Source organism: Deinococcus phoenicis (assembly GCF_000599865.1).
GTDB classification, from domain to species: Bacteria; Deinococcota; Deinococci; order Deinococcales; family Deinococcaceae; genus Deinococcus; species Deinococcus phoenicis.
The window spans coordinates 54,480-109,629 of record NZ_JHAC01000032.1 but is presented as its reverse complement, the minus strand read 5'-3'; the positions used below and the strand labels follow the sequence as shown (position 1 = coordinate 109,629).

Below are 55,150 nucleotides of genomic sequence, written 5' to 3'. Positions count from 1 at the left end.
CTGGAGTTCCCTGGACCGGGGCTACAAGCCTAAAGCCAGGCGCGGCCTGAATACAAAATCTTGACCCCTGACGCTCCCCCGGTTCTGGCCGGGGGCTTGTTTTTCACCCCTCTCGCGGCATTGCCGCCCCTCTAAGAGAAACCATGCTTCAGTTGGCCCCTTCCCTGCAGCCCTTCTTTCTGCCATCAGTCTTCCAGATCCCGTCCGAACCGCATACGCCGCGCCCCAACATCACGCCCCCGGCGTACAGGGACGCCCTCACAGCCAAGAGTCTCAACACATTGCCCACCCCGCGCCCGGCGCTCTATCCAAACCGGGAGCTCCGCTGCCGACACCGCAAGTTCTTCACCACACGCTGGGAGGATTTGCCCGTACCGGAGGTTCCCCGGTACCTGGTAGAGGGCCTTCTCCCAGCGGGGGCGCTTGTTGTGCTGTATGGCGAGTCCGGCCTGGGCAAGTCCACGGAGGCGCTCCGTTTAGCTAATGCGGTCGCCAACGGGGAATCCCTCCATGAGCGACCAACCCGGCAGGCGGACGTGCTGTACTTGGACTACGAGATGGGAGAGAGCCAGCTCCGCATGTTCGGCACTCGCCTTGGGCTGCGGGGATACATCCGGGCCATGCACGACATTCCCCTGAGCGACCTCAAGGCGATCATCCTGCAGGCAGTGGCTGACGAGTGCGGCCTCGTGATTATCGATTCCTACGCCTCGCTGGCCAATCAGACCGGCTCTGAAAATGCAGTGAACAGCAACGGGGTGGCCGAAGCGGTTCTCAAGCCCCTGGCAGACCTCGCGCACCAGACCGGTGTTACCATTGTCGTCCTGCACCACACCAACAAGACCAACATGCAGTATGACGGCAGCCAGCGCATCAAGGGGCTGTCCGACTTTATGCTGCGCCTGCACCTCGACCGGCGGCATGAGCAGCTCCGGCTTACGGCGGACAAGACTCGCTTCGACTTCGAGCCTCTCGCCTGGGATGCCGCCGGACACCCGAACCTCAAGGGCCGGACGGAGGCCAGTGAGGATGGGGAAGAGCCAGGGGACAAACAGCTCGACTGGTTGCTGGAACGCCTTTCTGCAGGTCCGCTCTTCTCGGAAGACTTCAGGGCGGACTTCACGGCGGAATTCGGCGTCCACGAGAAGACGCTGGAGCGCACCTTAAGCCGGGGCATAGACGCCGCGCTGATTCACAAGGAGAAGCAGGGGCGGAAGAGTCGGTTCAGTCTGGCGGCGGATCCTCAACCTCCTGCCGTTGAATGACGACAGACACTCCCCCCTTAACAACCCCCGTGTCTGTCGCGGTGGCGGAGCGACAAGACACCGAGCAGCCGGAAGGCTGTCGGTGCTCTTGTGCTCCACCCCCGGCCTGGCGTCTGAGTCGGCTTGGAGAGAGCCCAGGTGCTGTCCGTCTGGCTTGCCGGGATCCACCAGTCCTCCCGTGCCGCCCACGTCTACCTTCCCCCTGAGCCTGTGGTGCAAAGCTGCAGGCCGTTCCATTTCTGGAGAATTCTATGCTGACCACCCTGAACTTCAGCACCGTTGTCCGTCGCGCCCTGATTCCCGCTGTGCAAACGCTCCTGGCTCCCCTGCGCCGCCCGGCGGCCCCACCCCCACAGGTCTCCGAGTCCCCAGAGCAGCAGGTCCTGCAGTGGCGCCGGCGTTTGCTAAAAGCGCTGGTCACCAAGCTCCGCCTTCCCGACCAGGACTGCCAACTGCCGGAAGCCCTGAACCAGCCTGCTTACCTCACGCTCTTTGGCCGGGAGCTACGTATTGTTGCCCGGACGCCGCATGCGCGGGAAGATAACTTCAAGTTCTCGTTAGGGCACCATCCCCGGGTGGGGAATCCTGCTTACCTTCTGCTGTGTGTGGATGAAGGCGCGGACGCCGTCCATGTGCTGCTGCTGACGGACGAGAAGAGCATGAGTTACGTCCGGTTTACCCGCGCAGAGGCACGGCACCAGGCACTCGTGTCCTTTCCCCTGAGCGCATGATCACTGTCCAGTGCAGGAAGGCGCGCGCCCCACCAGGGGTTCCTGGGAAGTTTGGCCGCACGATGCGCAAGTGAGGCAGTCCGCACACGGGCGGCCCCTTACCCTGGGGGCATGCGCCATCTCGTCCCACTGGCCGCCGCCCTGACCAGCTCAGCGCTGGCGGCCCCCCTGATCGGCAGTTCCGCCTCCTTCGCCGCGTCCGGCTTCTGCAAGACCTATGCCTGCAAGCTCAGCATCAAGGATCCGCTGGGAGCAGACGTCAGCGAGTACCGGTACATCGTCAAGGGGGAGTTCCCCTTCGATCCAGCAGTTCCCATGGAGCCTACAGTCCTCTCCGTCGTCCGGCAGGGGGAGCGCGTGGTCTCCCTGGGCTACACCACGGGCGTGCAGGACACTCTTTTTGGTCCGGGCGAAACTTACACCGGCCTCATGATCAGCCGCCTGGTTGAGCTGGGGACTGGGAAGCGGCCCACACCAACCGTCCTGTTCCAGCTCAACACCAAGTGTGAGGAGGGGCGCGGGAAGGAAGTCTTCATCCCCTGGTCCTCGGGCGGCAAGACGTACAGGCTGTCCTGCACGCTTTCGCATGAGTACGTGAACGCCTGGCGCCTGAACTTCCGGGTGTACTAAGTGCTGCGCCCGCTTCCCCTGGTGATGGCCCTGGTGCTGGGGGTGAGCAGCAGTGCCGGTGCCCCTGCTCTCCTGCCGGTACAGCTTCAACTTTTCCCCCATGCGCCTATCGCGGCGAGCAAACCCAACGAGAAGTGTGACACGCCGATGTGCCTCTCGCTGCTCCAGGCGCTTGACGGTGCCCGCAGTCAGATCGACTTCGCCATCTACGGTCTGCGGGGGCAGGACGAGGTGCTCACCGCCCTCGTGCGCGCCCAGAAGCGCGGAGTCCGGGTTAGAGGTGTCGTGGATGCGGACGTGGACGGGAAGAACTATTACGCCGATACGCCCAAACTGCTCCAAGCCTTGCCCGGCGTGCGAACTGACCAGGCGGCTGATCGGCGCACCCTGGCCAGGCAGCAGGAGCAGGACGGTGGTAAGGCTAAGGCGAAGTGCGTGCGGCCTGAAGGGCACGAAGGCCCGCTCTCCTGTTACCGCGCCACTGTGGGCGGGGTGCGCTATGAACTCGGCCAGGCCAGCGAGGAGCCTATCGACTTTGAGGGCGACATCATGCACCACAAGTTCTTTGTCGTGGACCGCCAGATCGTGTGGACAGGCTCCGCAAACATCAGCGACAGCGACGTGGGCGGGTACAACGCGAACGTCGCGGCTCTCCTGCGGGGTTCGGCCCTGGCCCAGGCCTATATGCAAGAGTTCGAACAGATGTACGCGGGCCGCTTCCACCGCGAGAAAAAATCTCAGGTTCGGCCAGCTATACCCCTGGTACAGGGCGGCACGGCCACGGTGCTCTTCTCGCCACAGGACGGGGCGATGAAGGCCGTCGTGCAAACCCTGAATGGAGCCCGCCAGAACATCAACATCTCGGTTTTCTACCTCACCAACAAGCAGATCGCTACAGCGCTGCTGGAGGCCCGCCGCCGCAAGGTTCAGGTGCGGCTGATCCTCGACGCCACTGCTGCCCGCAACGAGTACACCAAGCACGAGCTGCTGCGGTCGGCAGGGGTGCAGGTCAAGGTCGAGAACTGGGGCGGGAAGATGCACGCCAAGGCGGCCAGCGTGGACGGCCGCCACCTGATCTTCGGCTCGATGAACTGGACCTCGGCCGGGGATCTACGCAACGACGAGAACACCCTGATCCTGCGGGACGTCCCCCAGCATGTCCGCACCTATGACGCCGCCTTCGAGGCGATGTGGCGAAGCATCTCCGATGAATGGCCCAAGGCCAACCCGCGCCCGGAAGGTACCGAGTCCGGTTACGCCTGCCGGGACGGCATCGACAACGACTATGACGGCCAGGTGGACGGCAAGGATGCCGATTGCCGCATGCCCCCTGCCCCCTCGGGACGCGCCGCGCCGCAGGGAATGAACTGCCCGCCGGGCTTCCCCATCAAGGGCAACGCGGGCAGCATGATCTATCACCTTCCTGGGGGCAACTTCTACGCGAAGACCCGCCCAGAGGACTGCTTCCGCACCATGCAGGAGGCCCGGCAGGCCGGATACCGGGGGAGCGCCCGATGAGTGCCACAAATACGGTCATGGCGGCCTGCTCCAGCCTCTACAGTGGAAACCATGAGGCCCTTGCTGGCAACCCTCCTTCTCACGCTCACAGCGTTTCCGACCCTGGCAGCCCGTGATGATGTCCAGGTCCCAGGAACGAAGACCTGGTACTGGTTTCACCGGGACGTGATGACCGACAACAACCTGAGCGAGATTTTTCTCGACGAGCAGTATACCCAGGGGACCTACCTCACCATGAAGTGCTGGGGTCCCAGAGGTTTCGATTTCTCCCTGACCACCAAGCACCAACTGCTCCCGGAGCAGGGCACGGAGGAGCTGGACCCGGACGATCTCTATCTCGTCAACTACCGCGTGGGCACGGGGCAGCAGGCGACCATTTACAGCCTCACCAGGGTGGGCGTTGAGAATCGGCTGAGGCGTGACTCCTTCAGCTTTGCGGACAGTGCCGCCAACGAGGCCATCGCGGTGGGCCTGGGGACGGGGCAAAAGGTGTTCATTCGCGTGCAGGCCAAGAGTCCCCAAGCTCCGGTGAAACAGACGCTGACCTTCACCTTCCTGCCCGCGGGTTTTGTCCAGGCGTTCAAGGCCATCGACTTCTGTGACCTGCGTTGACCATCTGGGGCTGTGCAGCCCCTGAGGAGAGCCATGATCCATACCCCTGTGAAACTGGCCCTGGCTGTGGCCGCGGCCCTGACCCTGACCACGGCCCGCGCGATTGACCGCGTGCCGGGAACCCAGACGTACTATTCTTTTAGCAAAGATCCCATCACGGACGTCAACACCAGCTTCGTCGCCCTCTATGAAGTCAACGACAGCACCGGCGAGACTTTTTTCGCCGTACGGTGCGCCAGCTTCGATCAGGCCGAACTCTGGGCTGGCTTGAATACCAAGAACACGTTGCTGAGTGAGCGGGACGCGGACCTGGGTGTGCGACCCGCCGTGACAGTGCGGCTGGGTAACGATCCCCCCATCGTGCTTCCGGACAGCGAGTTGACGACCGTGGTCAACTCCAGGGGCGACGTGAATCTGAAGGCTGTCGCTATCCACAGCGCGGCTGTCCGCCGGATCGTGAGTGGTCTGAACGCGGGCAAGCGCTTGGTGGTCCGCATCAACCGCCCGTCGGGTGGGCAGGCCCTGACCTACACCTTCTCGGCCAATGGGTTCCCGGCCGCCTGGGGCCAGGTGCGGGCCTGTGGAGGAGGTCCAGCCGCCACCAGCCGCCCGCCCTCCCCGCTCGCCATCACCCCCGCCGCTGGGGACGCGGCTCCCAGGTTCACCCGGTGGTATTTCACGACCTGCCGTGACGCCTCGAGCGGCACCGTGCGAACGGGCCTCCTGGCGGGCCGCGCCCACCTGTGCGACCTGGTGATCGAGACCCTACCGGACGGGGCACGTCCGGTCAGTGCCGAGTTCCGGTACGAGCTGGAGTACCGGGAGGGTGGCCGGACAGGAAAGCTCGCGCTCGACAGCGTGGATGCCTGGCCGCCCGCCGGGGGACCCGTCACGAAGTTTCGGCAGAGCGGCAACAGCCTGATCTTCACGCTGCCCCTGAACGTGCGCGCCCGGGCCGACCGGATATACACCAGCATCAACGTGATCGCCACCGTGAACTTCGACAACGGGAGCAGCAAGCGGATCTACGAACCGTTGCCGGTCAAGCCCGCGTACTGACCCTGTTTGACACCGTTGTTCCAGCAGAGCCTGGGCACTGGGCCTGCTGGGTGTTGCGCCTGACCGCAGATGCGGCTCCGGGCCTGGCTCCGGACTCTATGCTGGAACACACGATGTCCGCGAATACCTCTGAAGTCGAGCGCCGCCTCTGGGCTGCCGCCGATAACCTGCGCGCCAACTCCAAGCTCCGCAGCCACGAGTACAGCACGCCCGTTCTGGGCCTGATCTTCCTGGCCTACGCCGACCACCGCTTCCAGCAGGCGCAGGAGGAACTGGGGCCAGACGCCGACCCCATCGACTTCCAGGCCGAGGGCGTGATGTACCTGCCGGAGCAGGCCCGTTACCGCCGCCTGCTGGCCCTGCCTGACGGGGCGAACCTGGGACAGGCCATCAACGAGGCCATGAACGCCATCGAGGCCGAGAACGAGGATCTGAAGGGCGTCCTGCCCAAGATTTACAACCGCCTGGACAACAGCGTCCTCACGCCCCTCCTGAAGGCGTTCAACTTCGAGGAGATCGCCGCCGGGCTTCAGGGGGACGCCTTTGGCAAGGTGTACGAGTATTTCCTGGGCGAGTTTGCCAAGCGCGAGGGCCAACTGGGCGGCGAGTTCTACACCCCGACCAGCCTCGTCAAGCTGATGGTCGAGATCATGGAGCCGTTCCACGGGCGCATCTACGACCCGGCCTGCGGCTCGGGCGGCATGTTCGTCCAGTCGGCACGCTTTGTCACCGAGCACCAGAAGAATCCCACCGACGAGCTGAGCGTCTTCGGGCAGGAGAAGACCGCCGAGACTGTGCGACTGGCCCGCATGAACCTCGCCGTGCATGGCCTAAGCGGTGACATCAAACAGGGCAACACCTTCTACGAGGACATTCACGGCAGCCGGGGCAAGTTCGACTTCGCTCTCGCCAACCCGCCCTTCAACGTCAAGGGCGTCAAGAAGGACGACATCGCGGCCGACCCGCGCCTCCCCCACGGCATCCCCAGCACCGACAACGGCAACTACCTGTGGCTCCAGTACATCTCCAGCAGCCTGAACGCCAGGGGCCGCGCCGGGGTGGTCATGGCGAACAGCGCCAGCGACGCGCGCGGCAGCGAACAGCTCATCCGGCAGCGCATGATCCAGAGCGGCAACGTGGACATCATGCTCGCCACCAGCTCCAACCTCTTCTACACCGTCACCCTGCCCGCCACGCTCTGGTTCCTCGACAACGGCAAGCGCGGCACCGCACGCGAGGACAAGGTGCTGTTCATTGACGCCCGTAACACCTACCGCCAAGTGACCAAGGCTGTTCGCGAGCTGACCGACGAGCAGGTGGAGTTCCTGGCGAACATCGCCAACCTGTACCGGGGCGAGAAGCCGGAGTTCAGGCACGGCAGCCAGGAGAAGATCGAGGAACTGTTCCCCGGTGGCGTGTACCGCGACGTGCCGGGGCTGTGCAAGGTCGCCACGCGCGCCGAGATAGAGGCGCAGGGCTGGAGCCTGAACCCTGGCCGCTACGTGGGGGTGCAGGCCCGCGCCGCCGACGACTTCGACTTCAGCGTGCGCCTGAGCGAACTGAACGAGGAGCTGGAAACCCTGAACGCCGAAGCGCACGAGCTGGAGGAGAGGATTGGGGCGAACGTGCAGGCATTGCTGGAAGTTGGGGTTTCGGCGTGAACGTCTGGCCTGAAGTTGTACTGCGTGACCTCTGCTGGAAAGTGCAATATGGGTACACAGCGAGCGCGAGCAAGGCCGAGGTGGGCCCCAAGTTCCTCCGAATTACGGACATTGTGCCTGACCTCATTGATTGGGAGTCTGTGCCGTACTGCGAAGTGACGGAGAAAGAGCGGCAGAAATACCTCTTACAAGAGGGGGATATTGTCGTCGCCCGCACGGGCGCAACTACGGGCTGGGCGAAGCGTATAAAGAATGCTCCAGAGGCCGTTTTTGCATCCTACCTTGTGCGCCTACAACTGAGAAAAGACGTTGACGCTGGCTTTGTCGGTGCCGTGGTGGAGTCGGCCATGTACAAGGAGTTCATCCAGAAGCACATGGGCGGCGCGGCGCAGCCAAACGCCAATGCCCAAGTTCTGACCTCCTTTCCTCTGAGGCTCCCCCCCCTCCCCACCCAGCGGAAAATCGCCGCCATCCTCTCCGCCTACGATGACCTCATCGAGAACAACACGCGGCGCGTGCGGGTGCTGGAGGAGATGGCCCGCGCCCTGTACCGCGAGTGGTTCGTGGAGTTCCGCTTCCCCGGCTACGAGGGTGCCGAGTTCGTGGAAGACGAGCAGGGGCGGAGGCCGAAGGGGTGGGAGTGGGGGACATTCAGGGATGCAGCCGTCGTGTTCAGCACCTCGCTCAACCCTGGGAACTTCCCAGAAGAGGAGTTCGAGCATTTCAGCCTTCCCGCTTTTGATGCCGGGCAGCTTCCAGCCTTGGAGAACGGCTCTGAAATCAAGAGCAACAAGAACCGCATCCCCAAAGACTGCGTGCTTTTACCGAAGCTGAATCCCAAGATTCCCCGTGTTTGGCTGCCTCCCGCCTCAAAGGGGGGCCGCCAGATTGCCTCAACTGAGTTTTTACCCCTCCTTCCCAGCGAGGCTATTCCAAGCACTGGCTCTACAGTCTGTGTTCGGCTCCGGAATTTCTGGAGCGTCTGGCTTTGATGGCCTCCGGCACCTCAACGAGCCATCAGCGGGTTTCTCCAAAGGGGTTGGCAATTCTTCCATTGCTCCTTCCTCCGGCGTCGCTCGTTGAACGCTTTACAGACTTGGCTGCACCACTCATTGATTTAACCGTTGCCCTTCGCCAGCGCAACGCCAACCTTCGCCGCACCCGTGACCTGCTCCTGCCCCGGCTGGTGTCGGGCGAGCTGGACGTATCGGGGCTGGCGGTGCGGGGGCCGGGGCTGGAGGCCGAAGTTGCAGAGCGGCGAGAGGAGGCGGTGGCGTGAAGGCTGAAGCAGTGTCGCTCTTCCGTGTGTTGCAGGGGAGCAGCGGGCGGCAGTACGAGGTGCCGATCTACCAGCGGACGTATAGCTGGCAGCGCGAGCAGGTCGAGCGCCTGTGGGACGACGTGCTGGAGGCGGGAGCGCAGGGTCGGCCGCACTTCACCGGGTCGGTGGTGTACGTCACGACTTCGGACGACGACATGGCGGACGTGACCCAGGCCCTCCTGATTGACGGCCAGCAGCGGCTCACGACGACCACCCTGTTCCTGATCGCCCTGGTTCGCCGCCTCAAGGTGACGGGCGGCTTTAAGGTCGAGAAGGACGGCTCGACTGTCAACGTGTCTGCCGAGAGCATCCGCAAGAACCTGCTGGTGAACCCGGACGTGAGCGGGCGGCTCCATCACAAACTGGTTCTGACCAAGAGTGACCGTGAAACGCTGGCCCGCCTGCTCGACAGCCTGGAGGACGAGCACACGCCGCTCCCGCCCAAGCCCTCACCTCGCCTGTTGGACACCCTCGCCTTCTTCGAGGCGCAACTGGGCAAGCCAGGGGTGGACCTCGCGCAGGTCTACGCGGGGCTGCAACGGCTCCAGGTGGTCCGTATCGCCCTCAAGGACGGCGAGGATGACCCGCAGCTCATCTTCGACAGCATGAACAGCACGGGCCTGGACCTCTCGGAGGCAGACCGCATCCGGAACTACGTGCTGATGCGGATGGGTGGTAAGAAGCAGGAGAAGCAGCAAGAGAAGCTGTACCACGAGCACTGGTTCCAGATGGAGCGCCTGTTCGACGGCACCGAGCCGGGCGCCTTCGACCGCTTCATCCGCGACTTCCTGAGCCTGCGCAGCAAGACGCCCATTCCGGCCCGCCTGGGCGACGTGTACGTGGCGTTCAAGCGGTACGTGGAAAGGGACCTGGAGAAGGACCAGCAGGACATCCCCTTCCTGGTGCGCGAACTCCACCGCGCGGCGGGGTACTACGCGGCGCTGCTCGACCCCCAGAAGCACGAGGCGGATGCCGAGGTTCGCCGGGCGCTGCTGAGCCTGCGGGGGCTGGAGCTGGACGTGTGGTATCCGCTGGTGCTGGACGCCTACTCGGCGTGGAAGGCAGGCGACCTATACCGGGAGGAGTTCGTGGAGCTGCTGGGTACCCTGGAATCCTACCTTTACCGCCGCTGGGTGTGCGGGGTCGGTACGCAGGGCCTCAACAAGTTCTTCCCGGCACTGCCGGGGCAGCTGCGGGGGCAGCCGTACCTCCAGGCCTTCAAGGATCAGCTCTATGGGCAGCGGTCCTACCTGCGCTTCCCGTCCGATGAGGACTTCCGCCAGCAGATCATGATCCGGCCCATGTACACCCCGCGTCACCTGAGCCGCTACACACTGGGGCACCTGGAGAACCACGAGGACAAGGAGCCCATCAACCCCGGCGACTACACCATCGAACACGTCATGCCGCAGAACAAGGCGCTGGCGACCGAGTGGCGGGAGATGTTGGGCGAGCACTGGGCCGAGGTACAGGAGAGGTACTTGCACACCCTGGGCAACCTGACGCTGACGGGGTACAACCCCGAATACAGCGACCGCCCCTTCCTCGAAAAGCGGGACCTGCTCAAGGGCAAGGGGAAGGGCTTCAAGTCGAGCCACCTGCTCCTGAACCAGGAACTCGCCGAGTTGGACGAATGGAACGAGGGGCGCATCCGTGAGCGGGCCGAGCGCCTGGCCGACCGCGCCCTCAAGGTCTGGCCGATGGTGCAACCCAGCGAGGAGCTGCGCGAGCAGTTGAGCCAGCGTGTGGCTCCGGGTGTTCACGCCCTCGAAGATCATCTCCTGGGCCTGCCGCCTGCCCTGCGGGTTCTCGTGGACGACCTGCGCACGGAGCTGCTGGACTTGCACCCCAAGGTGCAGGAAGTGCCCACGAAGAAGTACATCGCCTTCAAGGTGGGCACGAACTTCTGCGACCTTGTCCCGCAGCCTGAACTGGGCTCGGTGAAGTGCTGGCTGAACATCCCCTTCGCCGACCTTGACGATCCCCACGGGCTTGCCCGCGATGTGACCGAGGTGGGGCATCACGGGAACGGTGATGCGGAAGTGGTCGTGCGTCCTGAAACTCCTTTGGATGCCTTCTTGGAGCTGGCCCAGCAAGCCCTGAATTACCAGCTCAACCGCTCGGTTTCTGGCAGCTCCTCGCCCTCCAGCCTGTCCAGCCTGGCCGCCTCGCTGGAACAACTCGCCTGGGTGGCTCGGGAGGCCCTGGAGACGTTTGAAAGCAGGCTCGTGGAGATCGATCCGTCACTCACCCGCACAGTGACGCAGAGTTACATGGGCTATGGGCGTCCAGTTGAGCTGGTCGTGCTGCTCCGCAGCGGCGCGGCTTTGGTTGAGGTGCAGCCCCGCGACCCGGACATCCTGCTCCCGGCTCTCTTCGAGGGCTGGGAGCCTCGGAGCAAGGATCGCTGGGCCTTCCCCCTGCGGACGGCGGAGGATGCCGAGCGCGCCCTTCCGCTCGTTCGGGCCGTGCATGAGCAGTTCCAGCAGGGCATCGCTTACCGCGAGCCACAGGTGCGCCAACTGGTCCAGGCCCTTCGCGCGGCGTTCACGGCTCAGGGGGTAGGTGTCAAGAGCTCCAAGGCGGCGGACTACTTCATGCTGGACGAGCGCGACTTGGCGAGGCTGTGGATCAACCGGGAGGGCGTGTATCTGGCTCTCCGGCACCCCTACGGGGAGTTGGAGAACCCACAGGGGCTGGGAGAGGCTCAGGTGGGCCAGCCGCTCTCGGGCTGGGAACCGGGCTACTTCAACGGCCGCTTCAGCCACCCGGATGAAGTCTCAGCCCTAGATCCCCTCCTTCGTCAGGCTGTGGAGGCGCACCGTGCATCTGTTCTCTGAAGACACCCTGGTTGAACAGACCGCGGTGGCGCTGCTGGGCCTCCTGGGCTGGCGCACTGTCAATGCGATGGAGGAGGACTACGGCCCGGCGAGCCTGCTGGGCCGGGACAGCCGCCGGGAGGTGATCCTGGAGCGTGAGCTGATGAACGCGCTGCGGAGCCTGAACCCCGACCTGCCCGAGGTGGCCCTGAGACAGGCCTTGGAGGCTGTGACGCTCGACCGCTCCGCAATGACGGTCGTGCGGGCCAACCGCGAGCTGTACGAGCTGCTCAAGTCCGGTGTGGCCGTGACGTTTGAGGGCGAGGATGGCGAACAGGTCATCGTGCGTGTGCGGGTGGTCGACTGGGACACGCCGGGAAATAACCGCTTCCTGGCCGTGCAGCAGCTCTGGGTGACCAGTCCGAACGGGCTGTACCTGCGCCGCCCGGACGTGGTGGGCTTCGTGAACGGCCTGCCGTGGGTGCTGATCGAGCTGAAGGCGGCCCACAAGAACCTAGTGGACGGCTTCAACGACAACCTGCGCGACTACCGCGGCACCATCCCGCAACTGTTCGTCCCGAACGCCTTCATCATCGTGTCCAACGGGCTGGAGGCCCGGGTAGGCAGCCTCACGGCGGGCTGGGAGCATTTCGTAGAGTGGAAGAAGGTCGAGCGCGAGGACGAACCCAAGCGCCCCGGTCTGGAGACGATGCTCCGGGGCATGGCCGTGCCGGGGCGACTGCTTGATCTCGTGGAGAACTTCATTCTCTACAACGAGGGAGACGGGCAGATCCTCAAGCTCCTCGCCAAGAACCACCAGTATCTCGGGGTGAACAGCGCCCTGCAGGCCCTGGAGCAGGCCAAGGCCAATGGGGGAAAGCTGGGCGTGTTCTGGCACACCCAGGGTTCCGGGAAGAGCTTCAGCATGGTGTTCTTCGCCCAGAAGGTGCTGCGCAAGGTGCCGGGCAACTGGAGCTTCGTGATCGTCACCGACCGGGAGGAACTCGACGGGCAAATCTACAAGACGTTCGCCCGCACGGGAGCTGTCACCGAGCCCGAAGCGCAGGTGCGGGCCGAGAGCGGCGCGGGGCTGCGGCAGCTCCTGCAGGCGGATCACCGTTACCTGTTCACCCTGATCCAGAAGTTCCGGACTGAGAAGGGCGAGGTGTACCCCACCCTCACTCTGCGAGATGACGTGATCGTCATGACGGACGAGGCGCACCGCAGCCAGTACGACGTCTTCGCGGGGAACATGCGGCAGGCGCTGCCCAATGCCGCGTTCATCGGCTTCACTGGCACCCCGCTCATGGTGAGGAGAAGACCCGGGAGGTTTTCGGGGACTACGTGTCCGTGTACAACTTCCGGGACGCCGTTGAGGACCGGGCCACTGTCCCCCTGTACTACGAGAACCGCACGCCGGAACTGGAACTCGCCAACGAGGACTTTCAGGGCGACATGGAATGCCTGCTTGATGAAGCCTCGGTGGACGAGGCGACCGAGAAGAGCCTGGAACGCTCCTTCGGGCGGCAGTACCAACTGATTACCCGGGACAGCCGCCTGGAGGAGATTGCCCGCGACATCGTGTCGCACTTCATGGGCCGCCTGCAGTTCGGCAAGGCGATGGTCGTCAGCGTGGACAAGTTGACTGCCGTACGGATGTACGACAAGGTGCAGCGCCACTGGCAGGACGAGATCGCCCGGCTGGAGGCCGAGCTGGCCCGCACCTCCGGCGACGCCCGCGACGCCCTCCTGGTCCGGTTGAAGTTCATGCGGGAGACCGACATGGCCGTGGTCGTATCGCAGGCCCAGAACGAGATTGCCGACTTCGCCGCGAAGGGCGTGGACATCCTGCCCCACCGCAAACGCGTGGTGGAAGAAGACCTGGAGACGAAGTTCAAGGATCCTCAGGACCGGCTGCGGATTGTTTTCGTCTGTGCCATGTGGATGACCGGCTTCGACGCACCCAGCGTGAGCACCATCTACCTCGACAAGCCCATGCGCAACCACACCCTGATGCAGACCATCGCGCGGGCCAACCGAGTGTGGGAGCAGAAGGTCAGCGGCCTGATCGTGGATTACATAGGCGTCTTTCGGGATCTGCAACGCGCCCTCGCCGTCTATGGGGCAGGGTCAGGGAGTGGCGTGGAGCTAGGCGAATCCCCGGTGCAGCCCAAGGAGGAACTGTTGGCTCATCTGCAGGCTCAGGCCGACAGCCTGCGCACCTTTTTACAGGCCCGAGGTATTGAACCCGGTGCGCTACTGTCTACCAGCGGCTTTGATCAGATGCAGTTGCTGGCGGACGCGCGGGATGCGCTGCTGGAATCCCAGGATGTCCAGAAGCACTTCCTGGATGGGGCGGCCGTGATTAACCGGTTGTACAAGGCCGTGCTGCCTGACCGGGCCGCCCAGGCTTTTACTCAGGAGCGTGCCCTGTACGTGGTGCTGGCTGAGATGCTGAGGGCCGTGACTGGAGGGGAGAATCCCCAGGACGCCGGGGTGATGGCAAGGGTCGAGGAACTCCTGGACGAGTCCGTGGTCGCCCAGCGGTACCGGGTACGGGAAGGCGGGCCGAAACTTGACCTCAGCCGCATCGACTTTGACCAACTGGCCCAGGCATTCCGGCAGAGCACCCACAAACGCACCGAAGCGGAGAAACTCAGGGCTCTGCTGACCGGGCGGGTGAACCAGCTCACCCGGCTGAACAAGACGCGGGTGAACTTCGCCGAGAAGCTCCAGGCCATGATCGAGGAATATAACCTTGGCTCGGCCAACATCGAGGGCTTCTTTCAGGAGCTGCTGCAATTCGGGCGTGACTTGGACGCCGAGGGGCAGCGGGCCGCCCGTGAGGGTCTGACGGAAGAGGAGCTGGCCATCTTCGACCTGGTCGTGCAGAGGGCACCCGAACTGAGCCGCCGGGATGAGAAGGCCGTCAAGGCGTTGGCCCGACAGCTCGTTGGAAAGCTCAAGACCAGCGCCCTGGTCCTGGACTGGCGAAAGAAACAGCAGACCCGCGCCCGCGTCCGGAAAGCGATTCGGGACGAGTTGCGGGCGTTGGGGGCGCAGGAAGGAGAACTGGGAGCGCTGCTGGGCAAGCTCTATGCCCACGTGTATGAAGCGTACAGCGATGCTGATACCTCGATCTACGCCTGACGCTTCTTCCTGGACTCCTGCCGGACGACATTCTGGTGAACACCACCCAGGACGACGCCTACGTGCTGGGCGTGCTGAGCCGCCGCATTCATGTGACGTGGGCACTGGCGCAGGGGAGCACGCTCGAAGACCGCCCGGTCTACGTCAAGACCCGCTGCTTCGGGACCTTCCCCTTCCCGGCGGCCACGTCCGAACAGCAGGCTGCCATCCGCGAGAAGGCCGAGGCACTGGATGCCCACCGCAAGACACGGCTGGTGCAGCACCCGGCGCTGACCATGACCACCATGTACAACGTGCTGGAGAAGCTGCGGGCGGCCACACCCCTCGACCCCAAGGAGCAGGTCATCCACGACCAGGGCCTGGTCACGACGCTGCGGGTGCTGCACGGCGAGCTGGACGCCCTAGTGCAGGCCGCCTACGGCTGGCCTCACCGACCAGGACGTGCTGCTGCGCCTGACGGAGCTGAATGCCCTGCGTGAGCAGGAAGAACGCCAGGGCCTGATCCGCTACCTGCGGCCTGAGTACCAGGACCCCAAGGGCACGGCCATGCGTGACCTGGGCCTGGACATGGCCACCGTGGCTGCGCAGGAGGCCGAGCGCCCCACCTACCCCCAGACGTCAGGCCCTTCAGTCGGCCCCTGCACCCCTCACGGCTCAGCAGGTCGCCCGCCTGTTCAAGGGTGCGCGCATGGCGTCAGTGGACGAGGTGCTGGAAACACTGGTGGCACTGGGTCAGGCCCGGCAGGTGGGCGACGCCAGTGTGGCCTACGCCGCGTAGCGGCCCCCGGGCGCAGCCCGCAAGGTCTACCAGCCGACGCTGCCAGGTGATAGGTCGGTGCGAGCTGTCGCTCGCGGGTCGCTTCGCTTCAGCAGCCAGGGTGAAGTCGGTTTCACCTTTTTGGCAATTTCCGGCCTAAACTGGCAGCATGATGGCTCACCTGGAACTGGACCGCTTCGGGCGCGTCCTGCTGCCCAAGAAGCTGCGCGACGCCCTGGGCCTGCAACCGGGCGAGCAGCTGGAAGTCGAGGTAGAAGCTGGCGTGCTGCACCTGCGTCCCCTGACCCGGCCCGTTCAGACCATCGAGCATCATGGCCGCCTGGTGCTGGACGGCCCCGGACTGATCAGCGGCGACCCCGTCGAGGACATGCGCGAGCAGCGCCTGGATGACCTGCTGGGGCGCTGGTAAGCGGGTGCTGACGGTCTTCGACACCAGCGCCATCGTGGCCGCCCTGACCCGCAACCACCCCCGCTTCCTCTGGGCCGACGAGCAGGTGACGGCTGCCGACCAGCCTGCCCTGTGTGCCCACAGCCTCGCGGAGAGCTACGCCGTGATGACCGGCCACCCCCAGCTCCGGTATCCCCCGGCGCAGGTGCGCGAAGTGCTGGAACGGCTAAGCCAGACCTGGACCGTGCTGCCGCTGACCCCTGCCGACTACCTGGACGCCGCGACGCGCTGCCGTGACCTGGGCCTTCAGGGCGGAGCCATCTACGACACCCTCATCGCGCAGGCAGCCCTGCGGGCCAGTGCGCAGGGGCTGGTCACCCTCAACGCGAAGCACTTCCGCCGCCTCGGGCCGGATGTCGAGGTCCTGGTCCGGTCGCCGGAAGTTTGACCTTCAGCCTTTGGACAGCCTTTCCAGCAACGCCGCGTAGTGCTGCTGGGCGAACGCGAGCGCCTGATCGTTGCTCATCCTCGGCTCCGGACGTACAACCTTGTCGGACTTCTTCGTCTGGGGCTTCGTCGGCTTGCTCATGGTCAAACTGTACGGCGTTCGCATGTAGGCAACTGCGATTCATGCCCGTGATGCCCCTGCCGGAATTCTGGACGTAGCCCCGCAACAGCGCCCGACAAGGTTGTCAGGACTCCCCCCCACTCCCCGGGGGGTGATGGCGAAGCGCCCTGGCGTGCCCTTTGTGCCGCCTCCTGCGGGTCAAAAAGGACAGCAGTGAGGGCCACCGACAGGCCCTAAGGAGGAAACACCATGACAACAACCAAGACCGACGTTTTCTACACCCTGCGGACCCTCAACGTCCGCCAGCGCCACATCATCCCTGGCGCACTCGTCTGCCTGCAGGTCGACGACGCCTTCAGCCCGATGCTGCGCTCCGAGGTCATCTGGGTGCGGGTGCAGGACTGCACGGACAGCGGGGTTTACCGGGGTCGCGTGATCACGGACGTGGAGCAGTTCGACGAGCTGGAGCGCGGCGATGACCTGTACTTCAGGCTGGAGCACGTGCTGTTCGTGCAGGGTGAAGGCGTCTCGGCGTGAGGGGGGAGCCGTGCTGCGGGCAGTTAAGACTCTCGAACGGACCGACGCCACCCTTAACATGCGCCCATGCCCAACCCTGCCGTTGCTTATTACCGGGTCAGCACCCAGAAGCAGGGCCAGAGCGGCCTCGGTCTGGAAGCCCAACAGGCTGCCGTGCTGGCCTACGCCCGCAGCAAGGACCTGACGGTGGCAGCCAACTTCACCGAGACAACCGTGCAGCATGATGATGCCCGGCAGCCCAGGCTACCCGTTTCGCCCAGGAGGACTGATGAATCCCACAGAGCAGCAGGAACTCAAAGACATCGAGAGCCGGTACACCAAGCACATGGCGTCCCATGCGGCCGCCCTGAAGACCATCATCGGCGAGATGACGGCACTTCGTACCCGCGTGCAGACGCGACTGAATGAGGTACCCGAAGAACCGGAGTTCGTTGACGACCCCGACGAGTTCGCTGAGGAGCGCATCAACCTCGAGGCGGTGATCGATGACCTCAGCAATGTTATTGACGAGCTCGGGGAGCAGCGTGAGGCTGACAGGGTGGACTTCAGCGTTCTGTATTGACGGTGCTCACTGTTGCTCCACCCTCCGTCACTGCTGGAACCAGCCTAGCCTGGAGCAGGTGGTACGCCCGTTCCAGCACGTGGCGGCGTTTGAGGGTGAGCTGCTTGCCTCCATGGGCCACCAGGACCCGGCGCAGCAGTGGCTCCGGGTTGCCATCCATGTCCAGCATCGGCTCAAGGCGCAGCATGTCATGCATCAGTGCGGCCAGTTCCAGGGGTGGGACGTCGGTCAGGTCCCGTGGCCCGCGCTCCCGCAGGCGGACTGCGGGTGTGCCAGCGAGGCGGACCACCTTCTCCACCTGGCCCGGCGTGCCCCACTCGTCGGTCTGCTCGAAGATTCCAGCACGCAGGCCCTTGGTCACGGCCTTGTTCAACTGGCTCTGCACCGCCTTGCCGTAATTCACACCGGCCGCCCGCGTGTAGGTCTGGTATGCCTGACGGCACAGCATCGGTCCCTCGGCGGCGATGATTTCCCTCAGTCCCTCAACCAGGGGGTCAAGGCTGTCCACGTCGCGGGGGTCCGGCAGGGTATGCGCGGACCAGTGGGTGTAGGCGGCGAGAGCAGGGCGGTGTGGCGCGTCCCCGAACAGTGCATCCACACTGTCCACCTCCTCCGTCATGCCAGAGGTGAGCGCGTCCGTGTGACTGGCCTCTTCCGTCAGGCTGCTCGCTTCCTCGGAGACCTGCAACTCTTCACCCGAGGGAACCAGGCCCGTGTCGTCGGGCAACGCTTCGTAGTTGCGGGGGTCGCCCTCCGGGAACACGCCGCGGGCGTCCAGCGTTCGCCAGAGGTCTTCCAGGGCCACCTCCGGGTCGCGGGCGTAGGTGCTGCCCCGAACACGCCAGAACTGCATCCCGGCACGCTCCAGAGTCTGCTGCCGGTGCAGGTCCTGGAGGTACCGCTCCGGTCCGTGCCAGTGGTCCCCGTCGCATTCCACTGCGAGGCGGCCACGCAGGCCCTCCACGACCAGGTCGACGCGGTAGCCGTTCATCTCGTACTGCGGAACCACGCAGTAGCCGCGCTCCACCAAGCTCAGGTACACGTCCACCTCGAACCAACTGTCAAAGGGGGCGGGCGCAGGATTCCTGCCCCGGCCGGGACGGGCCGCCTGCTCGCGCAGCTCCAGCACCCGCTGCCGGGCCAGGGGCTGGAACTGCTCCAGCTCCGGGGCGCGGACATGCCGGATCAGGGAAGCACGCAGGTCGTCCGGGTGCAGGTGTGGCAGGTCCACGCTGTGGAAGAGCCAGAGCTGGTCACGGGCACGGCTGACGGCCACGTTGTACCGCGGCTGGAACGTGCCGTCGTCGCGCGAGCGCAGGGTGGAACGCCGCCCCTCCGCCGGACTGTCCACCATGCTCAGGAAGATCACGTCCCGCTCGTCCCCCTGAAAGCTGTAGGCGTTGCCGCATACCAGGCGCCGCCGTTCCAGCTCGGCCTCGGGCACCTCTGCCCGCAGGAGCGCGGCAATCTCTTCGGCCTGCGAGTCACCCAGCAGGCTGATCACCCCGAAGGTCTTTCCGGCATAGCGGGGGGAGTTCAGGCAGGCCTTGATCTGATCCACGATGGCCCGCACCTCGGGCGGATTGACCTTGTCGCCCCGCTTGCTGAGGGTGTACCCGTTCTCGACGTGCCGGGCCACCAGGGGTTGCAGGCGGTCCGCCCCGAACTGCCGCAGCGCCATGAGAGGGTGGTTCTCGTAGCTCAGATCACTGGAGAACTTGATGATCTCGGGCATGCAGCGGAAGTGTTCGCGCAGGCTGATCATCGGTGGGTAGGTGTAGGCGCCGAAACTGAACAAACTGGCTTTGGGAGAGGAGATAATCCAACCCGCTGGAAAGTCGAAGAGGAAGCGGTGAGCTAGCGCACTGACCTGTGCGAGCTGGAGACCAACGCCTTCCGGCTCGATCTGCTTGTCGTCCCCGACGATGATGATCTTCTTGGCGATAAAGGCCAGGAACAGAGCTTCCGGTCCAGCCTGGCTGGCCTCGTCCACGATCACCACATCGAACATGCTAGGCTCCATAGGAAAGCTTTCCGCCACGAGGTGCAGGGGCATGATCCAGGCAGGGATAGCGGTACGAGCCTGCTCCAGCGCCTGACGGGCAAGGCGCCGATACAGATCGGCATTCTTGCCAGTTCCTTTGCCCAGTTTCTTCATGGCCTGTCGCCAGGCTTCCAAGCCTTGGAGTTCCTTGTTCTGAAGTCGATCTAACGTGTTCTTCCATGCATGGGTCGCGGCGAGGTCGCGCAGCGTGTCGCGGATGCGCTGGCGAGTGTGGACCAATTGCTCGCGGACGTCCACCTCGGTATCCGGGTTTGCAAGGTACGCGAGGCGGGCCTCTGCCTGCTGCCAGCGCCACGCGGCTTCTAGGTTCCCCAGGCGTTCGTCCCACGCGGTCTCACGGGCGCTGGCCGTCAGCTCGTCGGCGAAGGCAGGCGCGGCAGAACGCAGCTTCCCCAGCAAGTCTTCACGCCCGGCCAGCCGTTCGCGCCGGGCTGTCAGGTGCAGTAGGCGGGCGTGCGCCTGACCGTACGCGGCACTGTCGCGGGCCTGGGTGGCCTGGCGAAGTTCCTCTACGACGGGGTGGGCCTCCAGTGAGGTGAGCAGCACGTCCAGCCTGGGGAGCAGGTCCTCCAGCATCTTGCGGCGTGCCTGCGCGTCAAGCTCGGTGTCCGCTGCCTGCGCTGCCCGCACGAGTGCCCGCAGCTCGCCCGGCTCCCACCACTGGGGCTGGGGAAGGCCAGGGAGAGCCGCCACGGCCTGCCGGGCCTGATCCAACTGCTGCTTCAGGTTGCTCAGGGACTGAAGGAGCGCCTGCTGCTCGCCCCAGTACCTCACCCGCAGCTTCACGGGGCCGCTGGTCTGCACCTCTGCCGCCTGCCACACAGCCTCCAGCCGGGCAAGCCGCGACGTGAGGGCCAGGTATTCCAGCAGGTCCCGGAGTGCCTCCGGCGTTTCAGCGGGCCGCCCGCCCACGCGCACACTGTCCTTGAGGTAGAGCCTCCCTTTCACCGCCGCAGGCTTGCCGAACAGCCCACCCCACTTGCCGCCCCCCTCAAGGTGCGCCAGCACTGCCCCTGCGTCATTGCGGACCGTCTGCGGGTCCAGGCCCTCAAGCCCCGTCACGCCGGTCTGCTCCAGCCAGTCCGCGCGGCGCTGCAACTCGGGGAGCAACTCGGTGGTCCGGGACTGAATCTCCTCCCAGAGGCTCGTCTGGCCCTGGAGCAGCGCGGTGACAGCGCGGCCCAGCCAAATGCTGGGGTGACGTCGCCCGGTTTCCGCTGCAGCGTCCAGGGCCTGCACCGTAGCCAGGAGCGTCTGCCTGGCCTCCGGGGTGGCATCGCGCAGGATGGCGTAGTGGGGATGCGCCCGCGCCGCCTGATGCTCCTCGGCCCTGGCCTGGGATTCCCGCTCAGCCAGGGTGAAGCGCACGAACTCCTCCGGCGACACGAGCGCCGCCGTGTCCGGCCACTGCTGCCGCAGCTCCCCGATCTCGCCTTCCCCGAAGTCCCGCAAGAGGGCCAGCAGCCGCAGGGCCTCCGCATCCGTCAGGGGAGCAGGACGGTCGGGAGAGACCAGGTCGGCGATCCATGAGAAGGCCGCCTCCTGCTGCCGCAACTGCTCCCCGATCCGCTGCGCGGTGCCCTGATAGCCGAACAGGTCGAGGGTGTTCGTCTCGCGTTCCCGGATGTCGCGCAAGGTGTCCAGCAGCCGGTCTTCCTGCTGACGGTCGGTCTCCAGGCGCGCGGAGAGCAGTTCCAGGGTCTGCCGCTCCTTGCGGGCATCGCGGGTGGTGGAGCGCTCCAGAATCTGCTGGACGGACCCCTCCAGCATGGCCCTGGCCCCCTCCTCGCCCCGCAGGTGGGTCACGCACAGGGCCGCGAGTTCCGCCGGGAACTTGTCCCGCAGCACCTTCAGCGCCCGCGCCGTGTGGCTGGTCACCAGTACCCGCTGGTCGGTGGCCAGCAGGTGCGAGACGAGGTTCACGATGGTGTGCGACTTGCCCGTGCCGGGCGGCCCCTGAACCAGCACGCCCTGTTGGCGGCCCAGCCGCCGGATGATGTCGAGCTGCGCGTCGTTGGCGGGTAGCGGGAAGTACACCTCACCCGACTGGCCTGTACCTTCGCCCGCCGGGCGTTCCTCCGGGGTGCTGATGAATCCGGCGAGGTTCCTGGGCACACTGTCCAGCTCCGGCAGCTTGCGCAGGATATCCCCGTAGGCGGCGCCCAGGCTGCGCTCCCCCCGCCGCCGCAGGATCAGGGCGGGTGCCCAGTGGACCACGGGGTTCGACGTCACGCCGCCCGGCGAGAGGGGCGTCAGCTCTGGGACATAAACACCCCGCCCCTCCACGGCATTCACCCACTGTTGCAGGACCTTCGGCACCACGTTCTCGCTCCAGAGGTCCTCGCCGTCCTCCGCCAGCACCCTCTGGATTTCCTCGGTAACCTGGGTCAGGGGTCGCTGGTGCGGCTCCAGCATGTCCTGTTCCAGAGTGGTACGCGCCCCGTCACCCCCGGCAGTGACACTCAGCACGCCGTTCAGGGCATCGAAGGTCAGGTTGGCCTGGGCCGTGAGCAGGTGGCGGCGCACCTCCACGCCATCCGGCGTGCGCCACGCGAGGTACCCGAACCCCAGGCGCAGCTCGTACGTCTCCCCGAATGAGGCGAGCTTCTGGTGCATGTCGAACAGTTGCAGGTATTTCGCCTGCACGGTCCGTGCCCGCCGCTCCTCTGCCGCCCAGGTCTGCCAGCGCCGTTCGTAGTCCGTCCAGAGGGCCAGCACCTCTGGCTCCTGATCGAGGAACAGCGTGTCCTGGATGCGCTGCGGCAGCAGGTCATCGTCCAGGATCTGGGTCTCCACCACCCGCTGTGTGTGAACTGCCGGGGGCTTGTCCGCCTGATCCAGAGGTCCCTTCACCCAGGGCTCTAACAAGTCGGGCAGCGTTGGGGCGGGGTGCAGCTTCGGCTTGCGGATGACCAACCACTCGTCCGGCGTCCCCTCCCGAGCACTGAGCCGCGCGGCATGCTCGATCTCCTTCTCCTCCGGCAAGTTGCTGAACCACAGCAGGCTGTCGTTGTCACTGGTGCGCTGCGGTTTGAATTTCAGCGCCGTGAACTCCTGTAGGAACTGGAAGAGGCGGCGGGCGCGGTCCTGTGTTGCTGTCTCCATCGGGTACCTCAAGTGGAGAGCGGCCTGCTCCCCACGTCATCGCTCGGGTTGCGGTATAGCTGGTGCCGGGTGGGTGCCCACGCCCGCAGTAAGAGGGAACGCGCCATTGGCCCTAGCCTAGCCCACGCCCTCTGACGGCGGTGATACAGATGCCGCCTGTACGGTGAGAGCAGGCGGCCAGGGCACTCGAACCGCTGACCTAACGACTGCCTCCCACCTCCGGCTTCGCTAACTTGAGGCTGGGGTGGGAGTACCTTCGTCCCATCCGGTCTTTTTCTAGGACAGTGACGTTTGGGAAAAGTCATGGGCGGGACTGTGGGCGGCACCTGGAACGTCGAACCCCTGACCTTCCGATGTCGTGTATTCTTGAGCCTCTTGAACTCAAGGCAAATCCGTTTTATGCTGTCTGGGACGGGGTTTTCGCTCAGCTGGTTAGAGCGAACGACTTATAATCGTTAGGTCCCCGGTTCAAGTCCGGGCATCGCCACCAAGAGAAAAAAACCTCGTCCTGGGACGGGGTTTTTCTCTTTGCCGCCGGGGGTGGTGGCCGCTGTCCGCCTCACCCCACTTCGTGCTCTGCCAGGGCCCGGTAGGTCGCCGCTGCGGCGAGGCCCCCGGCCAGATACCAGCCCACTGTCAGAAGCGGGGTCAGCGGGGCCTGTTCGCCCGGCTGCCGCCCCAGCCCGAGGGGACGCGGCAGCAGCGCCCCGCCCACCCCGGCGGCCAGCCCGAGCGCGCCGCCCCACGGCCAGGCCTTCCGGGGCGACCCGGTCCCCACCAGGCTGTAATACAGGCTGTTGGAAACGATGTCTGCCAGCAGGGTCCAGCGGTAGAGGGCCTCACCGTGCGGCGGCGGCACATCCGCGGCCCGCAGGGAGCGGCTGAGGGCACGTTCCCCAATCACCTCCATGCGGGGGGCGTGGGGCAGCACCCGCCGCGCGCCCTCGTTCAGCAGCGTCACGGTGACGGCCCCCACCAGGCCCGCCGCCGCCACCGGCACCCAGCGGCCGGGGCGGCCCTGGCTTTCCTCACGCGGCTGGAGGTGCTGGCTCCCGGGTGTCTGGTCCTCGTGTGTGCGGGCCTGGTTCTCGTTCATCGCGTTCCCCTTTCGGCGTTTCCTCCCTGTGTACCGCATGGGCGGCGCGGCGGGCCGTTTTCTGAAGAATGGCTCTGGAGGGGCCTGCTGTTCCTGCCCCAGGCACGCGGCCAGCCCGGCGGGAGGGTCTACGCTCGGTCCATGACGACCCTCATTTCCGGGCTGGACCACATCCAGGTCGAGGCCCCGGCGGGCTGCGAGGCGGACGCACGGGCCTTTTTCGGGGTCTTCCTGGGCCTACCGGAACGGCTCAAGCCGGAGGCGCTGCGTGCGCGCGGTGGGGTCTGGTTTGCCTTGCCCGACGGGCGGCAACTGCATGTGGGCGTCACCCCCGATTTTGTGCCGCGCGAGAAGGGGCATCCGGCGCTGCGGTGCCCCGACCTCGCCGCCTTCCAGGCCCACTGCGACGCGCACGGCGTGCCGTACCGCGCGGACGCGGAGGCGGGCGTGGCGCGGGTGTTCCTGCGCGATCCCTTCGGGAACCGGCTGGAGGTCGTGGCGGGCGGGCATGAAAGCGTCCCGCTGAACGTTGCCCCCTGAGTGCCGCGCCTAGAATGCACCCCATGACGGACCCCACCCCCACGCACACCCAGCGCGGCCCTGCCCCCCGAGGAGAGGTCGAGCGCGACACGCTGGTGCGCTGGCTGAACGAGTATCTGAACATCGGCGCCTATCCCGACCCCAGCCTCAACGGCCTCCAGATCGAGGGCACAGGCGTGATCCGGCGGGTCGCGGCGAGCGTGGACACCAGCGTCAAGACAATCCAGGACGCCGCCGACAGCGGGGCGGACCTGCTGCTGGTGCATCACGGGCTGTTCTGGGGCCAGCCCCTGGCCGTCACCGGGCCCCACCGCACCCGCGTCCGCACGGCGCTGATGGCCGACCTGAACCTCTACGCCGCCCATATCCCGCTGGACGCCCACCCCGAGGTCGGCAACAACGCGATGATCGCCCGCGCCCTGAGCCTCCAGAACCCGCAGCCCTTCGGGGACTGGCAGGGCCACAAGATCGGTCTGGCGGGCGAGCTGCCCTTCCCGCAGTCCCTCCAGGACTTTGCCGACCGCGTGCAGAAGCTCACCGGCGAAATCTGCCTGGTGCATGGGGGCGGGATTCCCCAGGTTCACCGTCTGGGCATCGTCAGTGGCAGCGGCGCGGGCGCGGTGGCGGAGGCCGCCGCCGCAGGCCTCGATACCCTGCTGACCGGCGAACCCGAGCACAAGCACTTTCACGACGCTTTCGAGTACGGCGTGAACGTGGTGTTTGCCGGGCACTACGAAACCGAGGTCTTCGGCGTGCGCGCCCTCGCCGCCCGGCTGGAGGACGAGTTCGGCCTGCCCTGGCAGTTTTTGCACCACCCGACCGGGCTGTGAGGGTGGCCTGTGACGTGTGGCGTGCCGCTTGGAGAGGAGGCCTGTCTTCAAGCCACCGGCCACGGGCAACAGCCCACGGAGCCGCATGACCCCCCCCTTCATCACCTTCGAAGGCCCCGAGGGCGCGGGCAAGAGTACGCAGCTCGCGCGGCTGGCGGCGCGGCTGGCGGAAGCGGGGGTGCCGCATCTGGTCACGCGCGAGCCGGGCGGGACACCGCTGGGCACGCGGGTCCGCGAAGTGCTGCTCGACCCGGCGTTGAGCATCGACCCGCTGCCCGAGTTCCTGCTGTACTCCGCCAGCCGCGCGCAACTGGTCGCCCACGTGATTCGTCCGGCGCTCGCACGTGGTGAGGTGGTGGTGTGCGACCGCTACGCCGATTCCAGTCTGGCCTACCAGGGCTTCGGGCGGGGGCTGGGTGCCGCCTTCCTCGCGGACCTCACGCGGGAGGTGACGGGCGGACTGGTGCCCGACCTCACGGTGCTGCTCGACCTCGATCCGGCGGTGGGCTTGAGCCGGGCGGCCTCACGGGGTGCCCCCGACCGCCTGGAACGTGCCGACCTGGGCTTTCATACCCGCGTGCGGGGGGGCTTCCTGACCCTCGCGGCCCGCGACCCCGCCCGATTTCTGGTGCTGGACGCCACCCGCGATGTGGATGCCCTGGCCGGCGACATCTGGCGGGCGGTGGAGGAGCGGCTCTAGTCTCCGGCCTCAGCGTCCCGTCCGGCCCCGCCCGGTGGTGCCCGTCTCCGGCTTCAGGCCCGGCACCTTCACCTCGTACACGGTCGGCCAGCGTTTGCCGGTCAGCAGCAGGGTACCGCGCTCGGGCACATAGGCGACGCCGTTGGGCACGTCGTCGAAGGTGAGGGGCTGCCCGGCGCGGGCCGCGTCGGCGCTGGCCTCCTGCATCAGCGGGGTCACGTCGAGCCAGGCCGTCACGTTCCCGCTCTTCGGGTCGATCCGCGCGATGCGGTTCGTGAGCCAGACGTTGGCGTAGACGCTGCCCTGCACGTATTCCAGCTCGTTCAGGTTCTTGACCGGCTGGCCCGCGTCGGTCACGCGGAGGGTGCGGGTCAAGGCAAAGGTCCGGGGGTCGCGCCAGAACAGCGTGTTGGACCCGTCACTCATGATCAGGCTCTTGCCGTCGTTGGTGAGGCCCCAGCCCTCGCCCTGATAGCGGTAGCGCCCCACCTCGCGCAGGGTCGCGGCGTCGAAGGCGTAGGCCAGCCCCGACTGCCAGGTCAGGTGGTAGGCGACACCGTCCAGCACGCTCACCCCCTCCCCGAAGGCGCTGGCGAGCGGCGTGGCGACCGCCGCCAGCACCCGCCCGCTTTTCAGCTCCACCCGCCGCACCCCCGACTCGCCCACCTGCCCGGTACTCTCGGCCAGCAGCCCGTTTCCGAGGTATTGCAGCCCCTCGGTAAAGGCCGCGCGGTCGTGGGGATAGCGGGCAGTGACGGTGGGTCGCAGGACCGGCGTGGGCTGCGCGAGGGCTGCCGTCAGGGTCAGGGTCGCCAGGGTGGGCAGAACAGCAGGCAGGAACAGGCGGGGGCGCATCACTCCTATGGTAGCGGGGCCGCCCCACCTTCCGGCGTTCAGCAGTCGTTCACCGACTCGGCGGCGCTGCGTCAGGCCTGCGTCTCCACCGCCGGTTTCACGAAGGCCGCCGAATCGTAGTAGGTGCGGAAGGAGCCGACCTGCTGCCCGTCGTGTTCGATCACGCTCGCGCCCCGGTAGGCGATGTCGGTGCCGTCCTGGAGCTGGCCGGTGGCCTCCCACTCCATCAGCCCGGTGTGGCCGTCGTCGCTGTGGTGGGTGAACTGGCTGCGAATGGTCTGGAAATTGCCCAGATACGCCTCCCAGAACTGCCGCGCCCCCTCCTGGCCCCGCCAGAGCTGCGTGGTGAGGTTTTGCAGCGTCGCGCCTTCTCCGAACAGCGCGACCAGTTCCGCCGGATCGCCGCTCTGCTCGGTGGTCTGTAACGCCCGCATGAAGTTCTCGGTCAGATTCGCCATGGCCCACGACACCATGCAGAGGAAGGGAAAAGCGTGGCCGATCACCCAGGCGGGCGGCTTATGAAGCAATGCCTAACGAGCGGGCCGCCGCCTTCCGCACCGCCTCGTGGGGGTCGTCCAGCAGGGGCCGGAGGTGCCCCACCTCGCCCCATTGCCCGAGTGCCCACGCGGCGGCCTCGCGCACTTCCCAGGCGGGGTCCTGCACGCCGGCCAGCAGCAGCGGCCAGCCTTCGGGGGTACGGGTGTTGCCCAGCACGGTCAGCGCGTTGCGGGCCATGCCCTTGCGGCGGGGGCGCAGGAAGGCGGTGCCCGCGAAGCGGCGCTCGAACTGCCGCTCGCCCACGCCGAAAAAGGCGCTCAGGTCGGGGTGTGCCAGTTCGGGGTCGGGCCTGAGGAGTTGTGCGAGCGGCCCCGCCTTCTGGCTCCAGGGGCAAACCTCGCTGCACACGTCGCAGCCGAAGAGCCAGTCGCCCGTCCCGGCGCGCAGTTCCGGCGGCACCGGCCCCCGGTGTTCGATAGTCAGGTAGGAAATGCAGCGTCGGGCGTCGATGGCCCGGTCAGGCCCGATGGCGTTCGTGGGGCAGGCGGCCAAGCAGCGGAAGCAGCGCCCGCAGCGGTCGGGGTGGGCCTCCTGCGGCCCCTCGAACGGCAGGTCGGTCAGCAGCACCGCCAGCGTCACGAAGGCCCCCAGCCGGGTGCTGATGTTCATCCCCGACTTGCCGCGCCAGCCCAGAAAGGCTCCCGAGGCAAAGAGGCGCTCCATCACCGGGCCGTGGTCCACATACCCGCGTGCCCGCACGCCCAGCCGCGCCGCTTCCTGCTCCAGCCGGGTCAGGACGGGCTGGAGCTGGTCGTGGTAGTCGGGGGTCCAGGCGTAGCGGGCCACCTGCCCGACCCGCACGCCGCCTGCGGGCACGCCGGGGTCCGCGAAGGCGTGCGAGACGCCCAGCACCAGCACGCTCGCCGCGCCCTCCAGACGGCTCGCTGGGTCCGAGCGGGCCGGAAGTTGCCGCTCCAGATAGCCCATGCCCGCATGCCGTCCCGCGCCCAGCCACGCCGCGTATTCGGCCACCGCCGACGCTGGAACGTGCGCGGGTGCCCAGCCCACCGCGTCTGCGCCCAGCGACAGGGCGAGGTCGGAGAGGAGGTCGGCGCGGTTCACGGGGGAGAGTATGGGGCCTGGGGGGCGGGGCCTGTGGGGTGGAGGGAACAGAAGGGGGCTGCCTTCTTCGGGGGTGTGGGCGGGAGGTTTTTTTGGGGCAGGATATCTTGCCGCGAGTTTCCCCCACCCCCCCAGCCCCCCTACCCCCAGAGGGGGCAGTGGGGAGCGGCGCTGCGCTGGGCAAGGGAGGTTCCTGGCGGTGGAAGGCTTGCCAGGCTTCGCTCTGGTTTCCCCCTCCACGCTATCTCCGTCCATGTGGCGGCTGCGGGCCTGCGGCCCGAAAGCTCCTCTGCCGTGACGGTGGGTGTGGAAGGCGGGTATCGGCCACCTGCTGCAAAGTTTGAAAAGAAGGCAAGAGCTGTAGCTGCCTGGGGCGGGCTGGGTGTTTGGGTACGTCTTCTGCCGGGCTGTCAGCAACACGGATGCTCGCTCCCGATCGCCAACCCGGACAGCGGCAGCGCCAAACAAAGAAGGCGGGGGAACACCTCCCCCACTCTACAAGCGACACGCTACAAGCTATACAGGCCCAACCTCACTTCCCGAACGTCCCCGCCCGCACCACCACCAGATTCGCCGGGTCCACGTACTTCCGCAGGGCGTCCTGGGCCATCTGGGGCGTGACGGCCTTCAATTTGGCCTCGAAGTCGGCGGTGAAGGCGTAGGTGCGGCCCAGGTAGAGCTGACGGGCCAGTGCCCCGGCCACGTTGGCGTCCTCGCTGCGGGCCACGCGGGCTTCTTGCAGCAGGGCGGACTTGGCGGCCTCGATTTCCTGGGCGGTGAAGCCTTTCTGGCGGGCCAGGTCGAGTTCCTCGCGCATGGCGGCCGCCACCTTGCCCGTCACGTTGGGGTTGAAGATGGCGTAGGAGGTAAAGCTCGCCTTCTGGTCCTGGCTGGAGACGCTGACGCCGCCGCCCGCGCCGTAGCTGAGGCCCTCTTTCTGCCGCAGCCGGTTGAAGAGGCGCGAGTCGGTCCCCGCGCCGAAGACGCGCATGGCGACCGCCAGGGCCGGGTAATCGGGGCTGTCGTCGCGCAGCGGGAAGTTCAGGCGGGCGAAGTACACCGCGTTGGCCTTGTCGGGCACGTTCAGCACGAGGTCCTGCGTCTGCGGCGTGGTCAGTGGCAGGGTCACGCGCTGGTAGGGCACGCCGCTGCTGAAGCCGCCCAGAATCTCGGGCAGCGCCGCGCGGATGGTCTGCGGGTCGAAGTCGCCCACTACCGCCACCTGCGCGCGGGCCGCGCCCCAGACCTTGCGGTAGTAGTCCTGCACCTGCGCCAGCGTGACGGCGCGGGTGTCCGCGATGCTCTCGTCGAGGGTGGGCGCGTAGCCCAGGTCGCCGCGTTTGGCCCCCGGCTGCATAAAGACGCGCGCCAGCGCCTGCCCCGCCACCGCCTGCGGCTCGTTGCGGCCCGCTTCCAGGCTGTCCAGGGCGGCCTTTTTAATCTCGTCGAAGTCGGCCTGGGGGAAGACGGGTTCGCGCAGCACCTTGCGGACCAGCGCCAGCGCCTCGGGCAGGTGTGTGCGGTCGGTGCTGACGGTGACGGTCACCCCGGTCGCGCTGCCGTCCACTTGAAGCTGCGTCTTGATGGCCTCCAGGCGGTCGTTGAGTTGCTGGCGCGTCAGGCCCTGACTCCCGCGCGTGAGCAGCGGCGCGATGAAATCGGCGGCGTCCTTCCCGCTGCGGGCGGTGTCGGGGTTGCCGAAGTCGAGGCTCAGGACGAACTCGACCCGCTCGCCGCGCGTCTTCTTGGGCAGCAGGGCCACGTCCGCGCCCGCCACCTTCTCGCGCGTCACGCGGGCTTCGAGGGCGGCGGGTTCGGGCGCAATCGTTTCACCCGCCGCGAGGGCCGCGCGGCCCTGGTAGCCCTTGAGCAGTTCGGCGGCGCTGGGGGCCGCGCCCACCGTCACCCGGTCGGGTTGCGCGGTCGGGACGAAGAGGCCCAGCGTCCGGTTGGTGGGCTTGAGATACGTCGCTGCCACGCGCTGCACGTCGGCGGGGGTCACCTTGTCCAGCTCGTCGCGCAGCTTGAACAGCAGCCGCCAGTCGCCCGCCGCGATGTACTCGGACAGGGCCAGGCCGACCGACTCCGGCTTGGCGAGCAGTTGCTCGTAGCCGCTCACCACGCGGGTGCGGACGCGGGCCACGTCCTCCTCGGTAAAGGCCGTCTTGCTGGCGTTTTCCAGGGTCGCCAGCAGGGTCGCCTGGGCGGGCGCGGCGTTGTCGTCCTTGCCCAGGACCGCCGCGTACAGCATCAGGCCGGGGTCGTCGGCGCTGTTGGTCAGGCTGCCGATGGCGGTGGCCTGTTTGGTCTGTACCAGCGCCTTGTACAGCCGCCCGGCGGGTTCGTCGGCCAGAATCTGGTCCAGCACCAGCAGGGCGGGCATGTCGGGGTGCCGCACGCTGGGCATGTGGTAGGCCGCCAGGATAATCTGCTGGTCGCCCACGCGCCGCACGGTCACGCTGCGCTCGCCGTCCTGCGGGGGTTCCACGGTGTAGAGCGGCGGCAGCGTGCGCCAGGGCTTGCGAAGGGGGCCGAACTCGGCGGCGATGAGCTTCAGGGCCTGATTCGGGTCGAAGTTCCCGGCCAGCGTCACCACCGCATTGTCGGGCTGGTAATACCGCTGGTAAAAGGCCTTGAGGCGGTCCACCGGCACGTTCTCCACGTCCGAGCGGTTGCCGATGGCCGTGTTCCCGTAATTGTGCCAGTCGAAGGCTACCGAGCGGACCTGCTTGTACAGCAGGCCGAAGGGACTGTTCTCGCCAGACTCGAACTCGTTGCGAACCACCGTCATCTCGGTCTTGAGGTCGTCGCCGCTGATTTTCGAGCGCGTCATGCGGTCGGCTTCGAGGTGAACGGCCCAGGCAAGGTTGTCCCCGGTGTTCGTCAGCGTCTCGAAGTAGTTGGTGCGGTCCTCGCTGGTCGTGCCGTTGAAGTCGGCCCCGCGCTTGCCCAGGCCCTCCAGGATGTTGCCGCTGGTCGGCGTGCCCTTGAACAGCATGTGTTCGAGCAGGTGCGCCATGCCCGTCTCGCCGTAGTTCTCGTTCTTGCTGCCCACCAGATACGTCACGTTCAGGGTAAAGGTCGTCTTGGACGTGTCGGGGAACAGCAGCACCCGCAGCCCGTTGCGGAGGCGGTACTCGCGGATACCTTCCACCTCGGTCACGAAGGTCACGCCTGCGGGGAGGGCAGCTTGAGCGGTGGTGTTGGTTGGAGCCGCAGCGGGCGCGGTCTGCGCGGAGGCGATGGTGCCGGACAGCAGCGCGAGGGTGAGGAGCAGGGCCTTACAGGGCCGGGCCTTCTGGGAAAAGCGGACAGACATGCAGCCTCCGAAAAAGGGGAGAGAAGGAAAGGTCAGCGAGAATGCCAGGACCGGATACGGGCTGAACCTGAGTGGAGTTCCGCCCCGGAGCTTAGCGCCCGCCCCGTCCCCCGGCGTCCGACTTCGGGAGGAGGGCCGCAGAAAAGGCCCGGACACCTGGCCCGGACCTCCTCGGAAGCGGAATGCCTATCGTCCGAGGTTTGCTGCCGCCGCCTCGTCCAGAAACCACAGCGGGGCCTGCACGCGCGCGACCGGATAGTCGCCCTCGCCCGCCTGCACCCCCCGCAGCACGTCGGCCTTGCCCGCGCCGGTGACCAGCAGCCAGCGGGCGCGGGCGGCGTTGATCTCGGGAAAGGTGAAGGTCAGCCGTCCGGTGTCCAGCTTCGGCACCCAGTTCGCGGCGACCCGGCCCGTTGCCTTCAAAGCCTCGGTGCCGGGAAAGAGGCTGGCAGTGTGGCCGTCCTCGCCCATGCCCAGCAGCACCACGTCGAGCTGCTCCGGCAGCCGGGCCGCGTAGTCCCGCGCCGCGTCCTCCAGCGGGCGGCGCTCGCCTTCCAGACGGTGAATCTGGGCCTCGGGAATCGGCACGTGTGTCAGCAGTTCGTCATGCGCCAGCCGGTAGTTGCTGTCCGGACTGTCCGGCCCCACGCTGCGCTCGTCGCTGAAGTAGATATGCACGGCTTTCCAGGGCACCTGCGGCAGGTTGCGCAGTGCGCGGTACATCAGCTTCGGGGTGCTGCCGCCCGACAGCGCCACGCGAAAGGCCCCGTGCGCCGTCACGGCCTCCCGCGCCGCCTGGGCGAAGGCCTGCGCCGCCGCCGCTGCCGTGGCCTGCGCGGTGGGGAAGACGCGGAGGTTCATTTCTTCTCCAGGCTGGCCCGCGCCAGTGCCCAGGCCCGCTCGAAGACTTCTCGGCGCTCAGGGCGGGCCATCACGCGCGCCAGGCCCTCGGCCAGACTCATGCGCGGCACGTTCAGCTCGGTCACGCGGTCCATGCCCGGCCAGTGGCATTCGGTCCGCACCAGGTCTTCGCCCTCGGCGCTCAGCGTGAAGCGCACACCGTCTCCCGCGAGTTCCAGGCCGCACAGGTCGCCGTTCTCGCGGCCACAGCGGGCCGCGCGGAAGGTCACGCCCTCCAGGTCGGGCCACCCCAGCGTGTCGGCCACCCAACCCGCGAAGAGGCGGGCGGGAAGGTCGTTCTTGCCCGCGTAGCGCACGGTCAGCCCGTTCACCTGCCCCAGTTGCCGGGCGGCGTCGGGGCTGTCGAACACCTGGGCCAGTGCCTCGCGCCAGTGGGCCGAGCGCGACCAGCCCAGGTCGGCCAGGGCGTAGTGCCGCGCCGGGGGAATGTCCAGCGTGAGGCTGTCGGCGATCACCTGATCGGCGATGTCGGTCAGCTCGCGCAGCAGGACGCCGCTGGGCCGGGCGTCCGCGCCCCACCACACGTGGTTGACGGTGGCCGGGCGCAGCAGCGGCAGAATCGCGCCCTGAAGCTGCTCCGGGCTGGCGTCCAGCGTCAGCCGCTCGATGTACAGGCCGCCCGGCTGCGGCACCAGGCTGACCCGCACCCGCACCTCGTCCGTGCCGTTCAGCACGCCGATAATCTGCCGCCCCGCGTAGCGCCCCTCCAGCCCCGCCAGGGCTTCCTCGACCCGGCCCAGATGCTTTTTCACGGTCAGCGCGATGATGTTGCCGGTGTACGCCCGCGTCTCCACATCGGTCTGCACCCACAGCTCGTCCAGCGTGGCCTGCGCGCGGCGCACGGTCGTCTCGACCGGGCCGAGGGGGCGAAGGTCGGTGGCCTGGGTCATAAAGTACCTCGGCTGGGCTGCTGTGCACGTCCGAGGGGGGAGGCAGGACGCAGGACGCGGTGCGCGGTGAACGGCCCCATCTTTTCCTGCGTCCTGCGCACCGCGTACCGCGCCCCTCTCACAGCCGCCTCCAGCGCCGGTCCTGGCCGATCAGGTTGTCGGCGGCCTCCGGTCCCCAGGTGCCGGCGGGGTAGTTGGGGAAGTCGGGGGCGGCGGCGTCCGGTCCCTCCCAGGCTTTCAGCAGGCCGCTGACGATCTGCCAGGCATGGTCCACCTCGTCCTCGCGGGGGAAGAGGGTGGCGTCACCCAGCATCGCGTCGAGCAGCAGCCGGGAATACGGACTTTCGAGCTGTGCGCCGAAAGCGTCGTAGCGGAAGTCCATCACCACCTCGCGCAGCACCATTTCCTGCCCCGGCGACTTGCTGGAGAACTTCAGGCTCACGCCCTCGTCGGGCTGGATGCGGAAGGCCAGCACGTTGCGTTCCAGCCCGCCCGGGAAGATGCCCAGCGGCGGGCGCTTGAACACCACCGCGATCTCGGTGACCTTCTTGGGCAGCCGCTTGCCGGTTCGCAGAAAGAAGGGCACGCCCTCCCAGCGCCAGTTGTCCACCTCCAGCTTGATGGCGACGTAGGTGGGTGTGGTGCTGCCGGGCTGCACGCCGGGTTCCTCGCGGTAGCCGGGCACCTTCTCACCGTACAGGGTGCCGGGGCCGTACTGGCCGCGCACGGCGACCTCCGGCACCCGCTCCACCGGAATGGGCTTCACCGACCGCAGCACCTTCACCTTCTCGTCGCGGATGGCGTCGGCGTCGAAGGCGGCGGGGGCTTCCATCGCCGTCAGGGTAAACAGCTGCATCAGGTGGTTTTGCAGCATGTCCCGCACCACCCCGGCCTCCTCGTAGTACCCGGCGCGGCCTTCCAGCCCCAGGTCCTCGGCGGCCGTGATCTGCACGTGGTCCACGTAGCTGCGGTTCCACAGCGGCTCGAAGATGGCGTTGCCGAAGCGGATCGCCATCAGGTTCTGCACCGTCTCCTTGCCCAGGTAGTGGTCGATGCGGTACACCTGAGACTCGTCCCAGACGCGGTGAATGGCGTCGTTCAGCTCGCGGGCCGAGGCCAGGTTCCGCCCGAAAGGCTTCTCGATGATGATGCGCCGCCAGCCCTCCGACTCGTCGGATAAGCCCAGGCGGCCCAGGCCGTTGCTGATCGGCTCGAAGAGGCTGGGCGGCGTGGAGAGGTAGAAGAGGGCGTTCTTGCGCCCGCCGTGCGCCTCCTCCGCGCGGTCGAGTTCCTTTCTGACCAGGCTGTACACCTCGTCCGCGCCGAAGTCACCGAACTCGTAGTACAGCAGGTCGCGGAACTTCTCCAGCGCGCCGGGCTGCGGCGTGTCGGTTTCCTTGCTCGTTTGCAGGGCCTCGATCACGAAGTCCTTGAACTGCTCGTCCGTCATCTCCTGCCGGCCCACGCCCACGATATTAAAGGCGCTCCCCAGCAACCCGTCCTGCCACAGGCCGAACACGGCCGGCAGCAACTTGCGCTTGGCGAGGTCGCCCGTCGCGCCGAAAATCACCAGCGTGGCGGGTTCGGGGGCGCGGCTGCGGCGCATCAGGGCGCGGAAGGGATTTTCTCCGGTGTCCTCCGCTCCGGACTTCGGCGTGCGGGCGCGGGTCTTGCGGGGCTTTTTAGCGGGGGGAGCAGGCTGGGCCACGTCGACGTTCTGCGCTTCCATCTTCTGGGTCACGGCCTGCTGGAGCGGGTCTGGAGCAGGCGGCGCGTCGGAGGCTCGGGCGGCCTGCTCTTGTCCCGCCTGCTGTGAGGGCGCGGCTTTGCTCCCGGTCTTGCCCTTCGTCATACGTCACCCGTGACAGGCTGCTGGCCCGTCTCGCCCAGTTGCTCGGCCTGTTTCTGGCTGCCGGTGTCGGGCCGCGCGGCCTGGGTGGGAATGTTCTCCGGCGCGGCGGCCTTGGGGTGTTCGCCGGGCTGCACTTCCGGCACCACGCCTTCCTGCCGGTTGGTTTCCAGCGTCTTGACGGCGTGACCCCCGAAGGCGCGGCGCATGGCGCTGAGCATCTGCCCGGCGTAGCTGACCTCCTGCTGCGAGCGGAAGCGCATCTGGGTGCTGAGGGTGATGACCGGGGTGGGCACGCCCAGTTCGATGGAGTCGATCACCGTCCAGCGCCCCTCGCCCGAGTCGGCCACGTAGTCCGAGAGCTGCGAGAAATCGGCGGCGTTCTTCAGCGCCTCGGCGGTGAGGTCGAGCAGCCAGGAGCGGATCACCGAGCCGTGCCGCCACAGTTCCGCGATCTGCGCCATGTCCAGCCCGAACTCCTGCTTGGCGTGCAGCAGCTCGAAGCCCTCGGCATAGGCTTCCATCATCCCGTACTCGATGCCGTTGTGGACCATCTTCACGTAATGGCCCGACCCCGCAGGCCCCATGCGGCCCCAGCCCTCGTCCGGCCCGGGGGCCAGCACCTCGAAAATGGGGCGCAGGCGCTCGACAGCCTCCTCGGGGCCGCCGATCATCATCGCGTAGCCTTCCGTCAGGCCCCAGACCCCGCCCGAGGTGCCCACGTCCACGAAGTGCAGGCCCTTTTGCGCCAGTGCCTCCGCGCGGCGCATGGTGTCCTTGAAGTTGGAGTTGCCGCCGTCGATGATGATGTCGCCCGGCGCGAGCCTCGCCGCCAGATCGTCGATCACCGACTGCGTGATCGCGCCCGCGGGGACCATCACCCACACGGCCCGCTGGCCCGGCTCGCCCAGCTTGGCGATCAGCTCGTCCATCGTGCGGGCCCCCCCTGCGCCCTGCGACTCGACCAGCGCCACATTGTCCGGGTTGCGGTCGTAACCGACGATCTGCTGGCCGCCCTGCGTCAGCCTCAGCACCATGTTGCCGCCCATCTTGCCCAGCCCGATCATGCCCATCTTCATGTGTACCCCCCCGGCACCGGGCTGGACACGGAAGCGCTTCCAGCCTCAGCACCTACTGATGGGCATGATACGCGCGGGGTAAAGGGTGTTTCCCTTCCTGAAGGGGAGATTTAGGTGCGGCCCGGCGCGCTCAGCACTCGGCCCCCAGTGCGCGCACCTGCTCGCGGTTCAACCCCTGATAGCGGTCGGTGAGGGGCAGGGTCAGGCCGGGGTCTTCCCGGAACCGCCGGAAGTCTTCCTCGCTGATCTGGACCCGGGCCGCGTACTCCCCGATACCGCACTGCACCATGAACAGCACGCAGGGCTGCCCGGTCTGTGGATGCCGCCCCAGCGAGAGGCGCAGGTCCCGGAAGACCGTTTCTTCCCGCAGGTCCCACAGGTCCATGTCTGCTCCCCCATTCCCCTGCCCGGCCCCCACCGGGCTACTTCCTGCGCCGCGCCGCTTTGGCCGCCGCCTTCGCGGCCTGCTGGTTTTCCTTCTGTTTGCGCTGCATCTCGCGGCCCATGTCCTCGACGAGTTGCGCGCCCTGGGCGTCCACCTGACGCTGGAGTTCCACCAGGGTGGTCATGACCAGGTTGTGCAGCATCCGTTCCAGGGGCTTCAGAATCCAGCGGTAGCGCACCCGGCCATTCAGCGTCAGCGTGACCTCGGTGCCGCCGGGCATGGCCTTGAAGGTCCAGCCCTGCGTCAGCTTTTCCAGCGGTCCCACGTTCCGCACGCTTTCCCAGCCGCCCCGCAGCGGCGCTTGCAGTTGCCCGTATTTGGCGACAAAGCTCAGGCCCAGCAGCCGCCGCGAGAACTTGAAGCGCACCCGCGCATTGTTGGTCAGCCGTCCCTCGCCGCCCTCGTACTCGGCCTGGACCAGATTGGGGTCCCAGCGCACCCGCCGCTTGGGTTCCAGCGCGAGGCGGTACAGCACGTCCGGGCGCGACCGCACCACGATGCTCTGTTTGATGTGGATGTCTTCGGACATGTCGGGGGTCACTGTAGAGGATGTGGGGCGTGGGATGTGGAGGCGTTGGCCTGAGCTTCCGCTTGTGCTCGCCTACGCCCGGCAATCCATACCCCCTCAGTCCAGATACGCCCGCGCCCGCAGGTGGCTGGCCCGCAGGTTGAACCGTTCGGCGTACTTCACGCCCGCGAGGCGGCCCAACGCGGCGCGGCCCTCGCGGAACTGCTCGGCGGTCCAGGCCCACTTATAAAAGTCGCGGTAGTACCCGGCCACGTCCTGCGCGGCGCCGAACGTCTCGCCAACGTCCACGAACACGTCGGGGTAGGGGCTGGCGGGCGCGTAGTACTGGTAGAAGCGCACCGGCTCGCGCCACGCTTCCAGGCGGGTCACGTCCTCGCCGCTCTCGACCGCCTCGTCGCCGCTGAGGTTGGGGGCCGGGGGCATCGCCGCGCCGCCGCCCGACTCGTTGATGATCTTGGGGATGCGGGCCAGCGTGATCGCGTCGTAGGCGATCTTGGCGGTCATGCGGTGGTCGGGGTGCGGATGATCGTCGCTCCAGGTGATGACCGCGTTGGGGCGGAAGTGCGCGTACAGCCGCGCGAGTTGCAGCGCCTCGCCCCGCCCGCCGGTCATGCGGCTGTCGCCCATGTCGAAGAAGTGGTACGTCGCCCCGATGCGGTCGGCCACCCACGCGCCGTGTTCGCGGCGAATGCGCGTGACCTCCTCGTGCGAGGCGTCCCCGAATTGCGACGCCAGTTCGCCCAGCGTCGTCCAGACCAGCATCACCTCGTCGCCGCGCGCCGCGTGGGCCGCCAGCGTCCCGATGCACCCGATCTCGTCGTCGGGATGTGCAAAGACCGCCATGATTCGCATGTGGAGAGGATAGGGGTTGTGGGCTGTGGGGTGGAGGTTGTGGGGACGTTGGCCTGAGCTTCCGGCTTGTCTACAACCTCCAGCCCACTACCGGATAAACCGGATGCTCAGCGGATAGCGGTACGCCCGCCCCTGGTTCACCCGGATCACCGCAAGCAGCATCACGACCAGCGGGAAGGCCCACAGCACCAGGCTGGCGGGGATGAAAAAGGCGAAGAAGGCCGCCAGCGAGCCGAAAAAGGCGAAGGCGCCCAGGTCCGGGGCACCCGTCGCCGCGCCGAAGGCCCCGCCCAGCAGCCCCAGGCTGAACAGCGCGAAGAACAGCAGCCCCACCAGAAACGAGTACAGCCACACGCTGAGTTGAAAATTCAGCGCCTCCCGGCCCTGGTCGTCCAGCACCGGGGCGCGGTCGCGGTAGGCCAGCCACGCCGCCAGCGGCCCCAGCACGTTGCCCAGCGCGGGCAGCACCAGCCCCAGCAGCGGCGAGAGGTGAATCACCAGCGCGGGGGTGCGTTCGGCTTCCGGGATGAAGCCCGGGGCATGGACGGGGGCCTGGGGCAGTCCGGGGAGGCTCATGTTGACAGTACGCGCCGGCCTTCCCTACAGTTCCGGGGAGATGACAGGACTTCCGAAAATTTCCGTTCGGTTTCCGGGAATTTTCCGAGCGGAACCCCTAAGGCGGTGCTCAGAAAGGTTGCCGACCCTTTCTGAGCCGAACGGAGTGAGCAACCGTGATAAGGGCGGCGCAAAGTGGAGTTGCCGCCCAACATATGCGGCAACGGTACGGAGCGCCGCCCGATGACCCGGCCCGGCGCAAAACCGCAGTTCAGAAAGTCCGCCGCACAAAAGGCCCAGGACGCCGCCCGCGACCTGTTGCCGATCAAGGCGGGCATTCAGCCGGATGTGCCGGTCGCCGGGGAACAGGTGGAGCTTTACAGCGACGGGGCGTGCGATACCCAGGCCGGTCACGGCGGCTGGGCGACGATCCTGAACTACAAGGGGCAGGAGCTGATTCTCAGCGGCAACGAGGAAGGCACCACCAACAACCGCATGGAACTGCGCGGCCTGCTGGAGGGCCTGTTGGTGCTCAAGCGGCCCTGTCAGGTCCGGGTGGTGACCGACAGCCAGTATCTCCGCAAGGCCTTTACCGACGGCTGGATTCTGAAGTGGCAGCGCAACGGCTGGAAAACGGCGGGCGGCGACCCCGTCAAGAATCAAGACCTCTGGGAAGAACTGATCGCGCAGGCCAGAATCCACGCCCTGACCTTCGTGTGGGTGCGCGGGCACAACGGCCACGGCGAGAACGAGCGGGTGGACGTGCTGGCCGTGCAGGAACGCAAGAAACTCAGGGCCGGGTAAGGGTACAGCCGAAGCGTGCCCTTCCCCAACGACTCGGAATGGGCGTGACCATGAATCCAGCCCGGCGGTAAAAACCCACCGCGTCCTCATCCGTCTCCGCAACCACGCGCGCCGCTTTCAGATGCTCTGCCAGGGCGTGCAGCAGCGCCCGCGCGTAGCCCCGCCCTTCCTGGCCCGGCGCGGTGCCGAGGTGCAGCACCTCCACCTCCTGCCCATGCGGCCGGAGACCCGCTGCGCTCACGGGTCGCCCCTCCAGCGTCCAGGCAAAAATGCGGCGCTCCGGGTCGCTGCGGTAGCTCTCCAACGTGCGGCGAATGCGCGCGGGGTCGGGGAACATGGCGCGGGCCAGCAGCGCCCCCAGCTCGGGGGTGAGGGCGTCCGGTTCGGTCAGCATGGGGGCAGGGTACGGCCCCGGCCCTCTGCCCCCGCCATCTGACGGATGTGCGGCCCAGTCCGCAGGGCCTACGCTGCCCGCGATGAAGGCTGCGCCCACCGCTGATGCCCCCGCGAACGGCTGGCGGACCTTCCTGTGGCTGTGGGGGTCGCAGGCGCTGAGCGTGCTGGGCGGTGGCCTGAGCGGGTTCGCGCTGAACATCTACCTCACGCAGACGCGCTTTCCGCTGGACACGCAGCGGGCGGAACTTGCGGCGGCCCTGTCCCTGACGGCGCTGGGCTGGACCTTCGCCGCCCTTCTGGGTGCGCCGCTGGCCGGTGCCCTGGCCGACCGCTGGGACCGCCGCCGCATGATGCTGACCTGCGACCTGCTGGGGGCGCTGGTGCTGGCGGGTGGCGTGGCCCTCGTCACGCTGACCACCCCGCCCGTGTGGGCGCTGGTGGCCTTCACGGCGACGCTGGGCCTGATCGGCACCTTTCACGGCTCGGCCTTTGACACCAGTTACGCGGTGCTGGTCCCCAGAGCGCAGCTCCCCCGTGCCAACGGCATGATGCAGACCATCTGGAGCCTCTCGGGCCTGCTGAGTCCCGCGCTGGCGGCGCTGCTGATCGGCCTCCCGGCGCTGGCCCGCTCGGGGGGTGGCCCGGCCTGGCTGGCGGGCATCGGGGACGGTGTGCCGCTGGCTTTTGCGCTTGACGGGGCCACCTTCCTGCTGGCCGCGCTGGTGATCTCGCGGCTGCGGATTCCCACCCCGCCGCGCCGCGACCTGCCGGGGGGAGAAACCGGACCGCGTCCCAGTCTGGGGCAGGACATGCGCTTCGGCTGGCGCTTCATCTTTGCGCGTCCGCCGCTGCTGCACCTGCTGCTCACCTTCGCCGCCGTGAATCTGCTGACCAGTGGGGTCGGCGTCCTCCATCCCCTGCTTGTCCGGTTTGCCCTGCTGCCCGACGCGGCGGCGCGGGGCCTCTCGCAGGGGGCGGCGCTGGCGACCCTCTGGACGGCCTTCAGCGCCGGGGGGCTGGCGGGCGGCCTGCTGGTGAGCACCTGGGGCGGCCTGAAGCGGCGGCGGGTGCTGGGCGTGCTGGTGCCGATGGTGCTGGCGGGCGCGGCGCACGCGGCCAGCGGGGTTCTCGGGGCGCTGGTGCCGGTCTGTATCGCGGTGGCCTGTTTCGGGTTGATGACGCCAGTCATGAACGCGCACTCGCAGGCGATCTGGCAGTCGCAGGTGCCGCCGGACATGCAGGGCCGGGTCTTCAGCGTGCGCCGCCTGATCGCGCAGTTCACGGCCCCCGTCAGCACCGCCCTGGCGGGTCTGCTGGCCGCCCGCACCGCGCCCGGCAGCCTCCTGCTGTGGTCGGGGCTGATTCTGGTGCTGGTCGCGGGCGTGCAACTGCTGAATCCGGTCATTCGCCGGGTGGACTCTCCGCTGACGCCCGCCCCGGTGCTGGGAGCCGAAGTGGGCGACTGATCCGGCGGGGCAGGATGGGGGGGGAAGCAGCCCGGCGCCTTCTTTCCCCTCCACTGAAGCTCGCCGATTTGCGTCCGCCCGATCACACCACCCGTTCTAGACTGCCGTGTCATGTCCCCAACCCACTTCCCTGACGCCCGGGCGGGCGGCTGGCGCACGTTTCTGGCCCTGTGGGGGTCGCAGTCGGTCAGCCAGATCGGCAGTTACGTCGCGTGGTTCGCGCTGAATGTGTACGTCGCCCAGACGCTCTACCCCGACCCCGCGCAGAAGGCCCCGCTGGCGCTGGCACTGGGGGCTTTCGCCATCGCCGCCACGCTGGGCGCGGTGCTGCTGGCCCCGGTCGCCGGTTCGGTCGCGGACCGCACGCCCCGCCGGCGCGTCATGCTGGTCTGCGACGTGCTGAGCGGCCTGCTGACCCTGGGCCTGTTCGTGCTGATGACCGCCATGGTCGTGCCCTTCTGGCTGCTGTTCGCCTTCGTGGTCGTCACGCAGGCGCTCAGCATCTTTCACGAGGCGGCGCTGGAAAGCAGTTACGCGATGATCGTGCCCGAAGAGCAGCTCACGCGTGCCAACGGCATGATGCAGACCACCCGGCAGTTCGGCAGCCTGCTGGCCCCGACGCTGGCGACGCTCCTGATCGGTGTTCCGGCCCTGCTGGGGCACGGTCCGGCGGCGGGGGGGTGGCTCGCTCACCTCAACAGTGGCGTGCCTTTCGCGCTGCTGGTGGACGGCGCGAGCTTCCTGATCGCCGCCGCCTTTCTGGCCCGCCTGCCCATCCCCAGCCCGCCGCCTGCCGAGGACCACGGGGGGGCCGCTGCCAACCTGAAGGCCGACACGCGCCTGGGCTGGACCTACCTGCTGCGCCGCCCGCCGCTGCTGCACCTGCTGTTCCTGGCCGCCGCGCTGAACTTCGCCACCGCCGCGATCCCGGTCTATCAGACCCTGCTGACGACCTTCACGCTGGAACCCGACCGTACCGCGCGCGGCCTGAGCTTCGCCGCGACCCTCGCCATCATCCAGACGGTGACCAGCGCGGGCATGTTCCTGGGGGGCCTCGCCATCAGCACCTGGGGCGGGCTGAAGCGGCGGCGCGTGCTGGGCATCCTGCTGCCCTCCCTGCTGTCCGGCGCGGGTCTGGTCCTGATGGGCCTGTCGGGCAACGTATACCTCACCGCCGCCGCCTTTGCCCTTGCCGTCTTTGTGATGCCGATCACCAATGCCCACAGTGCCGGGATCTGGCAGAGGCAGGTGCCGCGCGAACTCCAGGGCCGGGTGTTCGCCGTGCGCCGCATGGTCGCCCGCTTCACCGTGCCGCTGGGCATGGCCTTTGTCAGCGGGCTGTCCACCACCCTGCCCCCCGGCCCGGTGATCGCCGCGCTGGGCGTACTGGTGATCGTCATCAGCGGGCTGCAACTGCTGAATCCCACCGTGCAGCGGGTGGAGGACAAGGCGTATCTGGAGGCGCTGGCGGCGGCGCGGGGAGAAGGCCCCTCGGCCGCAAGGGGGAAGGAAGCCGATTCCACAGCCGGGACGGGATGAACCCTTCTAGGCAAAGGAAACAGTGGTCAGCGGGAGTATCCCTCCGCTGACCACTGTGCACTCCCCACTTACTGCCGCTCCAGCCACCCCGCCAGCCAGGGCAACTTCTTGCCCACCCCCTCGCGCAGCCCGCCCCAGTAGCGGCGCGACCAGCCTTCCAGGGTGCGCTGTTTGCCGCGCGCAATCGCCAGCGCGCCTTCCGGCACGTCCTCGTGGACGGCGCTGCCTGCGGCGATAAAGGCCGCGTCCCCCACCACGCGCGGGGCGATCAGGGTGGAGTTGCTGCCGATGAAGACGCCTGCGCCGACCTGGCTCTGGTGCTTCTGCACGCCGTCGAAGTTGGCGACGATCGTGCCCGCCCCGATGTTCGTTTCGGCACCGACCGTCACGTCGCCCAGGTAGGCGAGGTGCCCGGCTTTGACCCCCGCCGAGAGCCGCGCGTTCTTCGTCTCCACGAAGTTGCCGATGTGGACGCCCTGGCCCAGCACGGTCCCGGGGCGCAACCGGGCGAACGGTCCCACGTCGCTGCCCTGGCCGACCTGCGCGCCTTCCAGCACGCTGTGGGGCTTCACGGTCACGCCCGCTTCCAGCACGCTGTCGGTCACCACACTGTAGGCCCCGAGGGTCACGCCGTCCGCCACGCGCGTCTGGCCGCGCAGGATCACGCCCGGCTCGACCGTCACGTCGCGGCCCAGCGTCACGGTGTCCTCGATGCGGGTGGTGGCGGGGTCCTGCAAGGTGACCCCGGCTTTCATGTGGGCCGTATTGATGCGCCCGCGCAAAATGGCCTCGGCCTGGGCGAGCTGGGTGCGGTCGTTCGCGCCCATCACCTCGTCCGGGTCGTCCAGTTTGAAGGCGCGGACCGGCGCGCCCGCCTGCCGGTACAGTTCCAGCAGGTCGGTGAGGTAATACTCGCCCGCCGCATTCTGGTTGGTGATGCGCCGGGCCAGCTCGGGCGCGCGGGCGTCCATCACGTACACGCCGGAATTGAACTCGCGCACCGCCTTTTCCTCGGGCGTGGCGGCCTTTTCCTCTACGATGCGTTCCACGTGGCCCTGCGCGTCCCGCAGAATGCGGCCATAGCCGGTCGCGTCGGGCAGCTCGCCCGTCAGGATCGTGAAGGCGCTGCCCTGCGCGTCGTGGGCGGCGAGCAGCGCGCGCAGCGTTTCCGTGCGGAGCAGCGGCGTATCACCGTACAGCACCAGGATGTCGGCGTCGCCCGTGTCGCCCAGAGCGTCGGCCCCGACCAGGAAGGCGTTGCCGGTGCCGAGCTGCTGGGCCTGCCGCGCAAACTGCACCCCGGAGCCTCCCAGCGCCGCCTCCACCTGCTCGGCCCCGTGCCCGGTCACCACCACGATCTTCCGCGCGCCCAGTTCCTGCGCCGCCTTGACCGCCCAGGCCACCATCGGCCGGCCCGCGACCGGGTGCAGCACCTTCGGCAAGGCCGATTTCATGCGGGTGCCCTGACCCGCCGCGAGAATTACCACGTCCAGCGGACGTTCTGTCTGTGTCATGCAAAGTCACCTGTCCGGGGGTCAGTGTAAGGGAAGGGGTGAGGGCGGCGCACCGTTCGGCTCGGAAAGGTTCGGCAACCGGTCACGGCACTGCCCCAGGCGTTAGAGCATTTGTCCGAATGACACCGCCCTGGGGAAAGCGCCGCCAACGGTTCCATTCTCCCAAACGCTCTTCCTATTGCACTCGCTGTCTTAAGCAGAACGGACTGTCGGTCAGAACGGACTCGCTTGAGCAAGCCTGCCCTCCCCTTGAGGACGCCTGCCCGCCCACTCGGTCAAAAAGAAGGTCTCTTTTTGACAAATGCTCTAGGCAAAAGAAGGAGGCGGTGGCTCGCCCTTTCCGCGACCACCGCCCCGCCGGTTTCTGCTCTACGCGCTTTGTACTTCTTCCCGCGTGTCCGGCTTGTTCCGAATTCGCCACAGCATCCAGAGGCTGACCAGAATCAGCGGGATGCTGATCAGGTGCGTCTCGGTCCACAGACCGATGCCGGGCTGGTCGAGGCCCTGGCTGAGATAGGACTTGAGGGGCAGCGGGTTGAGGCGGAAGGTTTCTTCCAGCCCGGCGCGCAGAATCGAATACCACAGCCAGAACTGCCAGAAGGCCCACCCCGCCTTGCGCGACCGCAGCCAGAAGAAGGCGGCGACCGATAGGATGATGCCGATGATGACGCCGTACATCTGCGTGAAGTGGACGGGCGCCGTCATCACGAGCTGCCCGCCGATCTCGCGGCAGTACTGCGAGAGGTCCAGGTCCGGGTTGGGGTTGGGCACGCACATGCCCTCGTGAAAGGCGCGGGCGGAGGCGGGCCAGTGGTAGCCGATGGGCCAGCCGGTCACGCGGCCCACCGTATCGGTGCCGTTCATGATGTTGCCGATGCGCCCGCCGATGATCCCGAAGGCCACGCCCGGCACGCACAGGTCGGCGTACTGGTAGAAATTGAGCTTGTAGCGCCGGGTGTAGTAGATCAGGACCAGGATGCCGCCGATCAGGCCACCGTGAATGCTGATGCCGCCCTGGCGCAGATTGATGATGTCCAGCAGCACGCGGGGAAAGGGAATGTGCTCGAACTGGTGCCAGGAGGTCGCCACGAACACCAGCCGCGCCCCCACCAGCCCCCAGATGATCATCCACAGGATCATGTCGTTGAAGAGGTTGACGTTCAGGCCGCGTTCACGCGCCATCTTCGTCCCCATCCACACGCCCGCCACGATGCCGAGCGTGATCAGCACGCCGTACCAGGCAATCGTGAAATTGCCGATCTGCAAGAATACTGGGTCCATAAGTCGTGTGCAGTCTAGCCGGGTTGCGGCCCCCCGACACGCGGCCAGAAAAAACCCGGCCACACTGGGCCGGGCGGGGTCGGGGAAGGCTTTAGAGCCTTTGTCAAAAAGAGACCTTCTTTTTGACCGAGCGGAGCGAGTGAAAGAGTGAGAGCGTTTGGGAGAATGGAACCGTTGGAGGCGCTTTCCCTCCAACGGTGTAATTCGGACAAATGCTCTAGGTGCCGCTGCCGATGGCGTTACTCTCCTCCACCGGAACCACGCGGAATGCGCGTGAGAGCAGCACGCCCAGTTCGTACAGCGCGTACAGCGGCACGGCGACCAGCAGCATGCTGCCGGGGTCCGGCGTCGGCGTGATGATGGCGGCGGCGATCATGATGGCGACCAGCGCGATGCGCCAGCCCCTGCGCAACATCGTGTGGTTGACGATGCCGATGCGGGTGAGGATCACAGCCAGGATCGGCAGCTCGAAGGCCAGCCCGAACGCCACCAGGAACGTCACCACCATCCCGATGTAGTCCTGGAGGTCCAGCAGCGGCGTGACCACCCCGTTCAGGAAGTCCACGAAGAAGCGCACCATCGTGGGCAATACCAGCGTGTAGCCGAAGACCACACCGGCCAGGAACGACAGGCCGGCCCCGATGATGAAGGGCAGCCCCCAGCGGCGTTCGTGCGGATACAGGCCCGGCGCGATAAAGGCCCACACCTGCGACAGGATGAAGGGCAGCGCGATCGCCAGCCCCGCCCACAGCGAGAGGGTGAAACTCAGCAGGAACTGCGCCGTGAGCTTGGTGACGATCACCTGCACCTTGTGCGCCTGGTACAGCTCCGAGTATTTCAGCGGTTCCTTGATCAGATCGATCAGCTGGACCCGGTACTGGAACGCGATCACGACCCCGACCGCCAGGAAGATCAGGCTGATGATGATGCGTTTGCGCAGCTCTTCGAGGTGCTCGAGCAGCGGCGCGCTCTTGAGTTCGGCTGAGGCCTGGGGCGCTGGGGGCTGGGTCATCGCAAAGCCTGGTCCTTACGCGCGGTGGTCGCGCTCGGTGACGGTCTCCACGACTTCGGCCACGCGCCCGTCCGCCGTGCGGGTCACTTCCGTGGTCACGCGGGTCTGCGGATCGAGCGGGCGGGCCTGCACGTCCGTCACGGCGGGCACCACCGGGTCATGAACTTCCTTCTTGAACTCCTTGATGCCCTGGCCCAGCCCCTTGCCGAGCTGCGGCAGCTTGCTGGCCCCGAAGACCAGGGCGATCACGACAATGATCAGGATAATTTCGAGTGGTCCGAGTGACATGTGCTTCCTCCTTGGGGGTGTGGTCCCGGGGGACCCACGTGGTGACGGGCCGGTGCGGCTGGCGTTCAGCGTAGCGCCCGGAGGTGAAGAAGACCGGTGTCTCGTCACACGCCAGGGTCCTGCTGCCCTGTTTCTATGCGGGCGTGCGTCCTTCGGATCAGCACGCGGCCCCACCATTCCTTAACCTGCGCCGATCAGATGCCCCAGCCGCCGTCCACCAGCAGTTCCTGCCCGGTGATGTACCCGGCCTCGTGGGTGGCGAGAAAGGCGGCGGCGGCCCCCACCTCGTTCGGCTGGCCGAAGCGGCGGGCGGGAATACGGTTCTGGAGCCGCTCGGCCTCGGCGGGGTCGGCGTGTAAGGCCCGCAGGCGGTCGGTGGCGGTGTAGCCGGGGGCGACGGTGTTGCAGGTGATGCCGTTCGGCGCGACCTCCAGCGCCAGGGTCCGCAGGTAGTTGGTCACGCCCGCCCGCAGCGCGTTGCTGACCGGCAGATTCGGCGCGGGCCGCCCCACCGTCAGGCTGGTGACGGCGATGATGCGACCCCACTTCCGATCCCGCATGCCCGGCAGCACGGCTTCCGCCAGCCGCACCGTCGAGAGGAAGGTCACGTCGAAGCCGCGCCGCCACGCCTCCTCGGTCACCTGGCTGGGGAGGCTGGGGGGCGGGCCGCCCGCGTTGCTCACCAGGATGTCCACCGCGCCCGCCGCCTCCACCGCCGCGCGGACGCCCTCCGGCGTGCCCACATCGGCCACCACGCAGCGTGCGCCCAGGGCGTCCGCCGCCGTCCGCAGCGCCGTTTCCCCACGCGCCGCGATGGTGACGTGCGCCCCCAGCCGCGCCAGCGCGTGTGCCGCCGCCAGCCCGATGCCCTTGCTGCCGCCCGTGACGAGCGCATGCTTGCCGTCCAGCCTGAAAAGCGTCATGGACCAGGGTAATACGAACTCAAGGTGAGCCGCAGACGAGGGGCGAGCGCAGCGGGCATGTGTCCTCAAGGGGGGGCAGGCTGGCTGAGGCGAGTCCGTTCTGACCGGGAAGGCATCCGCTCACGACGACAGGTCGTTTGGCACCGGAGCCACTCCGTCCACGCTCAGCGCGCAGGGTGGGCTGTGGCCTCCTCCGCCGTTCCCTCCCCGTAAAAGGACTCGATGCGCCGCCGTGCCAGGTCCGGGTTGATGCTCAGCGCGAAGTTCCGCAGCAGCCTCAGCGCGCCGCCCGCCTGCCCGATCTCACCCAGTTGCCGCGACTGCTGTACGGCCGCGTTCGCCACCCGCTCACGCGAGTGCTGGTAGCGCGTCAGGGCTTCCTCACGGTTGGGGTAGACCATCAGCGCCTCGGCGAGGGCCTCGGCGTCCTCCAGGGCCTGCGCGGCCCCCTGCCCCAGGTTGGGACTCGTCGCGTGCGCCGCGTCGCCCAGCAGCGCCACCCGGCCCCGCCACCAGTTCGGAATGGGGGAGAGGTCGCCCAGTTCCACGGCGCTGATGCGGGCCTCGTCGGTGTTGGCCAGCAGGTCCGTCACCTGCGCGGGGAAGTCGCGGTATAGACGCAGCAACTCCGTCTTCTTGCGCCCGAACACGTTGCCGGGGGCCTGCTGAACCGGCGCGTGCCAGTACGTGAGGCCCTCCCCGATCCGGAAGAAGGTAAAGCGGCGTCCGCTGCCCCAGAACTCCCCGAAGGTGTCCCGCCACCCCGGCAGCGGGTCGGTCTGCGCCACGCCCCGGTAAGCCGTCTGGCCATTCGGCACCAGCCGCGTCTCGGGCAGGAGCAGTTGCCGCGCCTGCGAGGAACGCCCGTCCGCCGCGATCAGGAGGTCCGACAGGGCCTCCTGTCCGTTCCGGAAAAAGGCCGATACCCCGTCGAAGTGATGCTGGATGCGCTCCAGGTGATGCCCCGGCAGGACCGTCCCCGCCGGCAGGCTCTCTGCCAGGGCGCGGTGTAGGGCCGTGCGCGCGACGGCGTAGAGGGGCCGCCCGTACTTCTGCCGCACCTCCCCCTGTTCGCGGCGGTACAGCAGCTTACCGCCCGCGTCCAGAATCTGCATGTCCGCGAGGGGAACGGCCCCCGCCAGCACCTCGCCCAGCCCCAGGTGTTCCAGAATCCGCGCCGAGTTGGGCGGAATCAGCAGCCCGCCGCCCAGCGACACCATCTGGGCGTTGGATTCGTAGACGCGCGGCTTCAGCCCCCGCAGGTGCAGCGCCCGGGCCACCCCCAGGCCGCCGATGCCCGCACCGATAATGTTGATGTTCAAACCCCGTACTCCTTCAGAACACGGCCGCCGCCACCCGGCGGCCCCCGCCCGAACGTAGCAGCGGCCCCGTCACAACACTCTCACTGGGCTACCATGCCCCCATGAACGTGCCGCGCACAGCCGTCACCCTGATCGCGGGCCTGAGTGCCGCCCTGATCGCCTACAGCGCCTTTTACGTGCGGGGCGACACGGGAGGCGTGATGCAGTACCTGCGCGAGCGCGGCGACGTGCGGGATCTCACGGCGAGCGGGGCGGGCGCGGCGCAGGTGGCGGAAGCGCACCGGCACCTCGCGGCGCTGGGGGCGCGGGTGGCCGACCCGGACTTCGCCCTGCGGATGCTGCCTGCGGCGCTGCTGCTTGGCCTGCTGGTCGCGTGGCTGGTGTGGCGGGCCTTCGGGTCGCGGGTGGAGCGCCCCGCGCGCGGGGACGTGCAGGAACGCATGGTGCTGCGTCTGGCCTACCGCAAGGGCGGACGCTTCACGTTTGAAGACCTGCGCGCCGCCTCGCCCCTCTCGGACGAGCAGGTGCAGGCCGTCACGCGCCGGATGCTGGACGCGGGCCGCCTCACGCGGGAGGGTGACACCTTCCGGCTGGGGCGGTGAGCGGCGGTGGCCTTCATGCCGCACGACCTCGCCCGGCTGCTGCTGGACGCGCACAGTGGGCCTCACTACAGCGTCCGCGCGGCCCTGGCCCTGGCCGACGGGCAACCCCCGCCGCGCATCGCGGGACTGGTGACGGGGCTGACGGGCAGCAAGCGTGCCCTGTGGATCAGCATCGCGCGGGTGACGGGGAGCGCCGCGCCCCCTGACGACGCGGGGCTGATGCGGCTGGCCGAGTGGGAGGTGGAGGCGGCCCGCGCCCTCACGCCCGAGCAACTGGGGCTGCGGCTGGGTGGCCGGGTGGTGGGGGAACTGCTGCTGGAGCACGTGCGGGAAGTGATGTGGACCGCGGGGCAGATCGCGGCGCAGGCGAACCGGGTGCGGTTTGCCTGAAGGGGTGGGGACCTCGCTTCCCGCCGCGCTAAGGGACGGTTTTTACCACAGGCGATCCATGAGCTTGCGGGCAGGTCGTGGGTCTGGGCCGTCCACTCACCTGTACGAATTGGGCGTCCAGGGTGACGGTTGTTGAAAGAGGACTGAGCGGAGGCTTTGATGCTCCTCTGCAAGCAGCTCTAAAAGTCTCCCCAGCGTGGGACGCTTGAGAGGCCGGGAGGAGAGAGCGGGCACACCGTCCCAGCCCCCACTTCCCCAACGCTCAGCAAACGTTCTCTATCACCCCTCCTCCTCCCGCAGCCAGGGCCACCGCTTCCGGTAATCGGCCACTTTCGCGGCGTACAGGCCCGGCGTGTGGTTGTGGGCGTTCGGGCGCAGGCGGCCCGCGGCGAGGTCGGCCAGGCCGTTGGGCGCATACAGCTCGCCCCGTTCATCCACGCCGACGCAGGTGCATGCCACCAGGAACTGATCAATCCCCTCGCGGGTGCTGCGGAGGGGTGGGCGGGTCTGGCCGAATTTCTGCGGGAACCACAGGTGGACGCGGGCCTGGTTGCGGACCTCCACCTGGACGCCCAGGTCGGCAAAGAGGGCGTCGGCGCGGCGGATCACGGCGTCCTCGGCCTCGTAGCTGGTGTCGGCGTCCCAGTAGAACAGGTCGTAGTCGCGGATCTGCGCCTGCGGAGGCTGCCCGCTTCGCACGTTCCACACGGTCCCGAACAGCGCCCCGGCGACCAGATGCGCCTGCGGTGCCCGCAACTCGGGGAGGCGGTCCAGCAGGGCGGCATTCACCCGGTTCAGGCGGATGGTGTGCAGGAACTCAGCCCCGGTCACGTGCGCCTTTCAGGACCGCCGGAAAATGCCCTGTGCAGAGCCAGTCCCGTTCCCAGCCGGGCCAGGTATGCCCCAGGCGCAGCGGGGGGAGGAGGTGCGCCGGAAGCTCCAGCCCGCGCGCCCCGGCCACCGCCCCGGCCACGCAGGCCACCGTGTCGCTGTCGTCGCCCAGCAGCACGGCGGGTTCCACACAGGCCAGCCACGTTTCGGCCCGCGCGTGGGCAACCGCCGCTTCCAGCGTGTCCAGCACGAAGCCGCTCTGAGAGGTGACGTGGCCTTCCAGCCCTGAACGGACGCGGGCGCGGACCTGTGCCCTGGCCCCCCGCTCCCGGTCGCGGAAGGTGGTGTGCGCCTGCTGCGTGGACAGGCCGAAGATGCCCGCGTCCAGCAGCGTGCGGCGGGTGTCCAGGCGGTCCATCACACGCAGGGCCGCTTCCGCCGCCTCACGGTAGGGTTGCCCCGCTTGCAGCGCCTCCAGAAAGGCCGTCAGAAAAACGCTGGCCGCCACGCAGCGCGGGTCCGTATGCGTGAGGGCCGTGACCGCCGCCGCTTCACGCGCCAGGGCCTCTCCCGTGAATCCGGCCACCCACACCGCCGCGATTCGCATCAGGCCGCCGTTCCCGGCACTCTGAAAGCCGCTCGCGGCCCAGGCCCGCGCGCCGCCGTCCAGCGTGCCGGAGCGCAGGGCCGAGCGGGTCAGGCCGCCCACATCGGGGGGGCCAGCGTCCAGCCAGTCGCGCAGGGCGGCCAGCACGCCCTCCAGCCCTCCGCCCCGTCCGTACCCCAGCAGGGTCGCCACGGTCATCTGGCTGTCGTCGGTGGCCTCGCCGGGCGCAAAGCCGAACACACTGCCCGGCTGGTAATCGGTGAACGTCTCGCCGGAGTGGGCGCGGATCACTTCCGGTGTCTTGAACTCGGTCGCCGCCCCCAGCGCGTCGGCGGCGGTCAGCGAGAGGAGGGTGTGCAGGTGGGGGTCGTGCATCTGCTCAGTCTGAAGGGTCCAGCCACGGAAAGCCCCAGGGGTCCAGGCGCGCGAGGGCGTCCACCCGCGCCGCGTCGTGGGTCCGCACGGGCAATGGGAAGTCGCCGGGCATGACGGGCACGCACAGCCGGGGCCGCACCGGATTCGGACTCACCCAGTGAGGCTCCCGCACCGTTCCCAGCCCCGGCCACCCATACGGCGGCATCTGCTCAAAGCCCTCTGGCGGCAACACATACACGAAACCGGGGGAGAGGAGGTCGCGCCCGTCCGTCACCGCCGGGCCGCGCGGGGCGAGCGAGAGGAAATAGCGCATGGACGACCAGCCTCCGCCCGCTTCCTGCACCTGAAGGGCCATGTTGAGCATCCGGGCCACACGGGAGCGGTCGCGCAGCGCGTACATCATGGCCCACAGCCCGTCCGAGGCGGCAAAGACGCCGGTGCGCTTGCTGAACTCGTCGGGGCTGAGGTCATGCGGCGTGCGCGGTTCAAACCCGGTCAGGTCGCCCCGCGCCGAGCCGTGCAGCAAAAAGCCCTGTCTGGCCAGCCCGTCCAGAAAAATCCAGCGGGGGACACCTTCCGGCAGCAGCCCAGGCTCTCGCGCCATCAACGCGGCCTGAAACGCCTGCGCCGCCGCCTCCGGCAGCTTGACCCGTGGGGCTTCCAGCATCCAGGGGCGCAGGGAGGCGTCAGCCACTCTCCACCTGCTCCTCCAGCAGGTACTGGAGCCGTGTCTGTGCGTTCTCCTGACTCCCGTACACGCTCCGCAGCAGCTCACCGCCCGGCGCGAAGGCCAACCAGTGGGGCGTGCCCTCCGTCTCCCAGGCGCGCGCGAGGTCGCCGGATAGGTCCAGGGCGACCGGAAAGGGCAGCCGGGCATAGTCCCGCGCAAAGCGCACCAGCGTTGGCTCCACGTCCTCACGCGGCAACAGGCGGTGGCCCCGGCTGGTGTGCAGGGCCATCAAGTGCGCCCGCTCCCCGAACTCGGTGTGCAACCGCTTCAGGAAGGGAATCCCCCGCGACACGCAGCCCGGGCACTCCAGATTGAAGACCATCACCAGGCCGGGCCGGTCCCACGCGGCGGGCGGGGGGAGGGGGTCGCCGTGAACGAAGTCCTGGGGCGGGGGCCAGTCCATGCAGGCCAGCCTACCCTCCGGCGGGGCCGCGCCTATGCTGGGGGCATGAAGCGTTCCTTGCTGGTGCTGCCCGCCCTGCTGCTCGCCTCCGCAGCGCTCGCCACGACCGTCGCGGAGGTCAAGCAAAAAGGTGTGCTGGTCCTGGGCACCGACCCGACCTTCGCGCCCTTCGAGTTCAAGGGGCCGAATGGGGAGGTGCAGGGCTTCGACATCGATATCGCCCGCGCCCTCGCCAAAGACCTCGGGGTGCGGCTGGAAGTGCGCCCGGTGGGCTTCGGCGCGCTGATGCCGCAGGCGGTCACCTCCGGGCGGGTGGACATGGCGATGAGCGGCATCACCATCACGCCCGAGCGGGCGAAGGTGGTCAGTTTCAGCGGGCCGTACTACCGCAGCGCGCAGGTCTTTATCGTGCGGGGCGGCAACCCCGGCAAGTTCACCTGGCCCGCCGACGTGAAGGGCAAGACGATAGGGGTGCAGGCCAACACGACCGGCCAGTACGCGGCGGGGGACCTGCTCAAGCCGAAGGGCGCCGCCCTCAAGGTCTACGACGACTTTGCGGCGGGCCTCGCGGACGTACGGGCGGGCCGCATCGCCGCCCTGCTCGGGGACGCGCCCACCGTCGCGGACCTGAAACGACGCCTCCCCGGTCAATTCACTCAGGCCGGGAAGGAACTGGTCGCCGAGGATTACGGCATGGTGTTCAGGAAAGGCAGCGACCTCGCCGCCGCCGCGAACCGCACATTGAGCCGGCTGAAGGCCAGCGGCGAGTATCAGAAGCTGCTGAACAAGTGGATCGTGCAGAAGTGACGGCGCTTCTCTAGACTGACCCGCCATGTCCGACCTGCTCAGCGGCTTCCAGACCATCCTGGCGGGCGAGTACCCGGCGCTGCTGCTGTCCGGGCTGCGCCTCACGCTGGCCGTGAGCCTGTGCGCGCTGGGGGTGTCGGTGGTGGTGGGCACGGCGCTGGGCGTGGCGCGGGTGTTCCGCCTGCCGCTGCTGGGGCCGCTGGGCAATGCCTATGTGGAAGTGGTGCGCGGCATTCCGCTGATCGTGCTGCTCAGCGTGGTGTATTACGGCCTCCCCGCGTTGGGCCTCACCCTGGCGAGCTTTCCGGCGGCGGTGCTGGCGCTGGGGCTGTACTCGGCGGCCTACACCAGCGAGATCGTGCGCGGCGGCCTGAACAGTGTCCCCCCCGGACAGATCGAGGCGGCGCGCAGCCTGGGCCTGGGCCGCGCGGGGGCGCTGAGATACGTGGTGCTGCCGCAGGCGTGGCGGGTGGCCCTGCCCGCGCTCGGCAACGAACTGATCAGCCTGATTCTGGGCAGCAGCCTCGCCAGCGCCGTCACCTTGCAAGAACTCTTCGCGCAGGGCAAGTACATCACCGGCGTGACCTACCGCCAGTTCGAGGTTTACGCCGTGCTGGCACTGATCTACTTCCTGCTGACCTTCATCCTGACCCGGCTGGTGCGCCTGCTGGAACGCCGCCTCAGCCGGGGCGAAAGGTTGGAGACGCGGCGGGTGATCTAGGAACGGCCCTCAGTACCTCCCTCAGTGGCCCAGGTGCAGCGCGGCCACGCTGCCCAGAATCAGGGCCAAGCCCGCCCAGGCGCGGGGCGTGAAGCGCAGCCCTTCCAGCTTGCGGCTCAGCAGCGCCGCGCCGACGATGCCCAGGCCGCCCCAGACCGCGTAAGCCACGCTCAGCGGCACCGCCCGCAGGCTGAGGCCCAGCAGCCCGAAGGCGCACAGCACCAGCGCCAGCGCCGCCACGCCGGGCAGCGGACGGCGAAAGCCATCCGACGCCTTCAGCAGCAGGTTGG

At 67.7% G+C, this 55,150-nt stretch carries 54 protein-coding genes and 2 pseudogenes (2 of these 56 only partly in view); 29 read left to right on the top strand and 27 right to left on the bottom strand.

The features are described from left to right. From DEIPH_RS10750 to DEIPH_RS10685, 16 genes and pseudogenes are all read left to right on the top strand, one after another. Positions 1-33: the 3' end of a hypothetical protein gene (locus DEIPH_RS10750; protein ID WP_034357766.1), read on the top strand. It extends 525 nt beyond the left edge of the window; only the last 33 of its 558 coding nucleotides appear in the window; its start codon lies beyond the left edge, outside the window; it ends in the stop codon at positions 31-33. A gap of 110 nt (positions 34-143) precedes the next feature. Continuing rightward, on the top strand, positions 144-1,265 hold the full coding sequence (locus DEIPH_RS10745; RefSeq protein WP_034357764.1) for an AAA family ATPase: 1,122 nt from the start codon (positions 144-146) through the stop codon (positions 1,263-1,265). 251 nt (positions 1,266-1,516) lie between these two features. Next, positions 1,517-1,996 (top strand): hypothetical protein, encoded by a 480-nt coding sequence (locus DEIPH_RS10740; RefSeq protein ID WP_034357762.1) that lies wholly within the window; start codon positions 1,517-1,519, stop codon positions 1,994-1,996. Between the two features lie 111 nt (positions 1,997-2,107). Next, positions 2,108-2,626 carry a hypothetical protein gene (locus DEIPH_RS10735; protein ID WP_034357760.1) on the top strand — a complete coding sequence of 173 codons (519 nt, stop codon included), beginning with the start codon at positions 2,108-2,110 and terminating at the stop codon, positions 2,624-2,626. Further along, positions 2,627-4,144, top strand: coding sequence for a phospholipase D-like domain-containing protein (locus tag DEIPH_RS10730; protein ID WP_034357757.1), 1,518 nt, complete (start codon positions 2,627-2,629; stop codon positions 4,142-4,144). It abuts the gene before it with no gap. 51 nt (positions 4,145-4,195) lie between these two features. Continuing rightward, entirely contained in the window at positions 4,196-4,756 is a 561-nt protein-coding gene (locus DEIPH_RS10725) for a hypothetical protein (RefSeq protein WP_152544903.1), read from the top strand. 33 nt (positions 4,757-4,789) lie between these two features. Beyond that, complete coding sequence (locus DEIPH_RS19835) at positions 4,790-5,815, top strand: hypothetical protein (RefSeq protein ID WP_051517312.1); 1,026 nt, start codon at positions 4,790-4,792, stop codon at positions 5,813-5,815. Between the two features lie 113 nt (positions 5,816-5,928). After that, on the top strand, positions 5,929-7,476 hold the full coding sequence (locus DEIPH_RS10715) for a type I restriction-modification system subunit M (protein WP_034357820.1): 1,548 nt from the start codon (positions 5,929-5,931) through the stop codon (positions 7,474-7,476). Further along, positions 7,473-8,468 (top strand): restriction endonuclease subunit S, encoded by a 996-nt coding sequence (locus DEIPH_RS18805; protein WP_161636061.1) that lies wholly within the window; start codon positions 7,473-7,475, stop codon positions 8,466-8,468. Before DEIPH_RS10715 ends, DEIPH_RS18805 begins: the two co-directional genes overlap by 4 nt. A gap of 104 nt (positions 8,469-8,572) precedes the next feature. After that, on the top strand, positions 8,573-8,755 hold the full coding sequence (locus DEIPH_RS19830) for a hypothetical protein (RefSeq protein ID WP_152544901.1): 183 nt from the start codon (positions 8,573-8,575) through the stop codon (positions 8,753-8,755). Next, the gene (locus tag DEIPH_RS10705) at positions 8,752-11,637 is read left to right on the top strand and encodes a DUF262 and DUF1524 domain-containing protein (RefSeq protein ID WP_051517310.1); all 2,886 of its coding nucleotides are present in this window, start codon (positions 8,752-8,754) and stop codon (positions 11,635-11,637) included. The genes DEIPH_RS19830 and DEIPH_RS10705 overlap by 4 nt, the downstream gene beginning before the upstream one ends. Beyond that, positions 11,621-13,035, top strand: a pseudogene (locus DEIPH_RS20640) (type I restriction endonuclease subunit R); the annotation flags it as partial. The gene DEIPH_RS10705 and the pseudogene DEIPH_RS20640, both read left to right, overlap by 17 nt. Positions 13,036-13,071: 36 nt before the next feature. After that, positions 13,072-14,766: a type I restriction enzyme endonuclease domain-containing protein gene (locus DEIPH_RS20465; protein WP_407636509.1), complete on the top strand. Its 1,695-nt coding sequence runs from the start codon at positions 13,072-13,074 to the stop codon at positions 14,764-14,766. 35 nt (positions 14,767-14,801) lie between these two features. Continuing rightward, complete coding sequence (locus DEIPH_RS10695; RefSeq protein WP_034357753.1) at positions 14,802-15,245, top strand: hypothetical protein; 444 nt, start codon at positions 14,802-14,804, stop codon at positions 15,243-15,245. A 447-nt stretch (positions 15,246-15,692) separates the two neighbouring features. Beyond that, the gene (locus tag DEIPH_RS10690) at positions 15,693-15,953 is read left to right on the top strand and encodes an AbrB/MazE/SpoVT family DNA-binding domain-containing protein (RefSeq protein WP_200868173.1); all 261 of its coding nucleotides are present in this window, start codon (positions 15,693-15,695) and stop codon (positions 15,951-15,953) included. After that, on the top strand, positions 15,931-16,380 hold the full coding sequence (locus tag DEIPH_RS10685; RefSeq protein WP_081790876.1) for a type II toxin-antitoxin system VapC family toxin: 450 nt from the start codon (positions 15,931-15,933) through the stop codon (positions 16,378-16,380). The genes DEIPH_RS10690 and DEIPH_RS10685 overlap by 23 nt, the downstream gene beginning before the upstream one ends. A 3-nt stretch (positions 16,381-16,383) precedes the next feature. Here DEIPH_RS10685 and DEIPH_RS20190 read toward each other — a convergent pair whose 3' ends face one another. After that, a complete protein-coding gene (locus DEIPH_RS20190) occupies positions 16,384-16,521 on the bottom strand; it encodes a hypothetical protein (protein ID WP_161636060.1) in 138 nt (45 codons plus the stop codon). A 228-nt stretch (positions 16,522-16,749) separates the two neighbouring features. Between DEIPH_RS20190 and DEIPH_RS10680 the strand changes: the two genes are divergently transcribed. The 3 genes and pseudogenes from DEIPH_RS10680 (at position 16,750) to DEIPH_RS19825 (ending at position 17,599) form a co-directional block, all read left to right on the top strand. Further along, the gene (locus DEIPH_RS10680; protein ID WP_034357748.1) at positions 16,750-17,037 is read left to right on the top strand and encodes a hypothetical protein; all 288 of its coding nucleotides are present in this window, start codon (positions 16,750-16,752) and stop codon (positions 17,035-17,037) included. Positions 17,038-17,103: 66 nt separating this feature from the next. Continuing rightward, positions 17,104-17,241, top strand: a pseudogene (locus DEIPH_RS20805) (recombinase family protein); the annotation flags it as partial. A 64-nt stretch (positions 17,242-17,305) separates the two neighbouring features. Beyond that, positions 17,306-17,599: a hypothetical protein gene (locus tag DEIPH_RS19825; protein WP_034357746.1), complete on the top strand. Its 294-nt coding sequence runs from the start codon at positions 17,306-17,308 to the stop codon at positions 17,597-17,599. Here the strand turns inward: DEIPH_RS19825 and DEIPH_RS10670 are convergent. Together DEIPH_RS10670 and DEIPH_RS10660 are read right to left on the bottom strand one after the other, a co-directional pair. Next, complete coding sequence (locus DEIPH_RS10670) at positions 17,583-22,769, bottom strand: AAA domain-containing protein (RefSeq protein WP_034357744.1); 5,187 nt, start codon at positions 22,767-22,769, stop codon at positions 17,583-17,585. The two genes, DEIPH_RS19825 and DEIPH_RS10670, sit on opposite strands and share 17 nt — an antisense overlap. Before the next feature lie 559 nt (positions 22,770-23,328). Continuing rightward, a complete protein-coding gene (locus tag DEIPH_RS10660; protein WP_235183224.1) occupies positions 23,329-23,865 on the bottom strand; it encodes a hypothetical protein in 537 nt (178 codons plus the stop codon). Positions 23,866-24,006: 141 nt separating this feature from the next. Here DEIPH_RS10660 and DEIPH_RS10655 point away from each other — a divergent pair, with 141 nt between their 5' ends. The 3 genes from DEIPH_RS10655 to tmk all read left to right on the top strand — a co-directional run bounded on the left by DEIPH_RS10655 (position 24,007) and on the right by tmk (position 25,935). Beyond that, entirely contained in the window at positions 24,007-24,405 is a 399-nt protein-coding gene (locus DEIPH_RS10655) for a VOC family protein (protein ID WP_034357743.1), read from the top strand. Between the two features lie 14 nt (positions 24,406-24,419). After that, a complete protein-coding gene (locus tag DEIPH_RS10650; RefSeq protein ID WP_152544899.1) occupies positions 24,420-25,235 on the top strand; it encodes a Nif3-like dinuclear metal center hexameric protein in 816 nt (271 codons plus the stop codon). Positions 25,236-25,320: 85 nt separating this feature from the next. Continuing rightward, complete coding sequence (gene tmk, locus DEIPH_RS10645) at positions 25,321-25,935, top strand: dTMP kinase (RefSeq protein ID WP_034357738.1); 615 nt, start codon at positions 25,321-25,323, stop codon at positions 25,933-25,935. A gap of 9 nt (positions 25,936-25,944) precedes the next feature. Here the strand turns inward: tmk and DEIPH_RS10640 are convergent, their stop codons facing one another. The 12 genes from DEIPH_RS10640 to DEIPH_RS10585 form a co-directional block, all read right to left on the bottom strand. Further along, positions 25,945-26,790, bottom strand: coding sequence for a glutaminyl-peptide cyclotransferase (locus DEIPH_RS10640; RefSeq protein ID WP_034357736.1), 846 nt, complete (start codon positions 26,788-26,790; stop codon positions 25,945-25,947). A 71-nt stretch (positions 26,791-26,861) separates the two neighbouring features. Beyond that, positions 26,862-27,248 (bottom strand): nuclear transport factor 2 family protein, encoded by a 387-nt coding sequence (locus tag DEIPH_RS10635; RefSeq protein ID WP_034357812.1) that lies wholly within the window; start codon positions 27,246-27,248, stop codon positions 26,862-26,864. Positions 27,249-27,306: 58 nt separating this feature from the next. Beyond that, entirely contained in the window at positions 27,307-28,410 is a 1,104-nt protein-coding gene (queG, locus tag DEIPH_RS10630; protein WP_034357733.1) for a tRNA epoxyqueuosine(34) reductase QueG, read from the bottom strand. 532 nt (positions 28,411-28,942) lie between these two features. After that, positions 28,943-31,729 (bottom strand): M16 family metallopeptidase, encoded by a 2,787-nt coding sequence (locus tag DEIPH_RS10625; protein ID WP_051517309.1) that lies wholly within the window; start codon positions 31,727-31,729, stop codon positions 28,943-28,945. A 186-nt stretch (positions 31,730-31,915) separates the two neighbouring features. Next, positions 31,916-32,590: a 6-phosphogluconolactonase gene (gene pgl / locus DEIPH_RS10620; protein WP_034357732.1), complete on the bottom strand. Its 675-nt coding sequence runs from the start codon at positions 32,588-32,590 to the stop codon at positions 31,916-31,918. Further along, positions 32,587-33,540, bottom strand: a complete 954-nt coding sequence (locus DEIPH_RS10615) for a glucose-6-phosphate dehydrogenase assembly protein OpcA (protein ID WP_034357731.1) — start codon at positions 33,538-33,540, stop codon at positions 32,587-32,589. Before DEIPH_RS10615 ends, pgl begins: the two co-directional genes overlap by 4 nt. 118 nt (positions 33,541-33,658) lie before the next feature. After that, positions 33,659-35,269 carry a glucose-6-phosphate dehydrogenase gene (gene zwf, locus DEIPH_RS10610; RefSeq protein WP_235183225.1) on the bottom strand — a complete coding sequence of 537 codons (1,611 nt, stop codon included), beginning with the start codon at positions 35,267-35,269 and terminating at the stop codon, positions 33,659-33,661. Positions 35,270-35,388: 119 nt separating this feature from the next. Continuing rightward, positions 35,389-36,468, bottom strand: coding sequence for a phosphogluconate dehydrogenase (NAD(+)-dependent, decarboxylating) (gene gnd / locus DEIPH_RS10605; protein ID WP_034357730.1), 1,080 nt, complete (start codon positions 36,466-36,468; stop codon positions 35,389-35,391). Between the two features lie 130 nt (positions 36,469-36,598). Continuing rightward, positions 36,599-36,853, bottom strand: coding sequence for a hypothetical protein (locus DEIPH_RS10600; RefSeq protein WP_034357729.1), 255 nt, complete (start codon positions 36,851-36,853; stop codon positions 36,599-36,601). Between the two features lie 37 nt (positions 36,854-36,890). Next, a complete protein-coding gene (locus tag DEIPH_RS10595; RefSeq protein WP_034357728.1) occupies positions 36,891-37,442 on the bottom strand; it encodes an SRPBCC family protein in 552 nt (183 codons plus the stop codon). Between the two features lie 96 nt (positions 37,443-37,538). Beyond that, entirely contained in the window at positions 37,539-38,294 is a 756-nt protein-coding gene (locus DEIPH_RS10590; protein WP_034357727.1) for a PIG-L deacetylase family protein, read from the bottom strand. Between the two features lie 87 nt (positions 38,295-38,381). After that, positions 38,382-38,870, bottom strand: a complete 489-nt coding sequence (locus DEIPH_RS10585; protein WP_034357726.1) for a DUF4870 domain-containing protein — start codon at positions 38,868-38,870, stop codon at positions 38,382-38,384. A 222-nt stretch (positions 38,871-39,092) separates the two neighbouring features. On the opposite strand from DEIPH_RS10585, the gene rnhA reads away from it, so the two are divergent. Then, positions 39,093-39,653 (top strand): ribonuclease HI, encoded by a 561-nt coding sequence (gene rnhA / locus DEIPH_RS10580; protein WP_034357725.1) that lies wholly within the window; start codon positions 39,093-39,095, stop codon positions 39,651-39,653. On the opposite strand, the gene DEIPH_RS18800 is transcribed toward rnhA, so the two are convergent. Beyond that, positions 39,640-40,047, bottom strand: a complete 408-nt coding sequence (locus DEIPH_RS18800; protein ID WP_051517308.1) for a GNAT family N-acetyltransferase — start codon at positions 40,045-40,047, stop codon at positions 39,640-39,642. The genes rnhA and DEIPH_RS18800 overlap by 14 nt on opposite strands. Before the next feature lie 82 nt (positions 40,048-40,129). Between DEIPH_RS18800 and DEIPH_RS10570 the strand changes: the two genes are divergently transcribed. Both DEIPH_RS10570 and DEIPH_RS10565 read left to right on the top strand, forming a co-directional pair. After that, positions 40,130-41,515 (top strand): MFS transporter, encoded by a 1,386-nt coding sequence (locus DEIPH_RS10570; RefSeq protein WP_051517307.1) that lies wholly within the window; start codon positions 40,130-40,132, stop codon positions 41,513-41,515. Positions 41,516-41,626: 111 nt separating this feature from the next. Then, positions 41,627-43,054 (top strand): MFS transporter, encoded by a 1,428-nt coding sequence (locus DEIPH_RS10565; RefSeq protein WP_051517306.1) that lies wholly within the window; start codon positions 41,627-41,629, stop codon positions 43,052-43,054. 68 nt (positions 43,055-43,122) lie between these two features. Here DEIPH_RS10565 and glmU read toward each other — a convergent pair whose 3' ends face one another. From glmU to DEIPH_RS10535, 6 genes are all read right to left on the bottom strand, one after another. Next, complete coding sequence (glmU, locus tag DEIPH_RS10560) at positions 43,123-44,568, bottom strand: bifunctional UDP-N-acetylglucosamine diphosphorylase/glucosamine-1-phosphate N-acetyltransferase GlmU (RefSeq protein ID WP_034357724.1); 1,446 nt, start codon at positions 44,566-44,568, stop codon at positions 43,123-43,125. A gap of 369 nt (positions 44,569-44,937) precedes the next feature. Beyond that, positions 44,938-45,849 carry a prolipoprotein diacylglyceryl transferase gene (gene lgt / locus DEIPH_RS10555; protein ID WP_034357723.1) on the bottom strand — a complete coding sequence of 304 codons (912 nt, stop codon included), beginning with the start codon at positions 45,847-45,849 and terminating at the stop codon, positions 44,938-44,940. 217 nt (positions 45,850-46,066) lie between these two features. Then, positions 46,067-46,861 (bottom strand): twin-arginine translocase subunit TatC, encoded by a 795-nt coding sequence (gene tatC, locus DEIPH_RS10550; RefSeq protein WP_034357722.1) that lies wholly within the window; start codon positions 46,859-46,861, stop codon positions 46,067-46,069. Between the two features lie 15 nt (positions 46,862-46,876). Then, positions 46,877-47,149 (bottom strand): twin-arginine translocase TatA/TatE family subunit, encoded by a 273-nt coding sequence (locus DEIPH_RS10545; protein WP_034357721.1) that lies wholly within the window; start codon positions 47,147-47,149, stop codon positions 46,877-46,879. Between the two features lie 194 nt (positions 47,150-47,343). Continuing rightward, positions 47,344-48,072 carry an SDR family oxidoreductase gene (locus DEIPH_RS10540; protein WP_034357720.1) on the bottom strand — a complete coding sequence of 243 codons (729 nt, stop codon included), beginning with the start codon at positions 48,070-48,072 and terminating at the stop codon, positions 47,344-47,346. 164 nt (positions 48,073-48,236) lie between these two features. After that, positions 48,237-49,394, bottom strand: coding sequence for an FAD-dependent monooxygenase (locus DEIPH_RS10535; RefSeq protein ID WP_051517305.1), 1,158 nt, complete (start codon positions 49,392-49,394; stop codon positions 48,237-48,239). Positions 49,395-49,495: 101 nt separating this feature from the next. Here DEIPH_RS10535 and DEIPH_RS10530 point away from each other — a divergent pair, with 101 nt between their 5' ends. After that, positions 49,496-49,996 (top strand): hypothetical protein, encoded by a 501-nt coding sequence (locus DEIPH_RS10530; protein ID WP_034357718.1) that lies wholly within the window; start codon positions 49,496-49,498, stop codon positions 49,994-49,996. A 15-nt stretch (positions 49,997-50,011) separates the two neighbouring features. After that, entirely contained in the window at positions 50,012-50,386 is a 375-nt protein-coding gene (locus tag DEIPH_RS10525) for a hypothetical protein (protein WP_034357798.1), read from the top strand. Between the two features lie 279 nt (positions 50,387-50,665). On the opposite strand, the gene DEIPH_RS10520 is transcribed toward DEIPH_RS10525, so the two are convergent. The 4 genes from DEIPH_RS10520 to DEIPH_RS10505 are packed head-to-tail and all read right to left on the bottom strand — an operon-like array spanning position 50,666 to position 53,332. Further along, positions 50,666-51,217 carry a nucleotidyltransferase family protein gene (locus DEIPH_RS10520; RefSeq protein WP_051517304.1) on the bottom strand — a complete coding sequence of 184 codons (552 nt, stop codon included), beginning with the start codon at positions 51,215-51,217 and terminating at the stop codon, positions 50,666-50,668. Next, a complete protein-coding gene (locus tag DEIPH_RS10515) occupies positions 51,204-52,199 on the bottom strand; it encodes an ADP-ribosylglycohydrolase family protein (protein ID WP_034357716.1) in 996 nt (331 codons plus the stop codon). Before DEIPH_RS10515 ends, DEIPH_RS10520 begins: the two co-directional genes overlap by 14 nt. Positions 52,200-52,203: 4 nt before the next feature. After that, complete coding sequence (locus tag DEIPH_RS10510; RefSeq protein WP_235183223.1) at positions 52,204-52,893, bottom strand: hypothetical protein; 690 nt, start codon at positions 52,891-52,893, stop codon at positions 52,204-52,206. Then, positions 52,886-53,332 carry a TlpA family protein disulfide reductase gene (locus tag DEIPH_RS10505; protein WP_034357714.1) on the bottom strand — a complete coding sequence of 149 codons (447 nt, stop codon included), beginning with the start codon at positions 53,330-53,332 and terminating at the stop codon, positions 52,886-52,888. The genes DEIPH_RS10510 and DEIPH_RS10505 overlap by 8 nt, the downstream gene beginning before the upstream one ends. 45 nt (positions 53,333-53,377) lie before the next feature. Between DEIPH_RS10505 and DEIPH_RS10500 the strand changes: the two genes are divergently transcribed. Next, positions 53,378-54,139 carry an ABC transporter substrate-binding protein gene (locus tag DEIPH_RS10500; RefSeq protein WP_034357713.1) on the top strand — a complete coding sequence of 254 codons (762 nt, stop codon included), beginning with the start codon at positions 53,378-53,380 and terminating at the stop codon, positions 54,137-54,139. A gap of 25 nt (positions 54,140-54,164) precedes the next feature. Continuing rightward, positions 54,165-54,860: an amino acid ABC transporter permease gene (locus tag DEIPH_RS10495; RefSeq protein WP_034357711.1), complete on the top strand. Its 696-nt coding sequence runs from the start codon at positions 54,165-54,167 to the stop codon at positions 54,858-54,860. A 21-nt stretch (positions 54,861-54,881) separates the two neighbouring features. Here the strand turns inward: DEIPH_RS10495 and DEIPH_RS10490 are convergent, their stop codons facing one another. Further along, a protein-coding gene (locus DEIPH_RS10490) for a DMT family transporter (RefSeq protein WP_034357709.1) crosses the window boundary here: on the bottom strand, positions 54,882-55,150 show its 3' portion. Its footprint extends 58 nt past the window's final position; 269 of the gene's 327 nt are visible here — the last part of the coding sequence; its start codon lies off the right edge, out of view; its stop codon occupies positions 54,882-54,884.

Bases quoted from the DNA above. Each gene is read 5' to 3' on its own strand.
- DEIPH_RS10515 (WP_034357716.1), bottom strand. From the start codon at position 52,199: ATGCACGACCCCCACCTGCACACCCTCCTCTCGCTGACCGCCGCCGAC.
- DEIPH_RS10590 (WP_034357727.1), bottom strand. From the start codon at position 38,294: ATGCGAATCATGGCGGTCTTTGCACATCCCGACGACGAGATCGGGTGC.
- DEIPH_RS10660 (WP_235183224.1), bottom strand. From the start codon at position 23,865: ATGAACGAGAACCAGGCCCGCACACACGAGGACCAGACACCCGGGAGC.
- DEIPH_RS10725 (WP_152544903.1), top strand. From the start codon at position 4,196: ATGAGGCCCTTGCTGGCAACCCTCCTTCTCACGCTCACAGCGTTTCCG.
- zwf (WP_235183225.1), bottom strand. From the start codon at position 35,269: ATGGAAGCGCAGAACGTCGACGTGGCCCAGCCTGCTCCCCCCGCTAAA.
- tatC (WP_034357722.1), bottom strand. From the start codon at position 46,861: ATGACCCAGCCCCCAGCGCCCCAGGCCTCAGCCGAACTCAAGAGCGCG.
- DEIPH_RS10745 (WP_034357764.1), top strand. From the start codon at position 144: ATGCTTCAGTTGGCCCCTTCCCTGCAGCCCTTCTTTCTGCCATCAGTC.
- DEIPH_RS10690 (WP_200868173.1), top strand. From the start codon at position 15,693: ATGATGGCTCACCTGGAACTGGACCGCTTCGGGCGCGTCCTGCTGCCC.
- DEIPH_RS10500 (WP_034357713.1), top strand. From the start codon at position 53,378: ATGAAGCGTTCCTTGCTGGTGCTGCCCGCCCTGCTGCTCGCCTCCGCA.
- DEIPH_RS10585 (WP_034357726.1), bottom strand. From the start codon at position 38,870: ATGAGCCTCCCCGGACTGCCCCAGGCCCCCGTCCATGCCCCGGGCTTC.
- DEIPH_RS10495 (WP_034357711.1), top strand. From the start codon at position 54,165: ATGTCCGACCTGCTCAGCGGCTTCCAGACCATCCTGGCGGGCGAGTAC.
- DEIPH_RS10740 (WP_034357762.1), top strand. From the start codon at position 1,517: ATGCTGACCACCCTGAACTTCAGCACCGTTGTCCGTCGCGCCCTGATT.
- DEIPH_RS10525 (WP_034357798.1), top strand. From the start codon at position 50,012: ATGCCGCACGACCTCGCCCGGCTGCTGCTGGACGCGCACAGTGGGCCT.
- DEIPH_RS19835 (WP_051517312.1), top strand. From the start codon at position 4,790: ATGATCCATACCCCTGTGAAACTGGCCCTGGCTGTGGCCGCGGCCCTG.
- DEIPH_RS10505 (WP_034357714.1), bottom strand. From the start codon at position 53,332: ATGGACTGGCCCCCGCCCCAGGACTTCGTTCACGGCGACCCCCTCCCC.
- DEIPH_RS10685 (WP_081790876.1), top strand. From the start codon at position 15,931: ATGACCTGCTGGGGCGCTGGTAAGCGGGTGCTGACGGTCTTCGACACC.
- DEIPH_RS10540 (WP_034357720.1), bottom strand. From the start codon at position 48,072: ATGACGCTTTTCAGGCTGGACGGCAAGCATGCGCTCGTCACGGGCGGC.
- DEIPH_RS10680 (WP_034357748.1), top strand. From the start codon at position 16,750: ATGACAACAACCAAGACCGACGTTTTCTACACCCTGCGGACCCTCAAC.
- DEIPH_RS10545 (WP_034357721.1), bottom strand. From the start codon at position 47,149: ATGTCACTCGGACCACTCGAAATTATCCTGATCATTGTCGTGATCGCC.
- DEIPH_RS10595 (WP_034357728.1), bottom strand. From the start codon at position 37,442: ATGTCCGAAGACATCCACATCAAACAGAGCATCGTGGTGCGGTCGCGC.
- DEIPH_RS10650 (WP_152544899.1), top strand. From the start codon at position 24,420: ATGCACCCCATGACGGACCCCACCCCCACGCACACCCAGCGCGGCCCT.
- DEIPH_RS20465 (WP_407636509.1), top strand. From the start codon at position 13,072: ATGGAATGCCTGCTTGATGAAGCCTCGGTGGACGAGGCGACCGAGAAG.
- DEIPH_RS20190 (WP_161636060.1), bottom strand. From the start codon at position 16,521: ATGAGCAAGCCGACGAAGCCCCAGACGAAGAAGTCCGACAAGGTTGTA.
- DEIPH_RS10530 (WP_034357718.1), top strand. From the start codon at position 49,496: ATGAACGTGCCGCGCACAGCCGTCACCCTGATCGCGGGCCTGAGTGCC.
- DEIPH_RS10600 (WP_034357729.1), bottom strand. From the start codon at position 36,853: ATGGACCTGTGGGACCTGCGGGAAGAAACGGTCTTCCGGGACCTGCGC.
- DEIPH_RS10655 (WP_034357743.1), top strand. From the start codon at position 24,007: ATGACGACCCTCATTTCCGGGCTGGACCACATCCAGGTCGAGGCCCCG.
- DEIPH_RS19825 (WP_034357746.1), top strand. From the start codon at position 17,306: ATGAATCCCACAGAGCAGCAGGAACTCAAAGACATCGAGAGCCGGTAC.
- DEIPH_RS10635 (WP_034357812.1), bottom strand. From the start codon at position 27,248: ATGGCGAATCTGACCGAGAACTTCATGCGGGCGTTACAGACCACCGAG.
- lgt (WP_034357723.1), bottom strand. From the start codon at position 45,849: ATGGACCCAGTATTCTTGCAGATCGGCAATTTCACGATTGCCTGGTAC.
- tmk (WP_034357738.1), top strand. From the start codon at position 25,321: ATGACCCCCCCCTTCATCACCTTCGAAGGCCCCGAGGGCGCGGGCAAG.
- glmU (WP_034357724.1), bottom strand. From the start codon at position 44,568: ATGACACAGACAGAACGTCCGCTGGACGTGGTAATTCTCGCGGCGGGT.
- DEIPH_RS10565 (WP_051517306.1), top strand. From the start codon at position 41,627: ATGTCCCCAACCCACTTCCCTGACGCCCGGGCGGGCGGCTGGCGCACG.
- DEIPH_RS10735 (WP_034357760.1), top strand. From the start codon at position 2,108: ATGCGCCATCTCGTCCCACTGGCCGCCGCCCTGACCAGCTCAGCGCTG.
- DEIPH_RS10670 (WP_034357744.1), bottom strand. From the start codon at position 22,769: ATGGAGACAGCAACACAGGACCGCGCCCGCCGCCTCTTCCAGTTCCTA.
- DEIPH_RS10640 (WP_034357736.1), bottom strand. From the start codon at position 26,790: ATGCGCCCCCGCCTGTTCCTGCCTGCTGTTCTGCCCACCCTGGCGACC.
- rnhA (WP_034357725.1), top strand. From the start codon at position 39,093: ATGACCCGGCCCGGCGCAAAACCGCAGTTCAGAAAGTCCGCCGCACAA.
- DEIPH_RS10625 (WP_051517309.1), bottom strand. From the start codon at position 31,729: ATGTCTGTCCGCTTTTCCCAGAAGGCCCGGCCCTGTAAGGCCCTGCTC.
- pgl (WP_034357732.1), bottom strand. From the start codon at position 32,590: ATGAACCTCCGCGTCTTCCCCACCGCGCAGGCCACGGCAGCGGCGGCG.
- DEIPH_RS10615 (WP_034357731.1), bottom strand. From the start codon at position 33,540: ATGACCCAGGCCACCGACCTTCGCCCCCTCGGCCCGGTCGAGACGACC.
- gnd (WP_034357730.1), bottom strand. From the start codon at position 36,468: ATGAAGATGGGCATGATCGGGCTGGGCAAGATGGGCGGCAACATGGTG.
- DEIPH_RS18800 (WP_051517308.1), bottom strand. From the start codon at position 40,047: ATGCTGACCGAACCGGACGCCCTCACCCCCGAGCTGGGGGCGCTGCTG.
- DEIPH_RS10570 (WP_051517307.1), top strand. From the start codon at position 40,130: ATGAAGGCTGCGCCCACCGCTGATGCCCCCGCGAACGGCTGGCGGACC.
- DEIPH_RS10715 (WP_034357820.1), top strand. From the start codon at position 5,929: ATGTCCGCGAATACCTCTGAAGTCGAGCGCCGCCTCTGGGCTGCCGCC.